31 protein-coding genes are annotated in these 41,109 nt (G+C 40.2%); 13 read left to right on the top strand and 18 right to left on the bottom strand.

Annotated elements, in window-relative coordinates; genetic code table 11:
• The first annotated feature begins 125 nt into the window (after positions 1–125).
• Together ACSHXM_RS09810 and ACSHXM_RS09805 are read left to right on the top strand one after the other, a co-directional pair.
• Positions 126–953: a hypothetical protein gene (locus ACSHXM_RS09810; RefSeq protein WP_435688583.1), complete on the top strand. Its 828-nt coding sequence runs from the start codon at positions 126–128 to the stop codon at positions 951–953.
• 630 nt (positions 954–1,583) lie between these two features.
• Entirely contained in the window at positions 1,584–2,318 is a 735-nt protein-coding gene (locus tag ACSHXM_RS09805) for a hypothetical protein (protein ID WP_435688582.1), read from the top strand.
• A gap of 551 nt (positions 2,319–2,869) precedes the next feature.
• On the opposite strand, the gene ACSHXM_RS09800 is transcribed toward ACSHXM_RS09805, so the two are convergent.
• The 15 genes from ACSHXM_RS09800 to ACSHXM_RS09730 form a co-directional block, all read right to left on the bottom strand.
• Positions 2,870–3,877 (bottom strand): AgmX/PglI C-terminal domain-containing protein, encoded by a 1,008-nt coding sequence (locus ACSHXM_RS09800; protein ID WP_435688581.1) that lies wholly within the window; start codon positions 3,875–3,877, stop codon positions 2,870–2,872.
• Positions 3,877–4,434 carry an ExbD/TolR family protein gene (locus ACSHXM_RS09795; RefSeq protein WP_435688580.1) on the bottom strand — a complete coding sequence of 186 codons (558 nt, stop codon included), beginning with the start codon at positions 4,432–4,434 and terminating at the stop codon, positions 3,877–3,879. The genes ACSHXM_RS09800 and ACSHXM_RS09795 overlap by 1 nt, the downstream gene beginning before the upstream one ends.
• A complete protein-coding gene (locus ACSHXM_RS09790) occupies positions 4,431–4,994 on the bottom strand; it encodes an ExbD/TolR family protein (RefSeq protein WP_435688579.1) in 564 nt (187 codons plus the stop codon). The genes ACSHXM_RS09795 and ACSHXM_RS09790 overlap by 4 nt, the downstream gene beginning before the upstream one ends.
• Positions 4,995–5,008: 14 nt before the next feature.
• A complete protein-coding gene (locus tag ACSHXM_RS09785; RefSeq protein ID WP_435688578.1) occupies positions 5,009–5,671 on the bottom strand; it encodes a MotA/TolQ/ExbB proton channel family protein in 663 nt (220 codons plus the stop codon).
• Positions 5,672–5,735: 64 nt separating this feature from the next.
• Positions 5,736–6,152: a hypothetical protein gene (locus ACSHXM_RS09780; protein ID WP_435688577.1), complete on the bottom strand. Its 417-nt coding sequence runs from the start codon at positions 6,150–6,152 to the stop codon at positions 5,736–5,738.
• A 4-nt stretch (positions 6,153–6,156) separates the two neighbouring features.
• Complete coding sequence (locus ACSHXM_RS09775) at positions 6,157–6,897, bottom strand: tetratricopeptide repeat protein (RefSeq protein ID WP_435688576.1); 741 nt, start codon at positions 6,895–6,897, stop codon at positions 6,157–6,159.
• Positions 6,884–9,868, bottom strand: a complete 2,985-nt coding sequence (locus ACSHXM_RS09770; RefSeq protein WP_435688575.1) for a tetratricopeptide repeat protein — start codon at positions 9,866–9,868, stop codon at positions 6,884–6,886. The genes ACSHXM_RS09775 and ACSHXM_RS09770 overlap by 14 nt, the downstream gene beginning before the upstream one ends.
• Positions 9,858–11,939 (bottom strand): tetratricopeptide repeat protein, encoded by a 2,082-nt coding sequence (locus tag ACSHXM_RS09765; protein ID WP_435688574.1) that lies wholly within the window; start codon positions 11,937–11,939, stop codon positions 9,858–9,860. Before ACSHXM_RS09765 ends, ACSHXM_RS09770 begins: the two co-directional genes overlap by 11 nt.
• Before the next feature lie 3 nt (positions 11,940–11,942).
• A complete protein-coding gene (locus ACSHXM_RS09760; protein ID WP_435688573.1) occupies positions 11,943–12,464 on the bottom strand; it encodes a hypothetical protein in 522 nt (173 codons plus the stop codon).
• Positions 12,465–12,472: 8 nt separating this feature from the next.
• Positions 12,473–13,627 carry a DUF3570 domain-containing protein gene (locus tag ACSHXM_RS09755; protein ID WP_435688572.1) on the bottom strand — a complete coding sequence of 385 codons (1,155 nt, stop codon included), beginning with the start codon at positions 13,625–13,627 and terminating at the stop codon, positions 12,473–12,475.
• Positions 13,614–13,868: a DUF4266 domain-containing protein gene (locus ACSHXM_RS09750; protein WP_435688571.1), complete on the bottom strand. Its 255-nt coding sequence runs from the start codon at positions 13,866–13,868 to the stop codon at positions 13,614–13,616. The genes ACSHXM_RS09755 and ACSHXM_RS09750 overlap by 14 nt, the downstream gene beginning before the upstream one ends.
• Before the next feature lie 4 nt (positions 13,869–13,872).
• Complete coding sequence (locus tag ACSHXM_RS09745) at positions 13,873–14,379, bottom strand: TlpA family protein disulfide reductase (protein ID WP_435688570.1); 507 nt, start codon at positions 14,377–14,379, stop codon at positions 13,873–13,875.
• A gap of 70 nt (positions 14,380–14,449) precedes the next feature.
• A complete protein-coding gene (locus tag ACSHXM_RS09740) occupies positions 14,450–15,106 on the bottom strand; it encodes an outer membrane beta-barrel domain-containing protein (RefSeq protein ID WP_435688569.1) in 657 nt (218 codons plus the stop codon).
• Positions 15,076–15,822: an SH3 domain-containing protein gene (locus ACSHXM_RS09735; protein ID WP_435688568.1), complete on the bottom strand. Its 747-nt coding sequence runs from the start codon at positions 15,820–15,822 to the stop codon at positions 15,076–15,078. The genes ACSHXM_RS09740 and ACSHXM_RS09735 overlap by 31 nt, the downstream gene beginning before the upstream one ends.
• Positions 15,823–15,824: 2 nt before the next feature.
• On the bottom strand, positions 15,825–18,629 hold the full coding sequence (locus tag ACSHXM_RS09730) for a hypothetical protein (protein ID WP_435688567.1): 2,805 nt from the start codon (positions 18,627–18,629) through the stop codon (positions 15,825–15,827).
• Between the two features lie 697 nt (positions 18,630–19,326).
• On the opposite strand from ACSHXM_RS09730, the gene ACSHXM_RS09725 reads away from it, so the two are divergent.
• The 3 genes from ACSHXM_RS09725 to ACSHXM_RS09715 are packed head-to-tail and all read left to right on the top strand — an operon-like array spanning position 19,327 to position 24,715.
• Positions 19,327–20,595, top strand: coding sequence for a hypothetical protein (locus tag ACSHXM_RS09725; protein WP_435688566.1), 1,269 nt, complete (start codon positions 19,327–19,329; stop codon positions 20,593–20,595).
• A 2-nt stretch (positions 20,596–20,597) separates the two neighbouring features.
• The gene (locus tag ACSHXM_RS09720) at positions 20,598–23,084 is read left to right on the top strand and encodes a LamG domain-containing protein (RefSeq protein ID WP_435688565.1); all 2,487 of its coding nucleotides are present in this window, start codon (positions 20,598–20,600) and stop codon (positions 23,082–23,084) included.
• 11 nt (positions 23,085–23,095) lie between these two features.
• A complete protein-coding gene (locus ACSHXM_RS09715; protein ID WP_435688564.1) occupies positions 23,096–24,715 on the top strand; it encodes a hypothetical protein in 1,620 nt (539 codons plus the stop codon).
• 104 nt (positions 24,716–24,819) lie between these two features.
• On the opposite strand, the gene ACSHXM_RS09710 is transcribed toward ACSHXM_RS09715, so the two are convergent.
• On the bottom strand, positions 24,820–25,782 hold the full coding sequence (locus tag ACSHXM_RS09710) for an FAD:protein FMN transferase (RefSeq protein ID WP_435688563.1): 963 nt from the start codon (positions 25,780–25,782) through the stop codon (positions 24,820–24,822).
• Positions 25,783–25,920: 138 nt separating this feature from the next.
• On the opposite strand from ACSHXM_RS09710, the gene ACSHXM_RS09705 reads away from it, so the two are divergent.
• The gene (locus ACSHXM_RS09705) at positions 25,921–27,018 is read left to right on the top strand and encodes an SGNH/GDSL hydrolase family protein (protein ID WP_435688562.1); all 1,098 of its coding nucleotides are present in this window, start codon (positions 25,921–25,923) and stop codon (positions 27,016–27,018) included.
• A 147-nt stretch (positions 27,019–27,165) separates the two neighbouring features.
• Positions 27,166–29,034, top strand: a complete 1,869-nt coding sequence (locus ACSHXM_RS09700; protein ID WP_435688561.1) for a putative bifunctional diguanylate cyclase/phosphodiesterase — start codon at positions 27,166–27,168, stop codon at positions 29,032–29,034.
• Here the strand turns inward: ACSHXM_RS09700 and ACSHXM_RS09695 are convergent.
• Positions 29,021–29,929, bottom strand: a complete 909-nt coding sequence (locus ACSHXM_RS09695; protein ID WP_435688560.1) for a LysR family transcriptional regulator — start codon at positions 29,927–29,929, stop codon at positions 29,021–29,023. The two genes, ACSHXM_RS09700 and ACSHXM_RS09695, sit on opposite strands and share 14 nt — an antisense overlap.
• A gap of 109 nt (positions 29,930–30,038) precedes the next feature.
• On the opposite strand from ACSHXM_RS09695, the gene lldD reads away from it, so the two are divergent.
• The 3 genes from lldD to ACSHXM_RS09680 all read left to right on the top strand — a co-directional run bounded on the left by lldD (position 30,039) and on the right by ACSHXM_RS09680 (position 35,559).
• Positions 30,039–31,175, top strand: coding sequence for an FMN-dependent L-lactate dehydrogenase LldD (gene lldD / locus ACSHXM_RS09690; protein ID WP_435688559.1), 1,137 nt, complete (start codon positions 30,039–30,041; stop codon positions 31,173–31,175).
• Between the two features lie 310 nt (positions 31,176–31,485).
• Complete coding sequence (locus ACSHXM_RS09685; RefSeq protein WP_435688558.1) at positions 31,486–33,597, top strand: TonB-dependent receptor plug domain-containing protein; 2,112 nt, start codon at positions 31,486–31,488, stop codon at positions 33,595–33,597.
• A gap of 138 nt (positions 33,598–33,735) precedes the next feature.
• Positions 33,736–35,559, top strand: coding sequence for a winged helix-turn-helix domain-containing protein (locus ACSHXM_RS09680; RefSeq protein ID WP_435688557.1), 1,824 nt, complete (start codon positions 33,736–33,738; stop codon positions 35,557–35,559).
• Between the two features lie 59 nt (positions 35,560–35,618).
• Here the strand turns inward: ACSHXM_RS09680 and ACSHXM_RS09675 are convergent, their stop codons facing one another.
• Positions 35,619–37,277 carry an SUMF1/EgtB/PvdO family nonheme iron enzyme gene (locus ACSHXM_RS09675; RefSeq protein ID WP_435688556.1) on the bottom strand — a complete coding sequence of 553 codons (1,659 nt, stop codon included), beginning with the start codon at positions 37,275–37,277 and terminating at the stop codon, positions 35,619–35,621.
• A gap of 244 nt (positions 37,278–37,521) precedes the next feature.
• Between ACSHXM_RS09675 and ACSHXM_RS09670 the strand changes: the two genes are divergently transcribed.
• The 3 genes from ACSHXM_RS09670 (at position 37,522) to ACSHXM_RS09660 (ending at position 40,658) form a co-directional block, all read left to right on the top strand.
• Positions 37,522–38,760 (top strand): DEAD/DEAH box helicase, encoded by a 1,239-nt coding sequence (locus ACSHXM_RS09670; RefSeq protein WP_435688555.1) that lies wholly within the window; start codon positions 37,522–37,524, stop codon positions 38,758–38,760.
• Positions 38,761–38,905: 145 nt separating this feature from the next.
• Positions 38,906–40,204: a hypothetical protein gene (locus ACSHXM_RS09665; protein WP_435688554.1), complete on the top strand. Its 1,299-nt coding sequence runs from the start codon at positions 38,906–38,908 to the stop codon at positions 40,202–40,204.
• Positions 40,205–40,229: 25 nt separating this feature from the next.
• On the top strand, positions 40,230–40,658 hold the full coding sequence (locus tag ACSHXM_RS09660) for a hypothetical protein (protein ID WP_435688553.1): 429 nt from the start codon (positions 40,230–40,232) through the stop codon (positions 40,656–40,658).
• Positions 40,659–41,109 lie beyond the last annotated feature (451 nt).

Below are 41,109 nucleotides of genomic sequence, written 5' to 3'. Positions count from 1 at the left end.
ATAATCTTCAATAAAATCAGAAGGTAAGTTATGAATTTAGCGAATGTAAAATACAAACAGAGCATTTACATATACGACATGCTCGATAATAAGCGTTAGCTGTACACATAATAAAAGAGGGATATATGAAACAATTTGTCTTAGGGGTGATACTTGCTCTTGTTGGAGCACTAGCAAGTTGGATATTTGCGCAATATAAGCTTCAAGATGCGACAGGTTATATTGAATATGTCTCTTGGGATCGTAGCTCTTATGTTCAGCTGGAAGACGAATTGTTTAGTAAAATAAAATTTCAATACAAAGATGATAAATCAAATAGCTGGAATGACATACCAAACATTAGCGTAGCAACCATTCAATTTGAAAATTCATCAAAAAAACATTTGGATGACATAGATGTTATTTTCGAGATGAATGTCGAAAAAGACAAAAAATACTCCCTAATAGGTGTTGCCGCACAAGGGCCGGAAGGCTATGACAAAAAATATATCAACAGATTGACAAAACTGTCTTCAAATTCAGTTGGCTTTAATTTTGACACCATCAATATATCTTCCGACAACCCAGAAGACCACTTTTCCGTGACCTTTCTATTTGCTGGTGATGTTGTGCCAGAAATCACTCCAAAAGTCGTAAAGAAGGGGGTAAAAATACAGCCTTTAGATCGAAGCTCAGAACTAACTGCTTACAAAGTGATGTTTCTAGTGGTCTATTTGGGAACGATCTTCTTCTTTATATGGTGGGCTATTACATCCGGTAAGAAAAATAGCAAAAGATACCAAGAAGAGTTTGACTCTAATTTGAAGGTTTACTTAAACGACATCCGTGATCATGGGATCCCTGAAGAAGAAGATTTTGTTGCCGAATTAAACAAGATCAAAAAAGACTCAGGAAAACAAGAGAGCTTTATAAAAAACATAATTAAAAAGGTGGTTGATTGGGCTCACAGCTAACAAACGCGTCAATTAGGACGCTCGCAAGCTCACGCCTATTACGCAGGCGTTAATGTCCGCTTTAGAGCTGTAGTTCTATCATAAACTGAATATCCCCAAGGTCAGCTCCTCGCTCAGAGCCGTCAAACCCATCTTAATTTTATCTCTGTAGCTTTTTATTTTCTCGCGACTCAAAGTTCGCTATTTTTTATTAAAAACTCAATAGGACAATTGGCATGGATAGCCAATTGAGTGGTGTTTTGTCGGGAACAAATCAGCACGGCCTTTTGAGTTTATAAAAAATAGAAACAGAACTTTGCCTGCGCGCGGCTTCTTTTGTTTACTTTTCTTAGCTGTTGAAGAAAAGTTAATCGTTTGGCATGGACGCCAATCGAAAACTGCAATGGATTGCGGTGAGCAGCGCGAATAATAATTTAGGTCGTAGTAACGTTATTTTTCAAGAAAACAACCTGTTCTAGTATTTGTCACCTCTTGCCAGTGTTTTTAGCAAACTAAAAATCTTTTGTTGGTAATAACTTAGATAGCTTGGTAGGTTATGAAACAACAGAAATACAAACCACGCCTAGTAGAAATACGCGCAATTGGGCCTTTAACTATAATGTTATATTCATTAGAGGTATCTTAAATAAAATGGCTAACCTCAATAGAATACCGCCCAGTTGGATGCAGCAGTGGTGGTTATGGTTCACGGTAGTGTTTGGATTAACCCTTGCCATCTTCTGGCCAACATTCCTCAGTGGTATCGCAGATTATAAAGTGCCGGTGATAATTCATGGCATAAGTGCTATCGCTTGGATGCTTCTGACTATCGTGCAAGCTCTGCTGATAAAAAATCGGCAGCGCAAACCGCATAGAACAATTGGCTATATCGCCCCTATCCTTGCAACCATTGTAGTAATCAGCGGCCTTCAAATGGAACGCCAAATGGTCCAGACCCAGGGCTTAGATGCAATTGGGGAAGCACTGCTATCCATAAAGTTTTTTTATAACGACGTAACTGGACTTGCTTTGTTCTGCCTGTTTCTTGCGCTCGCTATATTGGCTGCACGTCGTAGAGATATTGCTTTGCATCTGCGTCTGATAGCTTGCACCGCGATCATTCCAATCATGCCAGCGCTTATAAGATTTTTCGAATCGATAACACCACAGATAGCCCCAGATTTCACTACCGCCCTTCTTGCATCTCAGATTGCTTTGATTAGCTTGGTTGCAACGTTAGTATTACTTGAATGGCGCTACTCGCGATTGCGTTGGCCCTTTGCTTATCTGCTGGGTTATTACATTTTTATGTTGATGACTACCGAGTTTTTCGCTAGCCACCAGTGGCTAAAAAACATCGTCCTTGGCTTCTCCGGAAGCTTATAACCCCAATTGAATATTTTTCTAAATAAACCTCAATAATTGCGGTCGCAATAATCGGGGTAGTAGTTAAGTTAATTTTCTATTCAAAGAAATCTAACATCGAAAGGGTTTCACGACGGTCGATTATCATGGGCATTTCAGACGTGCAGCAAGCTCAGAACCATTGGCTATAATTCGCTCATTGCCGCCACACACATCTTAATTTTATCTCTGTAGCTTTTGATTTTCTTGCGAATGAAACTTGCGCTAAAAAGAAATAGGCTTGTCGAATGTCCAGATATGGATATCTGGACAAGGCAATCTTTTATAGCTGGGAGCGGCTTATTGCCGGTTCGAAAAACGAGCCTGTTTATTTTTTGATAACGTAAGTTTGTGGAGCACGGCCATATTTGTTTACTTTTTGCGGCTGTTGGTAAAAAGTAAATCGCCCTGCAGGGATGCTGGGTGAAAATCCGCAATGGATTGCGGTTCGCGAAGCGAATAAAGTAAGCGTAGCGCATGCCCCAGTGTGCGCAGCACATGGTTTTTTCACAAAAACAAACTAACTCAGCTTATCAAAACGGTAAAAAGTTAAAGGAATAATCAAGTTGAGTTTGAGTCACATTACTTGCACTAAAACTTATCAAACGGATGCGACTTAACAAACGCTTTTCTAAGGCAGGATCATTTAGTTCGCTTTCTAATATTTTAGCTGATGAGATGCTTCCATCGGGTTCAATCACTAGTTGAACTGTGACTTTACCCTCTAGCTCTGGGTTTTTACGTAGTGCTTTGCGATACAAAGAATAGATAGCCCCTTTGTGCTCGCCAATTATTTTGCGTATATCTTCTAGATCACGATTACCAATAACTTCATCTTCACGTTCTATTTGTTTAGCGGCAAGTGAAGCCACACCTTCATTTGGTGCCACAAACTCAGTGGTGCGACGACCACTCAATTCGCCTTTAGCGCCGATGTTAGTAGATAGGTTACCGGTATTCACGCCGCCACTATTGCCTTCTACCACTTTACCAATACGTTTACGCTCAGTTTTGGCTTGTTTACCGCCACCTTTTATGGCGTCAGTGTTAGCTAAATTATTAAGATTAAGATCTTTTCGCATATTCGCTAAATCATCTTGAAAGGCTAACAACCCAGATTGTTTGGCTTTGGCCTTGGCTTTTTCAATAGCAATACTTGGGTCTGGTTTCTTTACAACAGGTTTAGGTTCTGTTTTTTTGACCACTGGTTTTGGTTTCTTTTTAACCGGCTCCGGCGGTTTAACAGGTTCAGGTGGCTTTTCTTTAGGTTTGTCTTCTACTTTAGGCTCTGGCTTAATTTCAGGCTTAGGTTGTTCTTTTTTAATTGGCTCTGGCGGTTTGGCTTTAATTAATCTAGCCAATTGTGGTGGTAACTTCTCTTTTTCAAATCTAGGGGTTTCGGGTACTTCAACTAAATTAACCCACACTGCACACAGCAAGGTAATGACTAAAACAACACTCGTGATTTTACTGAAGCGTTTGTTTTCTAAATCACTGCTAGACCAGGGTAATACGCTATCTGTAGCCAGAGCAACACTCATTAGCTGTCACCTAATGTATGAGCATTGTCTTCTTTATGTTCAACAGCTAAAGCGATATCCGTATATCCAGCTTGAGCACACGACTGCATTAATTTTTTTAATAACTCATATGGCATGGCTTGGTCGGCCATTATGGTAATGGCTCGCGCCACTTCTTGTTTAGGATCTGCTGAACTTGCTTCAAGATTGGTGTTTGTCACCTGACTAGTCAAGGACTGGCGCTGACTCTGATAAGTCAACTCTTCCACCAGTGCTAAAATAACATCTTGTTCATCAGCCATCACGTCAGCAATATTGCCCATTGGTTTACCTTGCAATAACACTTGGTTTTGATTGACTAAAAGTAGCAAATTCTCTTTCGCAGCAGTATCAGCGCTGGATGTAGGTAACACCACAGATTTATCATTTTGCAGAACCTGAACATCTGATGCGTTTAACATTAAAAAGAAGACTAAAATGGTAAAAATATCCATCAATGAAACCAAACTCAACTTGGTTTGTTTACCATGCCTTTTGTGATTGCGAGCCATGCGTTTAGCGCGAACAGACTGCTTCATAACGCGACTCCTTTATTGACACTAAAAGCATCGCTAACAGCATTACCAGCCTCATCAACAATATTTGGCGCATCAGCCAAGGAAATACTCGGAAACAACTCTGCGTCTACTACATCAACACCCACCACCTCTTTATATGAACGAGTGGTATCCATTAATTTGACTATGGTTTGGTACGGGACTTGGTCATCTAACAATAAGACAATGTCTTCTTTATCAGCACCTTTATTTAACAGGGTTTGTTTCAATTCTTTAAGCGTTTGTTGCAACAAAGCGTAATCATGTTGGCCCTCTTTTTTATTGATTTTTTGCAATAAATAACCGGTTGGGTAATACACATTCATACCCTCACCATTTACCAACAACTCTAATTGTTTATTTTCTAACTCCGATGGGCTGGCGTTACTCAATAAAGGTGGCAAAGTTAATTCAAGTACTGTGATACGTGAAAAAACCATCATCATTAAAAGCACTGGCACTAGCACTATCATCAGGTTCATAAATGAAGTGATGTCTAACTCGGCGTCAGCTTTCTTTAATGTGCGATTACGTTTAAGCATGTTTAAAAGCTCTATTAATCACTAGCACGAGTATTTGGATTAACTTGTTGACGGCTAATCAACAAGTTCAAACATTTCACGCCTGCCATTTCCATACTATCTACTATCTCAGTAGTCTTAGTCTGTAACACCGAATGAAACGCCAATAAAGGAATAGCTGCTATCAGTCCAAAAGCCGTAGTGTTCATAGCTACAGAAATACTTTGTGATAACAAACTGGCTTTTTCTGCTGGATCAGCATTTGCTACTGCAGTAAATGCTGCGATTAAGCCTATAATGGTACCCAAAAGCCCCAATAAAGTAGCTATATTCGCCAAAGTCCCCAAGTATGCAGTTCGTTTCTCTAATCTTGGAACGGCTTCCATTAAACCCTCTTCCATCGCATATTCAATGTCTTCTCTACGTTGGCTATGGGTCATTCGGCTAATACCCGCTGAGATAATCCTAGCAACAGGTGCTGCGCCCGCCTGCCCTAATTTAGCCACAGAATCATATTTACTTTGAGAAAGTAGAGATTCAATTTCGCTAAATGCTTTACGGTTTTTGCGCAAGGCACTGCCTAAAAATATGTAACGTTCTAATGCAATGGCTAAACCTAAAGCCAGAACAATGGCGATTGGGAACATAAACGAACCGCCTTCTTGAAAGAACCTCACTATAGTGTTGTAAGTGTCCATTAGTTGTCTCCAGTAGAAATTAAATACACCTTATCACGCAACAACTTTGCTTTAAGTATGTGCATTACAGGTTAATGTTGGATTTGAATAACTTTTCGTACACTCTTTGTTCAGTAATAAAACCCTGTCTAAAAAGTGGTGTTAATTGGGGTGGCGCAACAAAGTTAGGCACCTGTCCTTCGACCTCGCTAAACAAAGGTAATTGCCAAGGCACTATGGTTAAAACTTTTGGTTGTTCTTGGCTACCTCTGAAGGTGGCTTCAAGTTGAATTTTATTCACAGAAGCAGACAGCTTTTTAGTTGCAGAATCTATTGGCTTAGATTGTGTCTGTTCTGTGGAACTTATTTGCGAAGGTTTTTTTGGCAAAGAGTTAATCGTTTTTGATGGCTCAGCAACTTCAGCATTAACCGGCGCAGTATCTTGTGCATTAACCACGAAACTCAATATCAAACTTAAACAAAAAACCAATATAACTTTCATCTGCTCAGCCCTTTTCCTGACGTTCACGTTTAAGTTGACGCTCTAAATCCACTATCCAACCTCTTACCTTTTTATTGGGTTTACCTTGTGTAAGAGAGATAAGACCTTGGTAGGTTTGATAGTCCTCTAGAGCTTGTTGTTTTTTGCCCATATATAAGTCAAGTAATATTCCTCGGTTTAGATAACCAGTGGCAAAGGCCGGCCAGCTATCTAGCGCTTTTTCGTAATGACCAAGGGCTTGTTCAAACTTTCCTTGGCGACTTAATATAATTGCCAAACGGTTATGAGCTAGGTAATTGTCTGTATTCACTGCTATGGCTTGTTGATAAAAGCCGATAATCTCTGAGGTTTGTTGCTTTTGGGCTGAAGCAATATCCCCACGTAATACCCATACCGCCGAATGTTTATTAGCGTCATTTAAATAAGGCGCTAATCGTGACAAGGCTTGTGAATACTTTTGTTGTTTAACGTTTAAAACTGCCTGCTTAAATTCATTTAGCATCACACCTTGCATGTTCACTAATGACGATCTGAATCGATTAGCCTTAGTTAACAACAAGGCTTCTTTTGATTGAACTTGTAGATCTGAGTTAGAGGTATCTGATTTATTTTCAGCGTGACTCTGATTAGTTTTAGACGCTTGTTTCTCAATTTTAGTTTGTTGCTCAAATATAGAGGTACAGCCACTTATTATTAGGCTTACAGATAAAATAGCTGTCATTAAAAAACGTTTAATACAAATCATCTTTTAACTCCTCTACTTGCTCAACCTTGCCATAACGAACGGGTAATAATTCACTCAATTTTTCGATGGAGTTTTGCACCCAAGAGTCATAGTTACCTTTCCAACTGCGTTGTACATTTGATTCATGTAACTCGATGGCTTGCTCCTCAAATGGATAAGCTTGCTCTTCCAACAACATATCGTATTGCTCTAATTCAAGTGCCGATAAACCTTTAGGACGCTGAGACTCCATTAAATCATTCGACAAAGAACGAAATATTTCTGCAATTTTAAAATTAGCCGTAGTACTAAATTCGGCCACACCGTAAGCCATCACTTGATCATATTGAGTCAATGCTTTGTCCATGGCTTGGCGTTTTTTGGTTAAGCTTGTTTTAAGTGGCAAAGTGAGTTTTATTTTGTCAAAAATGTAACCCGCATCATGGGCAAACACTAAACTAGACATGGCGGCCAAATATTGAGAACGAATGGTTTGGGTATCTGCTGCGGCCTTATTTGCTTGGATCATTTTGTTTAACCAAAATCGACGTTTACTAGATTCATTACTTTCTAGATAAAATTCGCTCATCATAAAACGAGCTTCCATGGCGGTGTCAAATGGCTGTGGATAACGATGAGCATATTGCCTAAACGCTGGCAAATATTGTTCTCTTACATCAGCCTTTTTGTAATACTCTGCAGCCGTCCAAAGTGATAACCGACCATTTTCTGTATCCGGTTGTTGTTGCCATAACTTGTATAAACCATCAGCAGCGGGCACCCATTGCTGATTTTGTTCATAAGCGAATATAAGTTTTTCTGGAATATTGGCAGTTAATTTGTCTTCTGGAAAACGCTCAGCAAATCCTTGCATTAACTCAATGGCTTGAGACCATTGTTTTTGTTTTAGTAACAAGGTCGTCACATCATAATGGGCATTTAAGCGCACTTTTGTATCGGGCAATTGGGTTACAATCTGCAACCATTTGCTGATAACTTGATTATGCTCTTTTTGTGCAAATTCTGGGGTTAGCTCTTTGGTTTCGGCTAGGATCAATTCCCCTTGTTTATAAATGCTGACACCAAGTCGCTCTTGCATATCCGCATAGCGAGCATCATTCACTGTTAATTGACTTAACACTGATAAATACGCACTTTCTGCGTCAGCAAACTTTTCCAAAGCAAACCAACTATGAGCTGCGACTAAACTTGCTGACAAAGTCATTTGTTGATTAACTTGGCGAGTTAACAACCAATCGGCAACATTGATTGCCCGTTCGAATTGACTATTTTCAAATCGGCTTTGCATTAAGGTTAAACCAATATCATTTGCTCTTTGATCCGCTGGAAAGGTTTCAATAAAGCGCAACTGGCTAGTTAACCAAGCTTCCTGTAATTCATTTGTAGTTTCTACCTCAGTACCTGACTTAGCCAAATCCGTTAGTGCCGAACGGTAACTTAATATAGCCGCATACCCTGCTTCAGGTGCTTTAGTTCCTTGCGGTGTACCATAGGCGTAACGTTCAAATTCGGTGATTGCCGCTAACTTTTGCCCTGCGTCAAAAAGGCTTTCCGCTAACAAGAAGCGTTTTTCAACGGCTTCTACTTCGCCTGTAAATGTATCTATATATTCTTGATACCAACGGGCAGCTAAGGTAAATGCAGCAATATGTTTTTTATTTGTATTTGACTGAGGCTTATTTGATTGAGGTATATTTGATTCTGAACTTTTCACCAAAAGCTGTGCTCTGGCGTGTTCATATTGAGACAATTCGTCTAGATATTGACGTAAAAACGGTTTTACCGCTGCTTGCTCTTCGATGTAATTATTCGGCCAAATCTCGCCATTTACACCAAACATTTCAACGAAACCTCTTTTAGCTGGCATCACTAAACTTGGAAATTTACCCAGAATAAACGCGTCGATATGTTTTACGTAAAAACCAGGTGCCTTGGGATGTGCTGGATAACGTTCGGCAAACGCCAAATACACTTTTGCACTGTCCTTGTACCTATCATTATTAAGTTGCAACTGGGCTAAACTATCAAATAATTGATGGTCGTAATGGCGAGGGCCCACTTTATCAATGTAAGCCGACAAACTATGGTCATCAAAAGTGCTCGCGGTGTTATACGAAAACACCAAGGACATAATTCGCAAACTGTCTTTGACTAAGCGCTGCTCACCGGTTTTTAATTCAGGAGTAAAAGGCAAAGTACCCTTGGCCCAAGCATAACTGCCTAGATATTTATCTAACACTTGGCCAAAAGCTTGTACGGCTGGAAAATAACGTTCTAACTTAAACTCACTCCAGCCCAACATATAAGCTGATATTGCGAAATAGTCACTTGTGGGGTACTGAATCGCTTGGGTATAGGCGCTTGAAGCTTGCTTAAATAGACTCCTAGCAAATAAATATTCACCTTGCCTGAAATGTGCTTCAGCTATGTATTTACTTTTGGGATATTTTTCTATCAAATTTTGTAATGCATCAAAACTACCTTGAGTATCGCCTTGTAACTCAAGGGCTCTCGATAGTTGATAGGCAATATGCTCGCCTTCTAAACCAAGAGCGTTTTCGGGCAATTGTGCGCTTTGTTGCTGTAAACTTCGATAGGCCTCAATTGCTTGGGTATAATATCCTTTATCCGAGATTTCGCCCTGCTCCTGCTGCTGTTCCGCCAGAAACATTTCCAAGCTTGCCAGACGTTTAGTTATTTGTAATTTTTGTTTTTGATTCTTTATCTGAGGCACAAGTTCAGCATAGGCATTTCGTAAGTTAGTTAAATCGGCTGCCGCCACTTTAGTTTTATTAATGGTAATGGGTTTAAGGGTCTCACTTATTAACAAACCTTTATGCACATTTTTATTGATTTGAGTTTCCTCAAGAGATGGCTTTGTTGGCCACAATTCACAGGAGGATAATAAAAATAGACTGGCTAAAATAAACGTAGAAAAAACCAATACCCGTTGGCTACAGTTATAAACCATGATTAGCCTCACTTAATTGACTACGGTTTTTATCTTGTAGTCGTAACTTAGCTAATTGAATGTTCAGTTCTACCTGTTTTAACTGAGCTGTCCTTTTATACAAGGCTTGCCGTGCTTCACTGGTTACGTTTTCTACAAGAGCAAGTTTCAACTCTTTTAATCTTTGTTGTAACCCTTGTATACGCTCATGCATTAAGGAAATTTGTTGATACTCAACTTGATATGACGGGGGTGAAGCTAAACGATTGAGTAAACTGGTTTTACGCTGTTCAGATTGGGCTAACAACACTTTTGCCTGTTCAATGGTTTGTTTGTGCTGCCACAACAAAGGTTCAAAATTATCGGCAAAATGCCAGGTCAAAAGACCTTCAACTCTAGCCAGTCTTTGTGCATACTTAGGTGACAAATCACGCACCTGCTTAATGGACAATAAACGGTCTTTCGCTCTTTTTAATCGATTCAACTGCTCGATTTGAGTATCGTTAGCTAACAAACTCGCATCTTGATTTTGTTCAACTAGCTGCAAGGTTTTTTCAAGTTTATCCACTCGAGACCGTAGCAGCTCAACCTGTTCTGCAACATTAGCTTTAGCCACTTGTTCACCGCGAAAAATAGCCGTTTGTTTACGTTCATCTAATAGACGTTTAAACCCAACTAGATCAGTTTGTTTTACCGCCAAGAGTGTTTGTTCCTCACTAAGTTCTAACCAACTTTCAAGCTGTTGTTTAGGTTGCCCAGCTAATAAAGTTTGTAAAATATCCACTTGGCTTTTGGGCCAAGTTTGTACTTGAATTGTACTCTGTACTAAATCACCTTGTTCTTGGTCTCGACCAGATAATTCTTCACTTTTGCTTAGCATAGAGTCTAAAAAGTCTACTTGTTCTAGTCTTTCAAAGGTGACCGAAACATCTTGTTTAGCAAGAGACAGTTGCGATTCTGCGACTTGTAATTTATCCCAGGCTTGTTGTTCATCACCGGCTATCTCTAACTGCCAGGCCATGGCCAACAAAGATTGTAAAGCCGAGATACTGCCTGGAAAATCAACACTTATTTTTTGCCAAATAGACAAAGCTAAAGGCACCTTTTTTTCGTGGGCAAGGGCTTGGGCATATCCTAACAACGCATTAGCACTGTCTTGTTGATGCTGACGAATATTGGCAAAGTAGTTCATCGCTTCAGCTGTTCTGCCTTCAGTTAAGTTGGCATAACCCATGGCTAGATTTAGTCGGTCATTTAATCCATCACGCTCGGGATCACTTAGAGAGTCTTGTGAGTCCGCCCAAAACTTTTGAGTCCAAGCTCCCCACCAAGAGTCGCGCCAATTAACTTTGTCACTTTGTGCAACTATCTTTTGCGCTAATTTAAAGGTATCGATGGCGTCAAATAATTCGCCCTGCTCTAATTGAATTAAACCACGATTGTATAGTAGGTATGGTCGATAAACTGAGTTTACTGGTAGTCGTTCGAAGATATCTTGAAACGCACTATTATCGAACGTCTCTTCTACTGCTGGATTGCTAAGTGCCACCAGCATCTGAGCTTGCATATAAGACAATAATTCCGACTCTTGCTGCTTATAAAATTCAGTAAAGCCTGCCGTTTTTAGGCTTGCGTCTTGCGCTTTTTGCCATTGCCCTGAATCAAAGTAAGACTTGGTTAACCAAAACCAAGCTTGAGCTTGTATCTCTGGCTCTTGAGCATCAGCTAAAGCCACAAAAATCTCTTCAGCTTGTGTAACTAAGCCGTGGACTAAACTCATACCACCTTTTGCGACTAGTGCTTGCTGCCCATGTTGACCTAGATCAGAATTTTTTGCGAGTTGCACTAAACCTTGACGAGAATGACCTTGATAAAATTCATATAAGACTTCACCCCACATTTGATCAACTAATGTATTTTTTTGATCTGTTTTGTGATCCACATTGTTGGATTGCGATGATTCGTCTTCAGATGCCAAAGACACTGGCGCTACCAACATGCTTATCAAAAATATAGTTCTAATCAAAATATGAGCGTTTAGATCCCAGAACATTCTGATTATGATTGCCCAGTTTTGGCAAAAATTAGCCATAAATTAAAGTTCCACCGCCTCAAATTTCGGCTGCAACTTTTTACTTGAGTCGCGGATCTGTAATTCTAATGTCTTAGCTTCATCATCTTTTTCAAAAGTGAGCACAGTACCTCGTTTGTATGGTCGGCTTTCAGGCCCAATACCATGGAAAATGGCACTGATTTCGTGCTCTCCTTGATTAATATTGCCTACATACAGCTTTTGAACACCCCCTCTGTGTAAAGCAGATATTTGTTTTTTGGTATACAAATAGTGAGTGACAGTTTTGTTGTTGACTTTTAGTTCTACCGAATCAAGTTGAAAATAAGTGCCCACGTCTACCGATAGATAAACGGCTAACTGAGTACTGGATGGAAAAAGCAAATCTTCTTCTAATATGAATAAGTCACGGTTTAAGGCAATAATCTCCTTTTTTAGATCTTCGATCTGTTTCGCTACAGGGATATCACCGCTCTCCTGCCCATAGCTATTAGCTGAGCACAAAAACAATAGACTGAATAACCAAATTACAGGTGTATTTTTCATTTCGATTCCTAATACCATACAGACACAAACAGTCGAATAACGTTTGCATTAAAGGCGAAAAGAGGTTCTTCTCCCACTGGACCTTCGGCTAACACATCTCGAAAATCTTCGTAATCGAAGCGAATATGTTCAACTTCGCCATTAACTGACCACTTTTTAAATATTGAAGAACTTTGTAACGATTTTTCATAACTCACACTTAAACCTACCGAAACGTTTGAAAAAGTACTTAACTCTTTATCTCTAGCCATAAAGTTAAATTGGTTTTCGCGAGTGAATAAATCTTGATAAAAATCGGCCTTGTCTTGACTATAAAAACGACTGCGGACATCTACTATCCAATCATCACCAAAGGTGTGCACATAACCCAACTTTATGTTTTGTCCTTGTATGCCCCAGCTATCTTTATAACCTCGAGCTTCACCATACACAGACGCTCTATGTGCCAAATAATAATTGGCAGTTAATGCCAAGGCATTACTTGTTCTGGATTTGGGATAAATTTCAGTAACAAATCGATAACCGCGAGCAGCGTTCGGGTCCAAAAACCTGACACTTCGATATGGATTATTTAGGTAACCTGTGTCTGATATGTTTTCTAATGTGAGTCCCATAATAAGATTTTTGGTGGCTACTTGAGTAATACCCAATCCATACTTTTGTCTGTCGGCTTCTTCTAAAAAGCTTTCATCGCCAGTTTTACCAATTTCATCCTGACCTCGGGAGTAACTCAATGACAGAGTGGTTAAATCGCCGAAAAAGTCTTGTGATAAACCTAAGTACATCGAACGGGCTTTAAAGTCATTTTCGTCACTGGCCGTGAAACTCACACTAAAAATTGATTTATTATGTAAAAAATCTGCGCCTAAAGTCGTTTCTGTACGTTCTTCAATGTATTCGCTGGCCGTGGCTCGCACATCAATTGACGCACCAGAAATGCTATCCACATAATAATTGGCTGACAGCGAAACTTTATCACCTATTTTTTTGCGCAATAGAATGGAAGGTCCATCTATACTGACCCCATCACCTTCATAAGAATGATAAAGGGCGTCAGAGCGATCTTGAGGTAATACCGCAGCCTGAACGATACCAGCGCTAATAACAGTAGCAAAAACAGCAATACTGGCGGTTAACCGAACAAATTGTCTAATTACAACCACAACCACCTCCAGCGCCACCTTCAGCACCTCTGGCACCTTCTCGAGATTCCAATACGTGTTTCATATAACTAGCCGTAACTGGGTTTCGAGATTGGCTCATAATTGGATCAGCTAAATTACTTCTTTCATAGGGTTTTACCCATGGTTCTACCGTACTCACACAACCGCTAAGTAATGTGAGGCTGGTTAAAGCAATTAGAGGCAATGCCGTACTGACAATTTTATTGATTAGTCTTTGCATGAAATTACTCGCGTATTAACGCTTTAATCGCCTTAGCGTATTTTTTCTCATCACCAGATTTGTAACCTTTGTGCAATAACCTTTGGTTTCCATTGCGATCAATCATTACCGTAGTCGGCATGGCACTCACATCATATAACTTACTAAGTTTGGCTGTAGGGTCGAAAAGAATTGGGTAACTGACTTTAATATCATCCAACAAAATATTCGCTTTTCTGGAGTCTTCATCTACGTTCACAGCTAATATAGTGAAACCTAAGTCTTGATAATCTTGCTGAAGCTTTTCCATTTTAGGTAACTCTTCTCGGCACGGACCGCACCATGACGCCCAGAAGTTAACGAGTACCACGTTTCCCCTTTGTTCTGACAAGCGCATGTTTTCACCTTGAGCACTCTTCAGAGTAAAATCAGGAGCTGGCTTATGTTCTGATTTAGCAAAAGTATTAATACTTGCCACTAAAAAGAAACTCGATACCAATACACTAATCACTTTGTTTACTGCAATTTTCATAATTTGCCCTTACTAAAACTCATGCCTTGTTAATGGTCATGCACTTATTAATCGTTAAATTTCAACTCAATCAGAAAAATACTGACAGCCCCAAACTAAAAGCTAGGTTATGGGTGTTTTTTTCAGGCCCTATTAACTCACTCTTGAAAATATGATCTTTCGCATCGATACGCACTACTAACCAATCTGTGAGTAACAAACGATAACCCGCTCCAATTGAAACAGTTGAACGGTCATCACTGCCAAAAGTTGTACTCCCGGCCCCTGCTTGAATATAGAAATCAGAATTAAACACCCAGTTTTGGGTGATAAATGTTTCACCACTAAAACGATATCCCAAAGACAAGTCGTAATAGCTGTAGTCTCGTTCTTCTTCCGTCAGAAATGGCGCGCCACCACTTAAGATCTCAAAGCTAGTTTGTCCCGCTGTTGCCTGGGCATAACTTGCTTCGGTAAAAAAACCTTCACTGATGTGGTAGGTCAATCGGGCACCTAATAAAGAAGAGTTCGAGAAGTCCTCAATACTGATGACGCCAGCAAATATCCCCACTTCAAAATCTTCAGTATCGATATCTGCTTCGTTTATATCCCGTCGTTCAACTTTGGGCTCTACGATCATAGGACGATCTAATTCATCCTGAGTATCCTCACCTATTGTTTGTTGCGCTGAAGCACTAATACTGATTAATACTAGACTTAGAAAAACACCGCGAAACCAAGATTCCACTGATTTAACTCCTGTTGTTCATCACGATCAGTAATCACAAGTAAATTCTTGTATTCCAATCGAATTAAAAAATTACGGTTCATGTAATAACGAAACCCCAGTCCCACCTCTAGGGCATCACTGTCTCTGGTTTCGTCACCACTTTGCACTAAGTTTGCTCTAGGCGTGGTTTTGACTAACCCCGCCCCTAAAGAAAAATACGGACTTAACCGCCACTCGGGAAACATACTGTGTTGTACCCTTAGCATGACCATTTCATTTTCTGAAAAATCACCTAAAGCCTGGGTGTAACTTAATTCAGTGGCAATATTTTCTGTCCAAACCCATGTACCAGCTACAGTTAAGGCATTAACGGCGTCAACCTTTCCAGCGAATACCGCTAACTCGAAACTGCGCTCAGAAAAATCTGCAAAACTACCATCAGACAAGGAGGTCACTTCCCCCGTTACACTTTGTGTTTTACTCAGGTCGTCAAATTTAATCCAACCTTGTTGTTTATTAGGCAATAACACCTTAAACCAGTCAGTTCGTCTTTTTAAAACCGTTACCCATTCATCTTTTTCGATAATATGAAACACTGGGTAACCACTTGAAGGCCCAGTATGTACATTCACAAAGGGCTGGGTAATTAATACGTCTGCGGTTTCTGCTTTGACCAAAAAAGAAAAACACAGCACTATGGTAAAGGTTATTAACCTTAAGAAAGATTGGTTCATGATCAATTCGCAGGAATATCAAATGGATTGTTATAGTTCTGTGCACCTATATCCATCCACTCAGCTAATAACTTACGCTCTACCGGCGATAACCAAGCATCGTGCGCGCCTCCAGTAGCAAACGGAGCAAAAAAGCGTGAACTAGACCTAGCACCATTTGTACTTACAGTATTGTTTACTCGAATAGTCCTGAATACGGGAATGGGATTCTCTTCAGCGTCTAAAATTAATTCGCCATCTTCGTCCACTTCAAAGACTTGATTACCATCCGCATCGAACACTTCAACTAATCTATCAATCACGGCACCATCCACTAGTTCCTGTTCATTGTCTGAAAAAAGTAATTCGCGATAACTGGTCAACAAGTCTGCATTGTCGGTAGAAGGATTAGATCTTAAATCAAGCTGCCCCGCTGGAACCTGTGCCACCCCATCAATGTCCACATTGTTATGGCAAGATACACAAGTTTGGTCTTCGACCAGCTCGCCCAAGTCATCAAACACTTGTCTTGGTAAATCAAAAAGAGGTTGAATATGCATTGGATAATTAACCGTAATTCGGCATAGATTAGTCCAATCTTGCCCGCAACTTGCTGAAATTGGAATAGCACTTTGCATATCTTGATAAGCCAGAACAAACTCAGCACTAGGAGTTTGTAGCTCAGGGTTAGTCCAAATATCGTTATAATGAATATCAGCGGCTGGATAAGGAATTTGATTTATACGAGTGGCAGTTTGTGCCATGGTATCGCCTGCATCTGCAAACAAATCTGGATGGGTATTTGGAAATGGCACACCAGTAGATGCAGCACCTAGATTAATAGAAGCTGGCTCGGCGTCCAATCGACCATGGGGAGCCGTGCTGTTAGGATCGTGACAACCATTACAAGTTTTAACTTCACCCGGAGCCACTTGTAGCCAATTATTATGTCTTTGTCCTATTCTATGTCCATTTACATCTAGCACACTAATAGCAATTGGCACATTTGCCGGTATTTGAAATTTAGCCGAACCATCTGGTTCAACGGGCACATATCCTACAATTTCTCGCATGAGTTGATTTCGATTACGGCCAAATCCATCATTATCAAAATCCAAAGTGTCCTCATCCGGGATAGATACCCCTTTAATCACTCGAATAAAACGAGCAGGCCTATTATCAGCAGAAGTTTGATTGGGATCTGCCATAACGGTTAATCCATTGGGTGTGGTGTCTACCCCCGCCATGTCGTAAACACTGCGAATATGTAAGGCACCGTTATTTAAACCTTCTAATTCAGTATCAAATTCAGCAGCTTGCTGTGCGTTAGCAGGCACAGCTCTGGTTTCCATCGCCACTACTTCTGTATAGGCAACACCTTCTTGAGGCACAACCACAGGTGTTTGAGTGTTTTCTGCTGGGTCATAAATCCATAAGCCATAAAGCTCTGGCGCCACTTCAATATCTTCCAATGCTAATAATTCATTATTACATGGCAATACTTTTCGCTCGGCTTGAGTTTCTTCAAGGGGTAATTCCTCAATCTCTTCGGATACTTCCTCAGATATTTCCTCAGAACTTTCTTCGGTGGTTTCTTCGACGACCTGCTCAGGTTCAAAAACCCTACATTGACTCCAAGTAAACAACTGTCTGCCACTGCCATCCCATAATGGATAGACAGCAGCAAAATATCCGCCAGGTGAAATTTCACTGTTTATGTCAACATTGTCGAATAATGCAGAACGTTGAGCAGGCCCACTCATACCAGGGCTCATTGCACTAGGCGTGTTATTATCAACAAAGTTTGTGACATCAATATTAACAATATCTGTCCCTAATCTAGATTGCTCATAAGGCAACAGACTTAACAAAATCTGATTGTCAGGCGTTTCTCTCGCTTGCACAAACTGTAAAGACTGAGGTGAGGTTTCTTGATTATGACTATGGCGCCCGTAAACAATTTCTAATTCACTGCCGTCTGGGTTCATTTGATACAAATGGATACCTTTGTCGCCAGCAGACTGATCCCATCGACTAAACAATACTTTACCGTTTTGCAGTACTACTGGATCTAAATCATGACTCTGATTAAAAGATACTTGTTCAATACCCGTGCCATCACTATTAATCACATGTAACACCGAAGCAGTTCGCCTAAGGCTTTCTTCTAAACCAGCATATTGAGGTTTTCCCTCATCCAATAAAATAGCTTGGTTAGTGCGCTGACGAGTCGAGCTAAACATAATTCGCCCATCAGGCAAATAAACTGGAGCGGTATCTTCACCTTGTTCAGCCACTAAATCAGAACGGATAATCCGCCTTAAATCATCGGTTACTCGATTGTATTCCCATAAATTCCAAGTTGGCTGCTCGTCTTCATCAAGTTCTGGGTCTTCTGGGGCTCGCATAGAAAATAAAAGGCGATTGGAATCATAAGAAGTTTCTAAATCCTTAACATCATAAGGTGCGACTTGTTCCACAGCGTTTTCTGTTTCAGCGTCACTGTCACTTATGGCTGAAAATGCCCTATCGGTTATATTCACTTCAATTTCAGAAACGCCAGCACGAGCCTTTATATAAATCGCCGCGCCCGGCACAAATTGACTCGGTTCTCTCAAATCAAATTCAAAAGGCTGACCATCTTCGTCAACAGGTAAAGTGCGTTTAATAAAAGCGATAGGAATATCAACAACAACAGGATCAGGCTCTTGGGAAGAAGGCTCTACACTAATATCTGACCCACACCCAATCAATGGCAAACACAATAAAGCAATCAGTATGTGTTTCCAAAACTTTGATATTTGAGTAGGTGCAAACCAATCTGTCAAAACGTAAATGCTCATGTTGATAAAACAATTTTATGAATAATAGACTAGCAATAACGGACATAAACAAAAACTGTCTACAACCAGCTACGTTATCTATCAATAGGCCACAGATACTTGCATTAAGTGCTTTGATGAACAATTTGTTGTTTCATCAATAGGAATAGACTTTAATACCTGTTGGCCTAAGGTCAATAAAATTATGACTTACACAGCGACTCCAAATAATATATTTTTTAAAATGTACAACTTTGATTTAAGGTGTATGTATTTAAATACACACATACCAAACCTGGAAAAACAACTTAAACCATTGAAAAACAAAAACAAATACAACTTCCTACTACTGTTTTCTTTCAATTTAACAACCTAGCTAATGGAATTCAGTCATTAATTAAAGACACAAAACAATTGAATTTATCAAAGCACCTTAATCAAAAAATAAAATTTATATAAATTACAAAGACTTAATACAATTGGCTTAAAACATGCTCAACGAGCACCTTTCCATAAGGGTACATTTAAATACCCAGAATTTAGAAACACCAACCCATAATACGTGTTTACACGACAAAAACATGATGATAGGAATGAAAGTACATACCTTTCATGTTTTAGCGAGATTGTCATAAAAACTGTTTTGGACTAAAACCCATATAAGCCACATATTTCCGTTTTTGACGGTAAGAGGAGTTCCAATTTGAAATCATCTATTAAACAAATTGGCAGTAGTATCCCAATTAAACCTAAAACTATATTCCGAGTTAAACCTTTGACCATTAGTTCGGTTTTGTTTGCAATCAGTTTCATCACTGCAACCAACCTAAATGCGGGTAGCTTAGAACAAGCCAAACGGATCCATGACAGGTTGGCAGGCGTGCCTGCGACCACAGGCGTGTTAAATCAAATGAGTTCTTTGATTGAGAATGGTGAATTTTCGGCAGCTGCAGAAATAGCCATGGACACCCCAAGTTTTTACAACGTTACGCTCAAAAACTGGGTCACACCATGGACCAATGAAGAGGCCGATATATTTGTGCCGCTTAACGATTACACAGCAACTGTTATCGGAATTGCTAGAGACGACATTGATTTTAGACAAATATTGAGCGGTGATATTCTGTATGTAGCAGACAATAACCTAGGGCTGCCAGCCTACTCAAACAACAACAATAATTTGTATCAAGCATTAGAAGATCAGAGCATCAATTTACAAACAGCGTTAGTACAAACCACCCAATCATCTACTACTGGGCTTCCAGCTGAAGCAACTGCAGGCGTTATGACAACCCGTGCTGCAGCAAAATCCTTTTTTAAAGATGGAACCAATCGTGCCATGTTCCGTTTTACCTTAATGAATCATTTGTGTACTGACTTAGAAGGCCTAAAAGATACCAGTTTACCACCCGACAGAATTAGGCAAGATTTAAGTCGTAGCCCAGGCGGAGACAGCCGAATATTCATTAATTCATGTGTAGGTTGCCATTCAGGCATGGATCCCCTTGCCCAGTCTTTCGCCTATTACGAATATCAATACAATGTAGATTCGGATCCAAATGGTGACAACGGTAATTTACAATACAACGCCAATGGCCAAATGGACGCAGATACAGGCACGCGAGTACAAAGAAAATACCATATTAACAGTAACAATTTTCCCTTTGGTTTTATCACCCCAGACGACAAATGGGACAACTATTGGCGCACCGGCATCAATCAGTTTTTAGGTTGGGATGAATCTCTAACAGGCTCAGGAAACGGTGCCAAGAGCATGGGACAAGAACTAGCACACAGTCAAAAGTTTTCCCATTGCCAAGTAGAAAAAGTGTTCGAAAATGTGTGTTTACGACAACCTCAAGACAGTGCAGACCGCAGCCAAATTAATTTAATGGTGAATAACTTTCAGGCGGACGGCTACAAAATAAAGACCGTCTTTGCTGATGCTGCTAACTACTGTAAGGGAGAATAACCATGAATAAATTTCCTATTACAAACAGTACTAAGTTTCATTTGGCTCTTAATCTTTGCATTGGTCTAACTCTCAGCGTTTTACTAACAGGCTGTGGGGGTGGCGATACTCAAGTTGTTGAAACACCTTTACCTCCCGCTAAAGAACAACCGGTGATTAACTACTCTGGCCCTGCTGCCACCACTGAAGATATTCAAAACTTTAAGTTGGCTTTGTGGGACAACATAGCGACAGAGGAACGCTGCGGTGCCTGTCACATTCAAGGTGAACAATCTCCAAATTTCGCTCGCAATGATGATATTAACTTAGCTTACACAGACACCAACCCCTTGGTTTCTCTCACTAGTCCACAAGATTCAATATTGGTGACTAAAGTCGCTGAAGGACACAATTGTTGGTTAGACAGTGACCAGGCATGTGCTGATATTATGACTACTTGGATTGCCAACTGGGGTAACAATGAACAGGCTGCCACTGAAATTGCCTTGCAAGCCCCTGTGGATAAAGATCCAGGAGCTAATAAAAACTTTCCAGTGGATTCTAGTTTATTTGAAACTACTATTTTTCCGTTATTAGAGACTTATTGCGCTAGCTGTCATACCAACTCAGCTGCTATACCCATTTCACCGTACATCGCTTCATCAGATCAAACTGAAGCTTATGAGGCATCTATTCCCAGACTCAACCTTGATTCACCCGCAGATTCAAGAATTGTAGGCAGAGTACGTGATGAGTTTCATAACTGTTGGACTAATTGTTCGAGTGATGCCCAAAGCCTAATTGACGCCATTCAATCAATGGCGGACCAAATTGAAACTACCGAACTAGATCAACAACTAGTCAATTCAAAGGCCTTAACCCTGTTTGATGGCACTCTCGCCTCTGGCGGAGGCCGATTTGAAACTAATTTGATCGCTAAATGGGAATTTAAGACAGGGGCAGGCAATACCGCATTTGATACCAGTGGTGTTGAACCAGCGCTCAACTTAACCTTAAGTGGCCAATACGACTGGGTGGGTGGATACGGCATTCAACTGGCCAATGGTAAAGCACAAGGATCAACCACCAACAGTAAAAAGATCCACGATTTAATCACAGCTACTGGAGAGTTTTCTATTGAAACTTGGGTCGCGCCAGCCAATGTCACCCAAGAAGGGCCCGCCCGAATAGTAAGTTACTCTGGAGGTAAAGACAGACGTAACTTTACAGTTGGCCAAACCCTTTATAATTACAACACTTTATTACGCTCTGACCAAGCTGACAGTAATGGTATGCCTATGATGTCGACTGCTGATGCTGATGAAGATTTGCAAGCAGCTCTACAACATGTAGTGATTAATTTTAGCCCAATTAGTGGCCGTCAAATTTATGTTAATGGCCAATTTACTGATGACAATGATGAACAAGTCGGCGCCATATTAAGTGAATGGGATGACAGCTTTGCTTTAGTGTTAGGGAATGAGGTGTCTGGAGATGTGCCTTGGGCGGGCACTATACGCATGGTCGCGATCCATAATCGTGTATTAGAAACCGAACAAATCACCAAAAACTTTGATGCAGGTATTGGCCAAAAGTATTTTTTACTGTTTAACGTCAGTGAACTCATCGCCCTCGAGCAAAGTTATTTGGTTTTTGAAGTCAGTCAGTTCGATAGTTACAGTTATTTATTCGCTGAACCATTTTTCTATAACCTAAACGCTGACGCTAGTATTCCTGACGTGTCGATTCGTAGTTTACGTATTGGCATCAATGGTCGTGAACTTCCATTTGGCCAAGCCTACGCTAACCTCGACACCCAATTAAATAACGACGATTACATAACAGGAGAAGGCCAACCTCTATCTAGGTTAGGCACCTTAGTTCAAGTAGAAAAAGGACCTACAGCAGATGAGTTTTTCTTGGTATTTGAGCGTATTGGTGAATTTGAGAACATTAAAGTAGCCGCTCAGCCCCCTACCCCAGCATTGCCCAATGATTTGCAGGCACAATCTGATATAGGTGTGAAAAACTTCGCTGAAATTAATGCCAGTATGGCGGCTATGACAAAGGTACCTTTGTCAAACACTGCCACTAAACAAACCTTTGATACGCTGTCACAGCAACTGCCTTCAGTGACAAATATCGGCAGTTTCTTAGCCTCTAACCAAATGGCTATTACCCAATTAGCGATTAAATATTGTGACGCCTTAGTGTCTTCTCCCACCATGAGAACAGATTACTTTCAAGAGTTTGATTTTAGCCTGCCAGCTAACACTGCCTTTACTAGTGACAACAGGCAGCAACTCACGTCAGTCTTAATCGACAATATGTTAGGTAATAACGTCAGCAGTCAGCCTGAGCAGGATGAAGTAGAGATCGAACTCAACAACCTGATCACCCGACTTACAGATTGTTCTGATGGCAAAGTGTGTGATGCTCAATATACTCAAACCATTGTAAAAGCCAGTTGTGCTGCCGTATTGGGCAGTGCTGCAATGTTAATTCAGTGAGGACTAAAAACATGTTTACTAAATCAAATAAAGAACTCACCGCTGCAGCTAAAAAAGCCACAAACAATGCTGACGCACCACTGTTACATGAAGATCATGGCAGGCCAACTACACGTCGAGAATTTATAGCTCAAGGTTTTTGTGCAGGTATGGCAACCGTTATGGGTGGTTCGGCGCTTAATTTATTTACACCTCAATCAGCTAACGCCAGTCTATCGGCTGATTTGGAAGCATTAAAAGAATCTTGCGGCATTGCCACTCAAGGTGCAGGGAAAATCCCGTTTATTGTGTTTGACTTAGCAGGTGGAGCCAATATTGCTGGCTCTAACGTGTTAGTAGGTGGCCGAGGTGGTCAATTAGATTTTCTTAATACTGCCGGTTACAGCCGACAAGGCTTACCTGGTGACATGGTGCCATCTATTGCTAATCCAGACACTGGTTTAAGTGACTTTATCAATTCGGAGCTTGGCTTATCCTTTCACAGTGACAGTGGAATTTTGCGAGGCATTTTAGAAAAAGTCAGCGTGACCAATAGAGTCAACATAAATGGCGCAGTTATCCCCGCTCGCTCAGAAAATGATACTGGCAATAATCCTCACAACCCTATGTACGGCATCAACAAAGTCGGAGCGGATGGTTCGTTATTAACCTTAATAGGCTCGCGAAATTCAGACTCAGGAGGCAACTCAATGTCACCAGCAGCTATGATCGACGCTAGCAAACGACCTACTAAAGTGGATAGGCCTTCTGATGTAACTGGCCTAGTTGATACAGGCGATCTAATTGGTTTATTAAACCAACAAGATTCGGTAGCAGTAATGGAATCGATCCAACGGATCAGTGACATGAAACTAAATAAAGTCAACACCCAAATAACCACTGATGACGTGCTCAAAGACATGGTGCGTTGTGGCTACGTAAAAAGTGCCGACATTGCTGATAGATTCGGCGATCCTAGTACCTTAGATCCCGTTCAAGACGCTGACATTGTAGGTGAAAATGGCATATTCACCCAAGAAGAATTTGACAGCGATGGTGAGTTTAGAAAAACCGCCGCCGTTATGAAACTAGTGATTAACGGTTTGGCTGGCGCAGGCACAGTGACAATGGGTGGATATGATTACCACACGGGTGACAGATCAACAGGTGAAGTGCGTGATTTAAGAGCAGGCCGCTGTATGGGTGCTTGTTTAGAGTACGCCGCCAGAATGGGCTTACCACTTATGATGTATGTATGTTCAGACGGCTCCGTCTTTAGTAATGGTATGATAGACGACAGTGTCAACGGCCGAGGTAAAGGTGTATGGACGGGTGATAACTCCTCTACCGCCTCATCATTCTTTTTAGTGTACAACCCAGGCGGCACACCTCAATTGATTGGTGCCACACCAGAGATGCAAGCTCAGCATCAGCAAATAGGTTACATGCGCCGAGATGGCGCGGTAGAAACCGCCTCAACCCCAGCTGCCAACAACGTAAATTTGTTAGTTGAAACCATCATACTAAACTACTTAGCTTTGCATGGTGAACAAGGCCAGTTTTCCAACTTCTTCCCCAGTAATGGCCTGGGTAATAGTACCTTGATGGACAGCCTAACAGCCTTTGAACCTATAGTGAACGGCACGATTTAATGGGTTCTCGCTAGCAACGAGAAACCTGAGTAACTGTCTTGAGTGGTTGAGTGGTTGAGTGGTTGAGTGGTTGAGTGGTTGAGTAAGAAGATTAAACCAGTCGCTTAACGTTTTAACTCTTTGGAATAATGCATTTTTCTGTGTTTGTCCATGATAATGGCTTCGTATCCTGGGGTTTTATTAATTAAATCCATACCGGCTTGCACGCCTAATACAAACACCGCTGTAGACAAACCATCATTTAAGGTACTGCGCTTTCCAATAATCGATACACTTTGTACTTCATGAACTGACTTGCCGGTTTTTGGAGACAATATGTGATGATATCGCTCTCCATCTTGTTCAAAATAACGTTCATAGTCACCGGAAGTAGAAATAGCGTTATCACTTAACGGCAAAGTAACAGCTTGTTTATCTTTATTACGAGGGTCGCGAATTCCCACCATCCATGGACGCCCTCGCCTATCACCTAATAATTTGGTATCGCCCCCTGCTGTCACTAACGCATGTTGAATACCGAGTCCTTTTAATAACTCAATACTTGTATCCACTACGTGCCCTTTGGCAATGCCACCCAAATCAATTTTCACATCAGGATGGTCAAAAGCAACACTGGTTTTCTTTGGGTTTAGATGTATGTGCCGATAATCAATCGCCTTTACTGCTTGGTTAAATTGTACCGTTTTAGGCTTAATTTTTTCTTGGTAGTTATACAAAAATCCCACACTTGCGAAGGTGATATCGAATGCACCTTCCGTCTCCATTGACAGTCCTACAGACAATTCAATTAAGTTAAACATTTCTTCAGAAACTATCACCGGTTTTAGTGCCGCAAGCCTGTTAATTTTGGACAACTCACTGCTTTCAATATAGGGGCTCATGAGCTGATTTATCCGCTGCATTTCATCAAACACCGTTTGAATAGCATTTTCAGCTAAACTAGCTTCTTCCGCCCATACTTCCACATGAATATTGGTGCCCATGATGGACGCATTGGCAGAGGTCCACTTTGCTTGCACATGATTCGAAAACAAAACACAGACGGCAAATACCAGATTAAATTTCATACACTTCGCTACTCAAAAAACAGAATGAATAGCTTAACGTTTGCATACAATGAAATCGAATGATTTAAATCCTGAAATAAGCTTTTCGTTATCTATCTAACACTTTAAACTTCACCTAAAGAATAAAAAGGATATTACATGCGTTTTTTAAAAAGCCTCATCAGCATTAGCGCTTTATTGTTGACCATTGGTGTGCAATCAAGCTGTTTTGCTAATACCGTCATTAAAGCAGACAACTCACACTTTCACTTTACTGGAAGAATTGACTTCTCTAACCCCCAACAGCCTTACCTTTCATGGCCTGGTACCAGTATAAAATTTCGAATGACAGGTAATAAACTCGCAATCACCTTAAATGATGATAAAGGCTTAAATTTTTATAATGTTATTTTTAACGGGCAAAACGACTACCCTTATGTGTTATCAGCGAAGACTGGGAAACATGTTTATGACTTAAGTCATATGTTAGAGACAGAAGAGACTGAAGTAGAGATATTTAAACGCACAGAAGGTGCTGAAGGAGGAACAAACTTCTTAGGACTGGAATTAGCTGATAACTCAAAGTTAGTGCCATTAGCAGACTCAAATACTCGTAAGATTTCGTTTTATGGTGATTCAATTACCGTAGGTATGGGTAATGAGGCCCCGCACAATTTGGCAGATGACAAAGCGGTCGAAAAAAATCACTATTTGTCTTATGCGGCCATAACAGCAAGAGCACTCGATGCTGATTTTCACAGTATTGCCAAGAGTGGAATAGGTTTCATAATCAGTTGGTTCGATTTTATTATGCCTGAGTACTATGACCAAATAACAGCTGAAAATAACAATGATAGTCAATGGAATTTCAGCCAATGGCAACCCGATGTAGTGGTGGTTAACTTAGGTCAAAACGATAGTTGGATAATTGATGATCAAAAAAGAATAGAGGCCACACCCAGTCAAATTACTCAACACTATAAAACCTTTATTGAAACACTAAGAGCCCTGCACCCAAATGCTTTTTTCATCTGTGCAATCGGCAGTATGGATGCTACAGAGAATCAAATTTGGCCAAGTTATATTGAGCAAGCTGTCGCGCAAATTAAACACGACGCTTTAAAACAAGGTGAACAAGCCAAAATCGATACATTACAGTTCAAATTTACCGGTTATGGCGCTCACCCAAGGGTTGAGCAACATGTCAAAAATGCGCGAACTCTCACTCAATTAATTAAGCAAAATTTAAATTGGTGAATTCACTTTTTACCAGCAGTGGTTTGGTTAAGTGATAAAGTAATTGTATAAAATGTGACGATTGGATTTTAAGGATTAAAGGGTTAGAGTATTTGTACTCTTTATCAACATTTCCTTTTTGTCTATAAAAATAGGGGCCCTTTTGAGATGTCAAATCAGATGAAGCAAAACAATGTACTAAGTCAATACCATAGACGCAGGCTGATGCAAATATCAGCAGTTACAGCTATTGGTTTAGGGACTTCTCTGATAGTCGCAAGAGGGATCACATTTAGTATTTTTGCTATTGGATTAAGCAGTCTTTTATTGGCTTTAATTTTTGCCTACAAACATAAAACCACAACGTCGGCCTATATTTTATTAGTCTCTTTGGCAGCTATGTTGTTTTCTTTGGCTCTCACTGGAGCGAGCTTGTTTGACCTTGCTATCCTTGGCTACCCTGCTCTTTTAGTTTTTGCCGCTACTTTAGGAGGCGTTGGTTTATTTTTATCCGTTTTGTCTTTTATAATTATCCTGTGTGTTTTACTTGCTTGGTTAACACTTGAAGGGTTTGTGATCCCGCATATTCCAAGTTTAAGTTGGCCGCATCTACTCTTTATTTTAGTGATATTAATTGTTACTGGCTTTAGTGTTTATATATTAGTCCGAGATATAAAACGTCTAATGTTATCTTTACAAGCTGAAAACGCAAAAGTTCAACGCAGCCGCGAGCAAATTCAGCACTTGGCTCACCATGACACCTTAACTAACCTTCCAAATAGACTTTATGGCGAAGAGCTATTTTTACAATCATTAACTTTGTGTCAGCAAAAAAAGCAAAAACTTGCTCTTTTGTTTATCGATTTAGACAATTTTAAACCCATTAACGATGCGCTGGGTCATGGTGCAGGTGACCAATTATTAGAACAGCTCACTCAAAAGTTAAGTGCTGCCTTATCGACGAATCAATACTTAATAAGATTTGGTGGAGACGAGTTTTTAGTATTAATCCCTTATACTGACAAGCAAAAATTAACCCAAACCGCGCAAACTTTAATTGAACATTGTTCATCAACATTTGAAATTCTGCATACTCAAGTGGTGGTGTCCGCTTCTATGGGCATTGCTTGTGCACCAGAGGATGGCAATGATTTTAAACAACTTTGTCGTAAGGCTGATATTGCTATGTATCAAGCTAAAAAAGACGGCAAAAATACATACCATTTCTACGATAAAAATTTAGATATAGCCAGTGAAGAAAAGTTTAAGCTGTTACAACTTCTGCGACCAGCAGTCAATCAAGAGCAATTCACACTTTATTATCAACCCATGATTACTTTTGCTACGGGGGAAATAACCACAGTTGAAGCCCTATTACGATGGCCACAAGCCGATGGCAGCATAATTGGGCCGGACCAATTTATACCGCTAGCTGAAAGTAGTGGATTGATTAATGAATTAGGCACTTGGGTAATTAAACAATCTTGCCTGTTTTGTGCGCAACAAAGACAGGTCAACCTACCCAACTTACGGATTGCAGTGAATATTTCGGTTATACAATTTAAAGACGGTCAGTTACAACATATAGTCCAAGAAGCACTGAAAGATGCAAATCTGCCACCACAAGCCTTAGAGTTAGAATTAACCGAGTCTTTGCTAATTGACGAATCAGAGCAAATTCAACAGCAGTTAAAAGGCCTTAGCCAATTAGGGGTAACTATAGCGATTGACGACTTTGGCACAGGGTATTCTAATCTGGGTTATCTACGTAACTTTAGTGCTAATAAACTTAAAATAGATCGCTCCTTTATTACTTCTATGGGTAATTCAGAGCATGATGATTCATTAGTTAAAGCTATTATTAATATGGCTAAAAGTTTAGGACTAGAAACAGTAGGTGAAGGTGTCGAAAATCAAGAGACACTAGAAAAACTAATGACCCTTGGCTGTGACTTAGGGCAAGGTTATCACTGGTCTAAACCACTGCCTGAAAATGACATATCGGCACTGCTCGAGGCGTCTGTTAAATCGACATAAAATACTGTGAGTTAGCTATATATCTATCTTTGATGTGCTCTATCAATAGTTTAATTTTATTAGGCACTTGTTTGGTAAAAGGGTACACGGCGTAGACACCTAGTTTTTTGCCCACTAAATCCGGAAACAAATCGATGAGCCTTCCCTCGTTCAAATCATGATAAACCAGGCATCTCGGAACATAAGCAATGCCATATCCACCTAATGAAGCTTTGCGTAAAGCAGCCGCGTTGTTAGTCGAAAACCCACCAGAAACTTTTACAAAATAATGTTCCTTTGACGATTTGAATTCCCAATCACTCGCACCACTTGATTGATAGGTATATCGTAAACAATTATGTTCCACTAATTTTTGCGGTTGTTTGGGTTTGCCGAATTTTGCTAGGTAAGAAGGTGAAGCACATACCACCCATTCAGAATCAATAATATGTCGCGCTATGAGACTTGAATCTTCCAAGTGCCCTGTTCTAACAACAAGATCGTAACCACCATCAATTAAATCAACGAATTGATTGTCCAAAGACATATCGACCGACACTCCTTGATGAGACTCACAAAACTCACCAATGGCTTCGGCAAGTATTAAGTCACCAGAAATAGTTGGCACAGACATTTTAATATGTCCCGTCACTTTTTCACCAAACCCAGACACAGCATCCGCAGCTTCTGCTGTAGCTTGGTGAATCAACTTAGCTCTTAGCGCTAAAGCCCTGCCTGCCTCAGTTAAAGTAAGTTTACGTGTGGTGCGATACAACAACTGTATGCCAAGCGACGCTTCAAGACGCGCAATACGTTTACTTACTACTGAGTTTGTCAAATTATTAGCTTGTGCTGCCTTACTAAAACTGCCGAGTTCTATTACTTGAGAAAACAATATTAAGTCATTCGCTTGCATGATTCATCCATATTTGGAAATAATTATTTTCATTATTTCTATTTATAAACAAAAAAGAAAGAGATAAATTAGATAAATAAGTTGTTTTATACTATTTAGGATTTTAAACATGATCATTTCTGCCTCCACCGATTATCGAAAAGCGGCTAAAGCAAAACTACCGCCATTTTTATTCCATTACATTGATGGTGGATCATATGGAGAACACACTCTAAAACGTAATACCCAAGATCTTGCTGAAGTGGCCTTACGCCAACGCGTACTAAATGACATGTCAGAATTAGATTTAAGCACACAGGTATTTGGAGAAGATCTAAAGTTACCTATTGCACTAGCGCCAGTTGGATTAACCGGCATGTATGCCCGAAGAGGTGAGGTACAAGCCGCTAAAGCTGCTGATAATAAAGGTCTGCCTTTTATTATGTCTACTGTGTCAGTGTGTCCTATTGAAGAAGTGGCGCCTAAAATAGAAAGGCCCATGTGGTTTCAGTTGTACGTACTTAAAGACCGTGGTTTTATGAAAAACGTACTTGAACGAGCCAAAGCAGCTGGAGTAACTACGTTAGTGTTTACCGTTGATATGCCAGTGCCTGGTGCTCGATACCGTGATATGCATTCAGGAATGAGTGGGCCGAATGCGGCAGCTCGTCGAGTATTTCAAGCCATGCGCCATCCACAATGGGCATTTGATGTTGGTCTATTTGGTAAACCTCATGATCTAGGCAATATCTCAACCTATCGCGGTGAACCGACCAAACTTGAAGATTATATTGGTTGGTTAGGCGAAAACTTTGATCCATCTATTAGCTGGAAAGATCTAGAATGGATAAGAGATTTTTGGGATGGGCCTATGGTTATCAAAGGTATTCTTGATAAACAAGATGCCAAAGATGCGGTAAGTTTTGGGGCTAACGGGATCGTGGTTTCTAATCATGGTGGCAGACAATTAGATGGTGTCATGTCTTCCGCAAAGGCCTTGCCTGAAATAGCGGATGCAGTCAAAGGCGACCTCACAATTTTTGCCGACTCGGGTATAAGAACGGGTTTAGATGTAGTTAGAATGTTAGCTTTAGGCGCAGATTGCACCCTACTCGGCCGCTCGTATATCTATGCACTAGCTACACATGGTCAAAAAGGGGTAGAAAACTTGCTTGATTTATACGATAAAGAAATGCGTGTAGCTATGACCTTAACGGGTGCAAAAACTATTAAAGACTTAACTAGAGAGTCATTGGTAAACATTTAAACTCGAAAAGAATTCAATACGGGCTTAACTTGCGATTTATCAAAAGGAACTAATTCATAATTAGACTAAAATTAGTTTCTTTTTTGTGAGTAGCCTAATTGTCATTACAATATATTTTATATCGTCTTAACGCCTCATAAATGGGGCGTTTAACTACCCATCACTTAAAATTGCTTATAATTCAAACGATTGATTTATAACATGATGATTGAATCTCAACACTTCTCTAACTACACTGTGCACCATGTTGTAAATATCTAAAGTATATAGAAAATATTTAAACGGATAATGTCTATATACGAGGTTATAAATGAAACTAAAACAATTAACGGTTTGTGTTGTAGCTGCAGGGCTATCATTTAGCTCCAAAGCAGAACAGTTAGATATGTTTTCCTTATCCTTAGAAGAATTACTTGAAGTAAGAGTCGTTACCGCAGCTAGTGGCTATGAACAACCCCTAAAAGACTCCCCAGCGAGTGTTTCTGTTATCTATCAAGAAGAATGGCAAGCCTCAGGAGCAAGAGAGTTAAATGATGTTTTAGCTAATGTCGCGGGTATTCATATCAAAAAAAGAGCTATAGGTATTACCACAAATATTCCCGTCATCAGAGGTGTATCAGGCTCTGAAGGACAACAGATTTTAGTATTAATTGATGGCAGCCCCTTCAAATATCTACAAAACTCGGGAAGTTTCCTCGGAAATAGGCTATTACTGGCTGGATTTTCTCGAATCGAGATAATTCGAGGCCCCGGCTCGGCTATTTACGGCGCCGATGCTTTAGGTGGCATTATAAACCTCGTTAGTAAAAAGCAGGTGAATAAAAAGGTACACCTACGAACCGGTAGTTTTGATAGTTTTGATGCCGGCTTTAGCCATTCTGGTGAATTTACTGATGGCAGTTGGAGTGTGTCTTTCGAACATCAACGTTCGAATGATGACCCTAATAAAGTTGTCAGTAGCGATCTTCAAAGTACTTTCGATGAAATTTTTGGTACCCAAGCCAGTCTCGCTCCAGGTAGAATCAATGAACATTATAAAGTCGATCAGCTTAATGCCATTGTTAACTGGAAAAAACTAACCTTACAAGCGTTTCATTGGTCAAACTCTGATTTGGGGTTAGGTGCTGGCGTAGCCCAAGCTTTAGATCCAACTGGAACAGGATCGAGTAAAAACACTCAATATAAAATAACCTATTCAATACTCGAGGGAAATGCGCATAATCTAACAGCGAAACTAGAGCACTCTGATCAAACCTCTCGTACCTTTTTACATGTGTTTCCAGCAGGGTCTGTTTTTCCTATTGGCATTGACGGCAACATTGATTTTGTTAACCCAAACGGTTTAGTGAGCTTTCCAGACGGGTACATAGGCGCACCAGGCAACGAAGGTAGTCAATCAAGTATCAACTTAACCTACTTAAACACTCAGTTTAACAATCATCACATTCGCGTAGACGTGGGCACTCAAAGAACACATTTTCGTCCTAAAGAACGCAAGAACTTTGGTCCAAGCGTGATTGACGGTACGGAAGGAGTAGTAGATGGCACGTTAACTGATGTTAGTTTTACCCCCTATGCTTATTTACCCCATTTAGACCAAAATCTAACTCATATTTCTTTTGAAGATCAGTGGCAGATTACGCCCAAATGGCGGGCCACTATTGGTGGGCGGGTGGACCAATATTCTGACATAGGAGATACTTTCAATCCTAGACTTGGATTAAGTTGGTCTTTAAACGAAAACACCCAACTTAAATTATTTTATGGTTCAGCCTTTCGTGCACCCAGCTTTGTTGAACTCTACTCACAGAATAATCCAGCAGCAATTGGCAACCCCGATTTAAAACCAGAAAAAGTCAACATTGGAGAGTTAGGTATAAACCTTAATATGCAACTGACACCTGAAGCCTTTTTGAGTTTTAGTATGTATCGTTCAAAACTTAGAGACCTAATTGAACATAGGGAGACTATTGGTGGTATACAGCAATCAGTGAATATTGGAGAACAAACCAACTGGGGAGCAGAAATGAATGCCAATTGGAAACCTATGCCTTCATTAAAAGTTAGCGGCCACCTCAGTTATTTACACGCCGAGGACCAAGCAGGTGTAGACATTGCTAATATCCCGACTCAAATGGCATATGTAGAAGCAAACTGGAAAATCAATCAAAATTGGCAATTTTTTGTCAATCATAAATGGATAAACGAGCGTAAACGAGCAGAAGGAGATAATAGACCCAACTTGCCAGGTTATAACTGGCTTAATACAAAAGTGTCGTGGCAACAGCAAAATCTAACCCTCTCGCTACTGGCAAACAACTTAGCCGACAAACAAGCCAAAGAGCCCAGTAATGGCAGTATTGCAGATGATCTCCCGCTACATGGGCGTATGATGATGTTGGAATTAGGGCTTGAATACTAGGGGCTCAAATAAAAAATCACTTTAGTGTAGATAATTAACCCAAACATACATTTAGCTTAACGTTAACGTCTTGTTGTGAAATGTAGTTGCATGATAAAGTCATGCTCAATGATACTTGATAGTCTGCACCTTTAACCCATGCGCTACATATTTAAAGAGTTTGAGTTTGATGACTCGAACCTAGTACTAAGTAAAAATGGGCAAAGCCTAGATCTTCGGCATAATGAAGTCTGTCTATTAGCTTTATTGATTAAACATTCAAACAAAGTACTTAGTAAAGAAGATATCCTTTCTGAAGTTTGGAAAGACAAAGTGGTATCCGAGCAAGCTGTGTTTCAAAATATTAGTCACCTCAGAAATATTTTAGGAAACGATGCTATCAAGACCTTTCCCAAGCGAGGTTACCAGTGGCAACTGTCTCTAGAGCAGGCTTTAAATAAGACCCATTCTGAACAACCAGAACCTGAAATACCTACTACAGCGAATATCAATACATCAGGCAGCAACTCCCTTCGTAAACCTCATGGGTTGTACATAACACTATTGATCTCATTTATTTGTATATTGAGTGTTATATTTTGGAACCTGCAAATAAATAAAAACCAACCAGCGCCGATAGCTAGTATTGCCTACGGTTCAATATATAACCCCAACAACAAAGAACACATTGTCTTTGAAGATACCGAAAAATTAACTTTTACAGCCTTAACTGACTTCGATAGTAATAAGTTCAAAAATTCTATACAGCTAGAATACCCGTTAATTGCAGCGGAGCATCCGTATGTATTAATGAGTGATCTTAGTTTGCTCAAACAGGATCTACGGTTACGTTTCTCCCTAAAAGGACCTGTTGCTACATGGAATGGTGAGATAACGGGCAACTCTGTAGCGGCTATCCTTAAGCAACTACATCACCATTTATCCCATAAATTCATATACGATCTGATTAGCAATCCTCAACCACCTGAAGTAAAACAAGCAAAGCTTTCTATTGCTCATCAACATTCTCCGGACGATGCCATCATTCTCGGGCAACTCATTAACGCTTTTATTGATATAAGGCAACTCGACAATGGGAATGTAATGGCAGAAAAACTAGCAACTCAAGCAGTTAAGGCAAACAAGATTCAACATCTTGGCGACGCTTATTTGTATCAAGCTGATATTTTAATCTATCAAAAACGATTAGCATTAAGCGCTGAAAAAATTGGCTTGGCACTAGAGCAGTTTGAAAGAAATAATGATTTGGCTCGCCAATCAGATGCGTGGATGTTACATGCCAAGCTAGCTCATGAATATGGAGATTACCTCACAATCAAATCAAGCCTTCTTCAGTCAGCTCATTTGAGTCAACAAGCCAATGATATTCAACGAGAAGCAGACGCTTTAACCCACTTATCAATGTTAGCTCATAAATATTCTGAAGAAGAAGATCAATATTTCTATTTATTAAAAGCTAAAAAGAGAATGAAAGCGCACAAATTACCTCTGTATCATTTTGCTGTTATTCCTTTTCATGAAGCCGCTTTTACTGGCTCTCCCTCGGGTAAAGAACCCTATTTACTCAAAGTTCTGGAATTAACAGAAGCGACACCAGACCATTGGATGGCGCAAACTAGCCGATTACAACTCATGGAACATTACTTAGAACAAGGACGACTTTCAGCGGCCAACAAATTAATTGCTAACCTATCAAGCGACAACGCTAGAAATTCATACCTTAAATCCTTATTGTTCAAGGCTCAGAACAAGTTAGGTGAACTCATTGTTTATGCAAAACGTACTTTCGAACAAGCTCAAATGGCAGGCAATAAACACCTTAGTTTAGATGCCGCATTACTTTTATTAGAGAGTAAAGATGCATCTGTCAGTAGTGATTTTTACAGCCAATACATCCAAAACTCGGCAACAACTCATTGGCGAGAAAAAAGAAAAGATAAACTTAATCAATTAGCCCTATAAAGGTTAATAGTGTTAGCGGCATTAACCACTAACACTTGTTGAATCAGTTGTTTTTAAGCTTACTTCGGCTGTAACTCTAGCCAGTTCAATTTCCAATTATTGTCTAACGATTTCACCGTAATCGAATGTTCGCCGTCCTGCAAATACACAATATTGCCCTTTTGAGTCTGCCAATTATTCCAACCACCAGTTTCGGCAATTTGGCTAGTTGTGAGCTCTTTATCATTCACTAAAACAATAAACCCTTTAGTATTTCTCGGTGAAGACACGCGATAACTCAATTGATACTCGCCAGATTGAGCGACATGCACTTGAAACGAAAGTGTTGCACCAGCAGGAATACCACCACGCCCCGTAACACTGTAACCAACCTCAATATCAGACGTTTTCTTAAGACGAATCGATTCACCACTCATTGTAAAAGCCGCTTCAGCTTCGATTCGTCCAGGTATTTTTGCTGTCACGCCAGCTTGGGTGGTAACCAACTCACTATAATCACTCTGTTCATGATTTCTGACAGCCACCACACTATATTCGTAGGCATGAAAATCGGCGTTAGCGTCTTTAAACTGAGTGTCAAAGATATTTGCAGCGATAAGACGAAACCTAGTACCTGGAGCATCATTCCGATATACACGATAACTTTGCACGCCTTGCTGCTGACTTTCATCCCAATTTAATATAACCACACCATCAACTTTATCTAGCTGTACATTAGTCACTGGATTAGGGTTTGGAGTTGCAGCATCACGTCTTTGTTGCTCTCTTTGCTGAGCCTGGGCCAATTCTTGAGCAAAGATTTGAGTACTGCTCGAGTCAGTTGTTCGTTTACCATCCAAAGCCAACCGAAAACCTTCTAAACCACCGGCATCAAAGTCAGCTAACCGCATGGGCCTCCAACTAATAGGTTTGGCATTTCGGTGCCAGTCACTTCCTCGTAGGCTACGATATTTGCACTCTTTTGCAGTAGCATGACCTCCCATTGGGAGTTCACCTACAAAACAATCAGCGGTATATTCCATGACATTACTCATCATATCGTGCAAACCAAAAGGATTACCTTTGTACATACCCACAATGCTTGCGTAACCAGCATGGTCGACACAGTTCGACTTCCCGCCTGCATTCAAATAATTAACGAAACTCGCACCTGAATCTCGTTGATGAACATTCTCCCCAGTTAAGTCAGCAACGTTTTCATATTCGCATGCAATCGTTTGCTCAGGATCATTACCAAAGTAGAATTTTTCTGTGGTTCCAGCCCTAGCAGCATATTCCCACTCAGCTTCTGTGGGCAATCGATAAGGTAACCCCGTTTCCTCCCCTATCCACTTAACGTAACTTTCTACCGCCTTAAAATCGACGCAATTAACCGGCTGATACTCACTGGTGTTAATCGAATTATTTTGCCAAGAGCCAGGCGTAGCAGTACGAGTAAACCACCCACTCGAAATTTCGTGATGACAGGTGTTCGGCATTTTATAACCGGTTGCTTCAATGAAACGCCTAAATTCGCTAACAGTGACTTCGTACTTGCCTAAACTAAATTCAGGCAACGTGACTTTTCGAAGCGGCTCGGCTTCTTGATTAGCACGATCTCCCATATCAAAACTCCCAGCGGGGATCGTTACCATGATAGGTTCGATGGGTTTTGATGCATAAACACATCCAGCAAAAACTGACAGACTTAGGGTGATTAAAAACTTATTTACTTTCATTGACACTTCCTATTAAACAGAAGGTCACATAATGGAAATCTTGAGAGTAAAGTTCCTATTAGAAATCTATTTATTGAAGAAAATAGAAAAATCCTAGATTAATAAACAGATTTAAATCCTCTGGAATCGACTTAAGTGACATAAAAATTTGAAAAGCTATTGGTTAATCATTAAGTGAAACTAAAAATAGAGTAAGCTGCCGTTATTAGAAAACGATACATACAAATTAATAGGTTCTTGTTTAATGTCTTTTGGCTCTTTAGGCTTATGTGATGCGCTGGTAAAAACAGTTGAACAATGTGGCTATGCAAAGCCATCACAAATACAAATTGAAGCTATCCCTGCTGTGTTGCGTAAACAGGATGTTATGGCCGTGGCACAAACAGGCACGGGGAAAACAGCTAGCTTTGTTTTACCCATGTTACAACTTTTGGCCGAGGGGCCTAAAATTCAAACCTTACAAGTACGAGGACTAATTATTACTCCCACCCGGGAACTGGCTGCTCAAGTTGCAAAAAATGTACTTGATTACAGTCAAAACATGGAGCTTGATTCATGTGCTGTACACGGTGGCGTGAGGATTGAACCGCAAATATCAAAACTACAGCTAGGCCTAGATATACTTGTAGCGACACCTGGACGTTTGGTCGATCTTTATAACCAAGGCGCTGTTAAGTTTGATCAACTCGAAATGTTAGTTTTGGATGAAGCGGATCGTATGTTGGATTTGGGTTTTGTGGATGACATTCGCCATATCCAAACCTTATTACCCGCCGCCCGTCAAACTTTGATGTTTTCAGCTACTTTTTCACCCTCAATTACGTCACTTGCTAAAGGCATGTTAAACAACCCCACTATGATTGAAGTGGCTAGCGTAAACAGCGTTGCAGATACCATTCAACATAAGGTACACCCAGTAGATAAAGAACGTAAAAATGAGTTATTAATCCATCTGCTTAAAAAGCACCAATGGCAACAAGTCTTAGTGTTTAGCCGCACAAAACAAGCAGCAGACAATTTAGTTGTGAAATTAGAAAAAGTGGGTATTCAGGCAGCATCAATTCATGCCAACCGAACTCAACATGCACGAACTCAAGTGTTAGATGGCTTTAGGAACGGCACTATTTCAGTACTGATTGCCACGGACATCGCCTCTCGGGGCATAGATGTAAACCAATTACCCAGCGTGATTAATCTTGATTTGCCGTATGTGGCAGAAGATTACGTGCATCGTATTGGCCGCACCGGTCGAGTCGGTTCCGAAGGTTTAGCCATTTCTTTATTTAGTGAAGATGAAACAAAACAACTAAAGGCCATTGAACGTGCTATTGGCCAAAAACTACAACGAGAAATGGTACCTGGTTTTGCTCCTTCCCCCAGAAAGAAACTTCCAGTTAAAACACCAGATGAAGACTTATATGGAAATTTCGAAGCTGACACTACTCCCAGAGGACGAAAGAAATCGAAAGGACGACGCAGATAACTTAACTACGCACGAGGTAATGTGGGCATTACCTTCACTACATCAATTAAAATACGGTTATTTTTTACACAAATGGCTGAAATTGAATTAGAGTAATAAATTAAGCGCTGTCGCGAATAATGGAAGATAACCGGACGCATTTCTCATGCATAAACTCACATATTACTTTTTACCCCTTTATTTAGGCTTAATATGCTTTGATTCAGGAGCTGATGAGTGTATTACCCCGAACAAATCAGGCTCTTATGCTGGTAAACTGCTTTTTACTAAGCCTTTTAAAAAAACCAACCACACTTCCTATCGTGATTCTCGTTGGCAATTCGTTTTCAACCAACCACTTTGTGTTCAAGGTCGGCCTGGTCTAGAAATAAAGTCGGTCACATTAAAAAGACAATTACTTGATAGAACCCATACTGGTTTATTTCGGGGCAATGTTATCGACAATCAGGTGATTTTGGTCGGTACTTTCGTTGTAGTTAAAGAACCCAAAAAAGTAGCGAAGCCTCACTCTCCATTTAGTTCATGGATAACCTTAGACGCAAAAGTGATTAAAACCTCAAACGACAATTTAAGCATAAAGAGTGACCAAGCTATTCGCAGAGAAGCACTAAGGATGCAAAATAAAATGGCCACTCCTCCAGTCTACGCAATACTAAGTGAAAAAAGAGCCCAATCAGAAACCGCTCCCCCAATAGTTAAAGCAATACCGGATGCAGCTAAAGCTGGTGACACTATAAAAGTTTTACCTAAAATAGGAAGCACTGATGGCGCCTCATATAAAAAAGCACAAGGTGGATCTCAAAACATTTCTGACGAGGCAACTAATCTGTATTTTCCCTGGCCGATCCCCAGCCCTTCTTCACAAATTGACTTCACCCTATACTCCAAAAGAGAAATCGAACGCATTCGCCCCACATATGGACAGGCTAATAGACGTTTACAACGACTATTATTTAGAGCCGATTACACTAACCAACGTTATTACTTACTAAATAAAGCCAGTTTACAAGGTTTTGCAATTGCCACTCAATTAGAACAGATTGACGTTAACGCATTACCACTGCCGGATCCGAATCGCTGGTCTGCTGACGTAGTTGAAGCGTCATTGTTTAGCATGTCTGAATTTTTAAAAGCATTGTTACAAGCGGATCAAGGGTATTTTAGAGTTTTAGTATTTGTGATATCAAACAAAGCTTTAACATATAGCAAAGAAGAAGCAACCAAAGAAACAGCCTCAAAATGGTTAGAACAAGGTCAAAACCGCTTATTTGAAGAAGTAATAGATTGGCCATATACACAGCAAAGTACAATTTCAGTATTAGTGTATGAATTTGAACACGATGAAAATACAAATACTTATATTCAGCGTCAATCCCCTCCGAGGCATACTGCTAAAACCCACTTAAATTCCACAGATCTTAAAGCTTTACTAAAAGATCTTTGATTAACGTTTTAACAGGAATTTGTTTATGAAACTAAAAATGTTTAATTGCCAGAAAAAACTCACTACCATGTGGTTTTGTTATGCAGGTGTGATTTTACTTTTACTTGTTGGTCAATCTATTGGCAATAAATTTGGTGACAACAATAGTGTTTGGGAATGGTTTTTAGGCCACACCATGCCATCACTTTCGTTAATTGCTGGAGCGATTGTAGCACTAGCCTTAAAAGCCGATAAAGATAGCATACTCATCGATCCGTTCTTTTATCGTCTCACTTGGGCAATTTCGTTTTTGTACTTATCTCTAGTTCTACTTACCTTGGTAGCCGAAAACTTAACAAGCATGACCGCGATAGAGCTCATAAATCAGTCTTCATTATGGTTGATGCCAACCCAAAGTTTAGTTGCCATATTTTTAGGGATCTTTTTTAATCGAGGGGAAAAACCTGCGCCTTAATTGAAAATAGGTTCGTTTAAAGGAGGTTTGCTTAAAGCTGATTTATTGGAAGATGCGAGATATTAGATTGAATTGGTCGGTGTGATAGAACTCGAGTCTACAATCCCTTCACCCTCAGCCAATGATGGCCGCTACCAAGTAGCACGGTGTTAGGTATTCGGTGTCATAATTGAGGTACTAGAGAAAAGGTAATTGGTCGGTGTGATAGGATTTATTCCGTACATCCTGTACTCCACCCTTCGGGCCGCGCTTCGCACGTTAAAAATTGTTCCCGACAATTTTTCGAACACGAGGTGACCGCTTCGCGCCCATGTCTTCGGTTCATTTGGGTTTAGGTGTGAATTGCATATTCAGGATAAACAAGAACAAATAGTTAATTGGTCGGTGTGATAGGATTTATTCCGTACATCCTGTACTCCACCCTTCGGGCCGCGCTTCGCACGTTAAAAAT

It is taken from the genome of Paraglaciecola sp. (assembly GCF_051252315.1).
In the GTDB taxonomy this organism is placed as follows: domain Bacteria; phylum Pseudomonadota; class Gammaproteobacteria; order Enterobacterales; family Alteromonadaceae; genus Paraglaciecola.
The sequence above is the reverse complement of the archived record's forward strand: the minus strand, read 5'-3'. Positions and strand labels throughout refer to the sequence as shown.

Excerpts from the sequence above, each read along its gene's own strand:
- ACSHXM_RS09810 (WP_435688583.1), top strand. The coding sequence starts at position 126 with ATGAAACAATTTGTCTTAGGGGTGATACTTGCTCTTGTTGGAGCACTA.
- ACSHXM_RS09805 (WP_435688582.1), top strand. The coding sequence starts at position 1,584 with ATGGCTAACCTCAATAGAATACCGCCCAGTTGGATGCAGCAGTGGTGG.
- ACSHXM_RS09800 (WP_435688581.1), bottom strand. The coding sequence starts at position 3,877 with ATGAGTGTTGCTCTGGCTACAGATAGCGTATTACCCTGGTCTAGCAGT.
- ACSHXM_RS09795 (WP_435688580.1), bottom strand. The coding sequence starts at position 4,434 with ATGAAGCAGTCTGTTCGCGCTAAACGCATGGCTCGCAATCACAAAAGG.
- ACSHXM_RS09790 (WP_435688579.1), bottom strand. The coding sequence starts at position 4,994 with ATGCTTAAACGTAATCGCACATTAAAGAAAGCTGACGCCGAGTTAGAC.
- ACSHXM_RS09785 (WP_435688578.1), bottom strand. The coding sequence starts at position 5,671 with ATGGACACTTACAACACTATAGTGAGGTTCTTTCAAGAAGGCGGTTCG.
- ACSHXM_RS09780 (WP_435688577.1), bottom strand. The coding sequence starts at position 6,152 with ATGAAAGTTATATTGGTTTTTTGTTTAAGTTTGATATTGAGTTTCGTG.
- ACSHXM_RS09775 (WP_435688576.1), bottom strand. The coding sequence starts at position 6,897 with ATGATTTGTATTAAACGTTTTTTAATGACAGCTATTTTATCTGTAAGC.
- ACSHXM_RS09770 (WP_435688575.1), bottom strand. The coding sequence starts at position 9,868 with ATGGTTTATAACTGTAGCCAACGGGTATTGGTTTTTTCTACGTTTATT.
- ACSHXM_RS09765 (WP_435688574.1), bottom strand. The coding sequence starts at position 11,939 with ATGGCTAATTTTTGCCAAAACTGGGCAATCATAATCAGAATGTTCTGG.
- ACSHXM_RS09760 (WP_435688573.1), bottom strand. The coding sequence starts at position 12,464 with ATGAAAAATACACCTGTAATTTGGTTATTCAGTCTATTGTTTTTGTGC.
- ACSHXM_RS09750 (WP_435688571.1), bottom strand. The coding sequence starts at position 13,868 with ATGCAAAGACTAATCAATAAAATTGTCAGTACGGCATTGCCTCTAATT.
- ACSHXM_RS09745 (WP_435688570.1), bottom strand. The coding sequence starts at position 14,379 with ATGAAAATTGCAGTAAACAAAGTGATTAGTGTATTGGTATCGAGTTTC.
- ACSHXM_RS09735 (WP_435688568.1), bottom strand. The coding sequence starts at position 15,822 with ATGAACCAATCTTTCTTAAGGTTAATAACCTTTACCATAGTGCTGTGT.
- ACSHXM_RS09720 (WP_435688565.1), top strand. The coding sequence starts at position 20,598 with ATGAATAAATTTCCTATTACAAACAGTACTAAGTTTCATTTGGCTCTT.
- ACSHXM_RS09715 (WP_435688564.1), top strand. The coding sequence starts at position 23,096 with ATGTTTACTAAATCAAATAAAGAACTCACCGCTGCAGCTAAAAAAGCC.
- ACSHXM_RS09710 (WP_435688563.1), bottom strand. The coding sequence starts at position 25,782 with ATGAAATTTAATCTGGTATTTGCCGTCTGTGTTTTGTTTTCGAATCAT.
- ACSHXM_RS09705 (WP_435688562.1), top strand. The coding sequence starts at position 25,921 with ATGCGTTTTTTAAAAAGCCTCATCAGCATTAGCGCTTTATTGTTGACC.
- ACSHXM_RS09700 (WP_435688561.1), top strand. The coding sequence starts at position 27,166 with ATGTCAAATCAGATGAAGCAAAACAATGTACTAAGTCAATACCATAGA.
- ACSHXM_RS09695 (WP_435688560.1), bottom strand. The coding sequence starts at position 29,929 with ATGCAAGCGAATGACTTAATATTGTTTTCTCAAGTAATAGAACTCGGC.
- lldD (WP_435688559.1), top strand. The coding sequence starts at position 30,039 with ATGATCATTTCTGCCTCCACCGATTATCGAAAAGCGGCTAAAGCAAAA.
- ACSHXM_RS09685 (WP_435688558.1), top strand. The coding sequence starts at position 31,486 with ATGAAACTAAAACAATTAACGGTTTGTGTTGTAGCTGCAGGGCTATCA.
- ACSHXM_RS09680 (WP_435688557.1), top strand. The coding sequence starts at position 33,736 with ATGCGCTACATATTTAAAGAGTTTGAGTTTGATGACTCGAACCTAGTA.
- ACSHXM_RS09675 (WP_435688556.1), bottom strand. The coding sequence starts at position 37,277 with ATGAAAGTAAATAAGTTTTTAATCACCCTAAGTCTGTCAGTTTTTGCT.
- ACSHXM_RS09670 (WP_435688555.1), top strand. The coding sequence starts at position 37,522 with ATGTCTTTTGGCTCTTTAGGCTTATGTGATGCGCTGGTAAAAACAGTT.
- ACSHXM_RS09665 (WP_435688554.1), top strand. The coding sequence starts at position 38,906 with ATGCATAAACTCACATATTACTTTTTACCCCTTTATTTAGGCTTAATA.
- ACSHXM_RS09660 (WP_435688553.1), top strand. The coding sequence starts at position 40,230 with ATGAAACTAAAAATGTTTAATTGCCAGAAAAAACTCACTACCATGTGG.